At 56.7% G+C, this 51,837-nt stretch carries 49 protein-coding genes and 2 pseudogenes (1 of these 51 cut by a window edge); 33 read left to right on the plus strand and 18 right to left on the minus strand.

What is annotated here, in order from left to right; all coding sequences use genetic code 11:
- From EKM04_RS11020 to EKM04_RS23135, 7 genes are all read right to left on the minus strand, one after another.
- On the minus strand, window positions 1-226 hold the start of the coding sequence (locus EKM04_RS11020; RefSeq protein WP_183897308.1) for a molybdopterin molybdotransferase MoeA. It extends 989 nt beyond the left edge of the window; the window shows 226 of its 1,215 coding nt (coding positions 1-226); it begins with the start codon at window positions 224-226; its stop codon lies beyond the left edge, outside the window.
- A 67-nt stretch (window positions 227-293) separates the two neighbouring features.
- Window positions 294-776: a cyclic pyranopterin monophosphate synthase MoaC gene (gene moaC / locus EKM04_RS11025; RefSeq protein ID WP_183897309.1), complete on the minus strand. Its 483-nt coding sequence runs from the start codon at window positions 774-776 to the stop codon at window positions 294-296.
- Window positions 773-1,585 (minus strand): indole-3-glycerol phosphate synthase TrpC, encoded by an 813-nt coding sequence (trpC, locus tag EKM04_RS11030; protein ID WP_174152856.1) that lies wholly within the window; start codon window positions 1,583-1,585, stop codon window positions 773-775. The genes moaC and trpC overlap by 4 nt, the downstream gene beginning before the upstream one ends.
- A complete protein-coding gene (gene trpD, locus EKM04_RS11035; protein ID WP_174152857.1) occupies window positions 1,582-2,607 on the minus strand; it encodes an anthranilate phosphoribosyltransferase in 1,026 nt (341 codons plus the stop codon). The genes trpC and trpD overlap by 4 nt, the downstream gene beginning before the upstream one ends.
- 23 nt (window positions 2,608-2,630) lie before the next feature.
- Entirely contained in the window at window positions 2,631-4,523 is a 1,893-nt protein-coding gene (locus EKM04_RS11040) for a peptidylprolyl isomerase (protein ID WP_183897310.1), read from the minus strand.
- Window positions 4,524-4,816: 293 nt separating this feature from the next.
- A complete protein-coding gene (locus tag EKM04_RS22935) occupies window positions 4,817-4,951 on the minus strand; it encodes a hypothetical protein (RefSeq protein ID WP_268842319.1) in 135 nt (44 codons plus the stop codon).
- A gap of 42 nt (window positions 4,952-4,993) precedes the next feature.
- Complete coding sequence (locus EKM04_RS23135) at window positions 4,994-5,173, minus strand: hypothetical protein (protein ID WP_412762989.1); 180 nt, start codon at window positions 5,171-5,173, stop codon at window positions 4,994-4,996.
- A 409-nt stretch (window positions 5,174-5,582) separates the two neighbouring features.
- Between EKM04_RS23135 and coaD the strand changes: the two genes are divergently transcribed.
- The 6 genes from coaD (at window position 5,583) to EKM04_RS11070 (ending at window position 10,677) form a co-directional block, all read left to right on the plus strand.
- Complete coding sequence (coaD, locus tag EKM04_RS11045) at window positions 5,583-6,101, plus strand: pantetheine-phosphate adenylyltransferase (RefSeq protein ID WP_183897311.1); 519 nt, start codon at window positions 5,583-5,585, stop codon at window positions 6,099-6,101.
- Between the two features lie 4 nt (window positions 6,102-6,105).
- Window positions 6,106-6,675, plus strand: a complete 570-nt coding sequence (locus tag EKM04_RS11050) for a peptidylprolyl isomerase (protein ID WP_174152860.1) — start codon at window positions 6,106-6,108, stop codon at window positions 6,673-6,675.
- Window positions 6,676-6,710: 35 nt separating this feature from the next.
- Entirely contained in the window at window positions 6,711-7,220 is a 510-nt protein-coding gene (locus tag EKM04_RS11055; protein ID WP_174152861.1) for a peptidylprolyl isomerase, read from the plus strand.
- A gap of 73 nt (window positions 7,221-7,293) precedes the next feature.
- A complete protein-coding gene (gene queA / locus EKM04_RS11060) occupies window positions 7,294-8,376 on the plus strand; it encodes a tRNA preQ1(34) S-adenosylmethionine ribosyltransferase-isomerase QueA (RefSeq protein ID WP_183897312.1) in 1,083 nt (360 codons plus the stop codon).
- Window positions 8,376-9,506, plus strand: a complete 1,131-nt coding sequence (gene tgt / locus EKM04_RS11065; protein WP_183897313.1) for a tRNA guanosine(34) transglycosylase Tgt — start codon at window positions 8,376-8,378, stop codon at window positions 9,504-9,506. The genes queA and tgt overlap by 1 nt, the downstream gene beginning before the upstream one ends.
- 22 nt (window positions 9,507-9,528) lie before the next feature.
- Window positions 9,529-10,677 carry an aminodeoxychorismate synthase component I gene (locus EKM04_RS11070; protein WP_183897314.1) on the plus strand — a complete coding sequence of 383 codons (1,149 nt, stop codon included), beginning with the start codon at window positions 9,529-9,531 and terminating at the stop codon, window positions 10,675-10,677.
- Between the two features lie 179 nt (window positions 10,678-10,856).
- On the opposite strand, the gene EKM04_RS11075 is transcribed toward EKM04_RS11070, so the two are convergent.
- Together EKM04_RS11075 and EKM04_RS11080 are read right to left on the minus strand one after the other, a co-directional pair.
- Window positions 10,857-11,984: an S-(hydroxymethyl)glutathione dehydrogenase/class III alcohol dehydrogenase gene (locus EKM04_RS11075; RefSeq protein ID WP_183897315.1), complete on the minus strand. Its 1,128-nt coding sequence runs from the start codon at window positions 11,982-11,984 to the stop codon at window positions 10,857-10,859.
- A gap of 84 nt (window positions 11,985-12,068) precedes the next feature.
- A complete protein-coding gene (locus tag EKM04_RS11080) occupies window positions 12,069-13,007 on the minus strand; it encodes a DMT family transporter (protein WP_412762990.1) in 939 nt (312 codons plus the stop codon).
- Between EKM04_RS11080 and EKM04_RS11085 the strand changes: the two genes are divergently transcribed.
- Window positions 12,958-13,152 carry a hypothetical protein gene (locus EKM04_RS11085; protein WP_174152804.1) on the plus strand — a complete coding sequence of 65 codons (195 nt, stop codon included), beginning with the start codon at window positions 12,958-12,960 and terminating at the stop codon, window positions 13,150-13,152. The genes EKM04_RS11080 and EKM04_RS11085 overlap by 50 nt on opposite strands.
- Window positions 13,153-13,161: 9 nt before the next feature.
- Here the strand turns inward: EKM04_RS11085 and EKM04_RS11090 are convergent, their stop codons facing one another.
- Window positions 13,162-14,391 carry a flagellar biosynthetic protein FliO gene (locus tag EKM04_RS11090; protein ID WP_183897317.1) on the minus strand — a complete coding sequence of 410 codons (1,230 nt, stop codon included), beginning with the start codon at window positions 14,389-14,391 and terminating at the stop codon, window positions 13,162-13,164.
- A 356-nt stretch (window positions 14,392-14,747) separates the two neighbouring features.
- On the opposite strand from EKM04_RS11090, the gene cckA reads away from it, so the two are divergent.
- The 7 genes from cckA (at window position 14,748) to EKM04_RS11125 (ending at window position 23,390) form a co-directional block, all read left to right on the plus strand.
- Entirely contained in the window at window positions 14,748-17,345 is a 2,598-nt protein-coding gene (cckA, locus tag EKM04_RS11095; protein ID WP_183897318.1) for a cell cycle histidine kinase CckA, read from the plus strand.
- Window positions 17,346-17,521: 176 nt separating this feature from the next.
- Window positions 17,522-18,160 carry a helix-turn-helix transcriptional regulator gene (locus EKM04_RS11100; RefSeq protein WP_183897319.1) on the plus strand — a complete coding sequence of 213 codons (639 nt, stop codon included), beginning with the start codon at window positions 17,522-17,524 and terminating at the stop codon, window positions 18,158-18,160.
- Window positions 18,161-18,347: 187 nt separating this feature from the next.
- Window positions 18,348-18,701 (plus strand): ATP-dependent Clp protease adapter ClpS, encoded by a 354-nt coding sequence (clpS, locus tag EKM04_RS11105; RefSeq protein ID WP_174152870.1) that lies wholly within the window; start codon window positions 18,348-18,350, stop codon window positions 18,699-18,701.
- A gap of 10 nt (window positions 18,702-18,711) precedes the next feature.
- Complete coding sequence (gene clpA / locus EKM04_RS11110; protein WP_183897320.1) at window positions 18,712-21,225, plus strand: ATP-dependent Clp protease ATP-binding subunit ClpA; 2,514 nt, start codon at window positions 18,712-18,714, stop codon at window positions 21,223-21,225.
- Between the two features lie 75 nt (window positions 21,226-21,300).
- Entirely contained in the window at window positions 21,301-22,056 is a 756-nt protein-coding gene (locus EKM04_RS11115; RefSeq protein ID WP_183897321.1) for an AzlC family ABC transporter permease, read from the plus strand.
- Complete coding sequence (locus tag EKM04_RS11120; protein WP_183897322.1) at window positions 22,053-22,400, plus strand: AzlD domain-containing protein; 348 nt, start codon at window positions 22,053-22,055, stop codon at window positions 22,398-22,400. Before EKM04_RS11115 ends, EKM04_RS11120 begins: the two co-directional genes overlap by 4 nt.
- A 60-nt stretch (window positions 22,401-22,460) precedes the next feature.
- Entirely contained in the window at window positions 22,461-23,390 is a 930-nt protein-coding gene (locus EKM04_RS11125) for a phosphatase PAP2 family protein (protein ID WP_183897323.1), read from the plus strand.
- A gap of 17 nt (window positions 23,391-23,407) precedes the next feature.
- Here EKM04_RS11125 and EKM04_RS11130 read toward each other — a convergent pair whose 3' ends face one another.
- The 4 genes from EKM04_RS11130 to EKM04_RS11145 are packed head-to-tail and all read right to left on the minus strand — an operon-like array spanning window position 23,408 to window position 26,255.
- Window positions 23,408-23,833, minus strand: a complete 426-nt coding sequence (locus EKM04_RS11130) for an HIT family protein (protein ID WP_174152875.1) — start codon at window positions 23,831-23,833, stop codon at window positions 23,408-23,410.
- Between the two features lie 27 nt (window positions 23,834-23,860).
- Window positions 23,861-25,051 carry a GNAT family N-acetyltransferase gene (locus EKM04_RS11135; RefSeq protein ID WP_183897324.1) on the minus strand — a complete coding sequence of 397 codons (1,191 nt, stop codon included), beginning with the start codon at window positions 25,049-25,051 and terminating at the stop codon, window positions 23,861-23,863.
- A complete protein-coding gene (locus EKM04_RS11140; RefSeq protein WP_183897325.1) occupies window positions 25,048-25,788 on the minus strand; it encodes a glycerophosphodiester phosphodiesterase family protein in 741 nt (246 codons plus the stop codon). Before EKM04_RS11140 ends, EKM04_RS11135 begins: the two co-directional genes overlap by 4 nt.
- Window positions 25,785-26,255 (minus strand): RidA family protein, encoded by a 471-nt coding sequence (locus EKM04_RS11145; RefSeq protein ID WP_174152878.1) that lies wholly within the window; start codon window positions 26,253-26,255, stop codon window positions 25,785-25,787. The genes EKM04_RS11140 and EKM04_RS11145 overlap by 4 nt, the downstream gene beginning before the upstream one ends.
- 115 nt (window positions 26,256-26,370) lie before the next feature.
- On the opposite strand from EKM04_RS11145, the gene EKM04_RS11150 reads away from it, so the two are divergent.
- From EKM04_RS11150 to lpxB, 14 genes are all read left to right on the plus strand, one after another.
- Complete coding sequence (locus EKM04_RS11150) at window positions 26,371-27,213, plus strand: cell envelope integrity EipB family protein (RefSeq protein WP_183897326.1); 843 nt, start codon at window positions 26,371-26,373, stop codon at window positions 27,211-27,213.
- 181 nt (window positions 27,214-27,394) lie between these two features.
- Window positions 27,395-28,174: a 30S ribosomal protein S2 gene (gene rpsB / locus EKM04_RS11155; RefSeq protein ID WP_183897327.1), complete on the plus strand. Its 780-nt coding sequence runs from the start codon at window positions 27,395-27,397 to the stop codon at window positions 28,172-28,174.
- A 248-nt stretch (window positions 28,175-28,422) separates the two neighbouring features.
- Complete coding sequence (gene tsf / locus EKM04_RS11160; protein WP_183897328.1) at window positions 28,423-29,349, plus strand: translation elongation factor Ts; 927 nt, start codon at window positions 28,423-28,425, stop codon at window positions 29,347-29,349.
- A gap of 197 nt (window positions 29,350-29,546) precedes the next feature.
- On the plus strand, window positions 29,547-30,269 hold the full coding sequence (gene pyrH, locus EKM04_RS11165) for a UMP kinase (protein ID WP_045230636.1): 723 nt from the start codon (window positions 29,547-29,549) through the stop codon (window positions 30,267-30,269).
- A gap of 65 nt (window positions 30,270-30,334) precedes the next feature.
- Complete coding sequence (gene frr, locus EKM04_RS11170; RefSeq protein WP_174152882.1) at window positions 30,335-30,892, plus strand: ribosome recycling factor; 558 nt, start codon at window positions 30,335-30,337, stop codon at window positions 30,890-30,892.
- Window positions 30,893-30,951: 59 nt separating this feature from the next.
- Window positions 30,952-31,695 carry an isoprenyl transferase gene (locus EKM04_RS11175; protein WP_183897329.1) on the plus strand — a complete coding sequence of 248 codons (744 nt, stop codon included), beginning with the start codon at window positions 30,952-30,954 and terminating at the stop codon, window positions 31,693-31,695.
- Window positions 31,695-32,528, plus strand: a complete 834-nt coding sequence (locus EKM04_RS11180; protein ID WP_183897330.1) for a phosphatidate cytidylyltransferase — start codon at window positions 31,695-31,697, stop codon at window positions 32,526-32,528. Before EKM04_RS11175 ends, EKM04_RS11180 begins: the two co-directional genes overlap by 1 nt.
- Window positions 32,529-32,564: 36 nt before the next feature.
- On the plus strand, window positions 32,565-33,698 hold the full coding sequence (gene rseP, locus EKM04_RS11185) for an RIP metalloprotease RseP (RefSeq protein WP_183897331.1): 1,134 nt from the start codon (window positions 32,565-32,567) through the stop codon (window positions 33,696-33,698).
- A 201-nt stretch (window positions 33,699-33,899) separates the two neighbouring features.
- Complete coding sequence (gene bamA / locus EKM04_RS11190) at window positions 33,900-36,224, plus strand: outer membrane protein assembly factor BamA (protein ID WP_174152886.1); 2,325 nt, start codon at window positions 33,900-33,902, stop codon at window positions 36,222-36,224.
- 49 nt (window positions 36,225-36,273) lie between these two features.
- Window positions 36,274-37,341, plus strand: a complete 1,068-nt coding sequence (gene lpxD, locus EKM04_RS11195) for a UDP-3-O-(3-hydroxymyristoyl)glucosamine N-acyltransferase (protein ID WP_183897332.1) — start codon at window positions 36,274-36,276, stop codon at window positions 37,339-37,341.
- Entirely contained in the window at window positions 37,334-37,801 is a 468-nt protein-coding gene (gene fabZ, locus EKM04_RS11200) for a 3-hydroxyacyl-ACP dehydratase FabZ (protein WP_045230517.1), read from the plus strand. Before lpxD ends, fabZ begins: the two co-directional genes overlap by 8 nt.
- Entirely contained in the window at window positions 37,798-38,610 is an 813-nt protein-coding gene (gene lpxA, locus EKM04_RS11205; protein WP_183897333.1) for an acyl-ACP--UDP-N-acetylglucosamine O-acyltransferase, read from the plus strand. Before fabZ ends, lpxA begins: the two co-directional genes overlap by 4 nt.
- 3 nt (window positions 38,611-38,613) lie before the next feature.
- Window positions 38,614-39,480 carry an LpxI family protein gene (locus tag EKM04_RS11210; RefSeq protein ID WP_183897334.1) on the plus strand — a complete coding sequence of 289 codons (867 nt, stop codon included), beginning with the start codon at window positions 38,614-38,616 and terminating at the stop codon, window positions 39,478-39,480.
- Entirely contained in the window at window positions 39,477-40,673 is a 1,197-nt protein-coding gene (lpxB, locus tag EKM04_RS11215; RefSeq protein ID WP_183897335.1) for a lipid-A-disaccharide synthase, read from the plus strand. Before EKM04_RS11210 ends, lpxB begins: the two co-directional genes overlap by 4 nt.
- 253 nt (window positions 40,674-40,926) lie before the next feature.
- On the opposite strand, the gene gltA is transcribed toward lpxB, so the two are convergent.
- Window positions 40,927-42,216 carry a citrate synthase gene (gltA, locus tag EKM04_RS11220; protein WP_113492019.1) on the minus strand — a complete coding sequence of 430 codons (1,290 nt, stop codon included), beginning with the start codon at window positions 42,214-42,216 and terminating at the stop codon, window positions 40,927-40,929.
- Window positions 42,217-42,476: 260 nt separating this feature from the next.
- Between gltA and EKM04_RS11225 the strand changes: the two genes are divergently transcribed.
- Window positions 42,477-44,963 carry a ComEC/Rec2 family competence protein gene (locus EKM04_RS11225; RefSeq protein WP_252094059.1) on the plus strand — a complete coding sequence of 829 codons (2,487 nt, stop codon included), beginning with the start codon at window positions 42,477-42,479 and terminating at the stop codon, window positions 44,961-44,963.
- A 21-nt stretch (window positions 44,964-44,984) separates the two neighbouring features.
- Here the strand turns inward: EKM04_RS11225 and EKM04_RS11230 are convergent, their stop codons facing one another.
- Both EKM04_RS11230 and lexA read right to left on the minus strand, forming a co-directional pair.
- Window positions 44,985-45,662: a glutathione S-transferase family protein gene (locus tag EKM04_RS11230; RefSeq protein ID WP_183897336.1), complete on the minus strand. Its 678-nt coding sequence runs from the start codon at window positions 45,660-45,662 to the stop codon at window positions 44,985-44,987.
- 395 nt (window positions 45,663-46,057) lie between these two features.
- Window positions 46,058-46,771, minus strand: a complete 714-nt coding sequence (lexA, locus tag EKM04_RS11235) for a transcriptional repressor LexA (RefSeq protein ID WP_183897337.1) — start codon at window positions 46,769-46,771, stop codon at window positions 46,058-46,060.
- Window positions 46,772-46,975: 204 nt separating this feature from the next.
- On the opposite strand from lexA, the gene EKM04_RS11240 reads away from it, so the two are divergent.
- The 3 genes from EKM04_RS11240 to eno all read left to right on the plus strand — a co-directional run bounded on the left by EKM04_RS11240 (window position 46,976) and on the right by eno (window position 50,194).
- On the plus strand, window positions 46,976-47,848 hold the full coding sequence (locus EKM04_RS11240) for a VOC family protein (RefSeq protein ID WP_183897338.1): 873 nt from the start codon (window positions 46,976-46,978) through the stop codon (window positions 47,846-47,848).
- Window positions 47,848-48,696, plus strand: a complete 849-nt coding sequence (kdsA, locus tag EKM04_RS11245; protein ID WP_183897339.1) for a 3-deoxy-8-phosphooctulonate synthase — start codon at window positions 47,848-47,850, stop codon at window positions 48,694-48,696. The genes EKM04_RS11240 and kdsA overlap by 1 nt, the downstream gene beginning before the upstream one ends.
- A gap of 223 nt (window positions 48,697-48,919) precedes the next feature.
- Window positions 48,920-50,194, plus strand: coding sequence for a phosphopyruvate hydratase (gene eno / locus EKM04_RS11250; RefSeq protein WP_077100957.1), 1,275 nt, complete (start codon window positions 48,920-48,922; stop codon window positions 50,192-50,194).
- Window positions 50,195-50,256: 62 nt separating this feature from the next.
- On the opposite strand, the pseudogene EKM04_RS11255 reads toward eno, so the two are convergent.
- Window positions 50,257-50,774, minus strand: a pseudogene (locus EKM04_RS11255) (IS5 family transposase); the annotation flags it as partial.
- 71 nt (window positions 50,775-50,845) lie between these two features.
- On the opposite strand from EKM04_RS11255, the pseudogene EKM04_RS11260 reads away from it, so the two are divergent.
- Window positions 50,846-51,837, plus strand: a pseudogene (locus EKM04_RS11260) (hypothetical protein); the annotation flags it as partial.

Raw genomic sequence — 51,837 nt, forward strand, 5'->3', positions numbered from 1 at the left:
CGATGACGGTGAGAACCGAGCCGATCCGCGGAGCGTCGGCTGCGCGCAACGCATAGCCATCCATGGCAGAGGCATGGAAGGGTGGCTGGGTGAGGCGCGCGTATAAGTCCTGCGCCAGCACACGCTGGTCTGCATCCTCCAGCCGTATCGTCTCGGCCGATGTCACGGGCTTCGCCGCAGCCAGCAACCGCGCCTGCGCTTCCGCAACGGGCAAGAGAGGTTTCATGCGGTTTCCTCTTTCTTTTGGTGGCAATGCGACGATGATCGCGCAATGACGGAACCTCGGTTCAGCCTCAAGCCTTGAAGTGACCGGATTTGCCGCCGATCTTTTCCAGCAGACGGATGGAGCCGATTTCCATGCCTTTATCGGCAGCCTTTGCCATATCGTAGATGGTCAGGCACGTGATAGACACGGCTGTCAGGGCTTCCATCTCGACACCGGTCTTGCCGGACAGCTTGACGGTGGCCTGTACGCGAAGGCCGGGCAGGGCGTCATCTTCGGTAATGTCGACCGAGACCTTCGTCAGCATCAGGGGATGGCAGAGCGGGATGAGATTGGCGGTCTGCTTGGCGGCCATGATGCCGGCGAGACGGGCCGTGCCGATCACGTCACCCTTCTTGGCATTGCCTTCGCGGATCAACGACAGCGTTTCCGGCTTCATCGTCACGAAACCTTCGGCGACCGCAACGCGCGTCGTCTCGGCCTTGTCGCCGACATCGACCATATGGGCTTCGCCGGAGGCATCGATATGGGTCAAGCGCGGATCGCTGCTCATTCGGCAGCCGCTGCGTTTTCGCCGTTGAGCAAAATATGGGTCGCCGCGGTTACGTCCTGCTTGCGCATCAGGCTTTCCCCAACAAGGAAGGTGGTGATACCCGATGCTTTCAGGCGCGTGCAATCCTCGTAGGTGAAGATGCCGCTTTCGCCCACCAGCAATTTATCGGCAGGCACCATCCTGGCCAGACGCTCGCTGACATCGAGGCTGACCTCGAAGGTGCGAAGATTGCGATTGTTGACGCCGAGCAGCGGTGAGGTGAGTTTCAGTGCGCGTTCGGTCTCTTGCTCGTCGTGGACTTCGACAAGCACATCCATGCCAAGCAAGAAAGCTTCGTCTTCCAGCCGCTTTGCTTCGTCGTCCGTCAGCGATGCCATGATGATGAGAATGCAGTCGGCACCCCAGGCGCGCGCTTCATGGACCTGATAGGTTTCGAACATGAAATCCTTGCGCAGCGCGGGCAGGGTGCAGGCCTTGCGGGCGGCTGTGAGAAATTCCGGAGCGCCCTGAAAGCTCGGCGTGTCCGTCAGCACCGAAAGGCAGGCCGCACCACCGGCCTCGTAGGCTTTTGCCAGCGCAGGCGGATCAAAATCGGGACGGATAAGACCCTTGGAAGGGCTGGCCTTCTTGATCTCGGCGATGAGGCCGAATGTTCCTTCGCTCTGCCTGCGCTTCAGCGCATTGTAGAAGCCGCGCGGTGCGGTCTGGTCGGAGGCCATCGCCTTGAGGTCTGCAAGGGACACTGCCGCCTTCGCAGCGGTGATTTCGTCTCGCTTGTAAGCTTCGATCTTTTTCAGAATGTCGCTCATGGCTTTGCCTGCTCTTCGTTCGAAACTGCAATCAACCTGTCGAGGGCCGCTGTCGCTCTGCCGTCATCCAGCGCGGAACTGGCGATCTTCATGCCATCCGCCAGCGTTTCGGCCTTGCCTGCGACCACCAGAGAAGCGGCTGCATTGCACAGCGAGACATCGCGGTAGGGGTTTTGGGCGCCACCGAGAACGTCGCGCAATGCGGCTGCATTGGCAACGCCATCGCCACCCTTGAGATCATCGATGCGGGCGACACCAACGCCAAAATCTTTCGGTGTCAGCTCGAAACTGCGGATTTTGCCATTTTCCAGTGCCGCCACCCGGGTGGTCCCGGTGGTCGTGATCTCGTCCAGACCGTCACCATGCACGACCCACACGCTTTCCGAACCGAGGTCGCGCAGCACTTCTGCCAGAGGAACCAGCCAATGCGGTGCGAACACGCCGAGCAGCTGCTTTTTGGCGCCTGCAGGGTTGGACAGAGGGCCAAGCAGGTTGAAGATCGTGCGCGTGCCAAGTTCAACCCGGCTCGGGTTGACATGGCGCATCGAGGAATGGTGACGCTGGGCGAACATGAAACCAAGACCGGCCTCGCGGATGCAGAGGCTGATCAGGTCCGGCTCGATATCGAGCTTGACACCCAGCACGGACAGCGCATCCGCCGTGCCGGACTTGGAGCTCAAAGCCCGGTTACCATGCTTGGCAACCGGTACACCAGTCCCTGCAACGATGATGGAGGCGAGGGTGGAGATATTGTAGGTGCCAAGGCCATCGCCACCGGTTCCGACGATATCCATGGCATCGGCAGGTGCGCTGACGGGTATCATTCGGGAGCGCATGGAAGAGACCGCACCGGAGATTTCGTCCACCGTTTCGCCCCGCACCCGCAAGGCCATGAGGAACGCACCGATCTGCGATGGAGTCGCTTCGCCGGACATCAGAATGTCGAAGGCCTCCCGGGACTGCTCCCGGCTGAGGCTTTCGCCGTTGGCAACCTTGGCGATCAGCAGCTTCAAGTCGGCCATGTGCGCATGTTCCCGTTTGCGGCTCAGTAGTTGGTCAGCGCCTGGTCGGCGGCAGCCTGGTTGATGGTCACACCGTAATCGCTCTGAAGACGGCTGACCATCTGGTCGAGCATATCGTCGCCTGCGGCCGTAGCCATGGCGGTGATCTGCTGGTCGTTGTTATCAAGCGCGTCGGATGGCGTGGTGGTGTTGACATCCGTGACCTTGAACAGGACACGGCTGGAACCATCCGTATCGGGTGCGGTCCCAACGAGGCCGTTTGCGCCAGCAAAGACAGCGGAGACAGCCTGCTGCCCCAGAAGTGCGTCTTCGCTGGTGCGGCGAAGACCCATCTTGGTTTCCACGGCAAGGCCCATCTCGCTGGCAATAGTCGCCAACGTTTCGCCCTTTTCGGCGCGTGCCTTCAACTCGTCGGCCTTGGCGGCAAGCGCCGTGCGCTGCTGCTCGGCTGTCCAGTCGGCAACGACTTGCTCCTTGACTTCGTTGAGCGCTCTGTCACGGGGTGCGATGACCTGCTGAAGATCGAACCAGACATAGCCTTCGCGACCGATGTTGACGGCGGGCGCATCGACGCCCTGTTCAGCCTTGAAAACCTCGGCGACGAGTTCGGATGTTGGCAAGCCTTCGACGGGGTTGCCCTTTTCATCCTGTCCATTGGCATCGACGGCGTTCACGGTGACAGTCTTAAGGTTCAGTTGTGTCGCGGCGTCCGTCAGCGACGAACCACCGCCACGCAGATCTTCGTAACGGTCGTGAACGGCGTTCATTTCTTCGGCCGCCTTGGTGGTCGCGAGGTTTGTGCGAATTTCTTCCTTCGCCTCGTCCAACGTCTTCATGCTTTCGTTCTTGATGCCGGTTACGCGCAGGATGACCGGACCGAATGAGCCATCGACGACAGGTGAAACGCCACCATCCTTCTGGATGGCGAAGGCGGCTTCTGCGACGGACTGGTCTGGAACCGTGTCTTTTGTGAATTCGCCAAGTGTCACATCGGCAGGCTGTTTGCCCTGATCTTTCACCACCTGATCATACGTGGTCGTGCCAGCGCGGATCTGTGCGGCAGCGGCCTCGGCCATTTCCTTGTCCGAAAACGTCAGCTGTTCAATCGTACGGCGTCCCGCTGTCCGGAAGTTGTCTTTGTTGCCTTCGTAATAATCGGAAATCTGCTGGTCGGTAATCGCACCCTGATCGGCAATGTCGCTCGGCTCGAGCTTCACGTAGCTGAACTTGCGATACTCCGGCGCACGATACTTGTCCTTGTTCTTTTCAAACCATGCGGCCAGCACATCGTCAGCCGGCGCCTTGACCGGATCAATGTTGGCGTTGGAGAGAAGAATATAGTCGATGGAGCGCTGCTCGTCGCGATACTGCTTCAACGCATCAACGAGGACCTGCGGCGGCTTGAAGCCATCGGACACGGCGTCAACGATCTGGCCACGCACGGCAACCTTGCTGCGTTCCTTGACGTAATCGTCTTCATTGAACCCAGCACCGCGTAACCGCTGGCTGAACAGGTTACGGTCGAACTGGCCAGTGGGCGACTTGAAGGACGGGTCTTCCGAAATCAGTGTCGCCAGACGGTCTTCTGAAAGACCCAGGTTCATCTTGGATGCCAGTTCGTCGAGAGCGGCACCGGCGGCGAGCTGGCTGAAGACCTGACGGTCGAGGCCGAACGCCTTGGCCTGCTCTGTCGTCAACCGTGTCCCGAACTGGCGACCGACATCGGCCATCTGGCGCTGGTAGGCGAAACGGTACTCGTTGGGAGAGACGGTCTGATCACCGACCGTCATCACGGAATGTGAGTTGCTCGTCACCAGAGATGCGGAAACGCCCCACACGCCGAAGGACAGGACGAGGAGCAAAAGAAGAATTTTTGCCGCCAGGGTACGAGAAGCACTTCTCAGAGAATCGAGCATCGTTATGCAAACCTCACAATATTCGCCCGTTACGCCGGGTCTGTGCGGCTTCCTTAAATCAATCCGCTTTGAAATTGAAGGCTAAATTCCGCTGAAAAGCGCGCATTGCCAAACGATGACGTGAGATTTTGCCAGGTAATGCGGATCTTGCGGCAACCCTTACCTGACAGGCGTGATGGAGGTCGCGAAAGGCGGGCGATCCCTCGCCGATTGGTGGGAACAAAAAAGCCGCCTCTCTGTCGGGCGGCTTTCGTATCATGACGACGTTTAATGGGGTAATCGCGGTCTCTGCATCAGAACAACTTCGAGCGATCCAGCAGGATCTTGAAATCCTCGTCTTCCTTGCGAGTTTCCGATACGACGGAAATGAAGGAGGCGACGAACATGATGCTAATGAGGGCTGCCAGCAAGGTTAATGTCGTAACCATAGTATTCAACTCCGGAGTTGAACGTCTACCCCTCCCGCCCTATCAGTAATAGTTTGTGTACTGAGAGCGAGATGTAAGCTGTGGGAAGTCAGGACCATTGTCTTGCGGCTTCTGACCGTAAAGGCTGAACGTCGTTGCTACCATCGCGATAACCAACATTGTCCATGCCGTGCTGATCACGCCGATTTTGGAAGACGTAGACTGATTTACTTTTGTAAACATGTGTTCGTTCCTTTAACTGCGATCTGAACGCGTGATCTTTGATCCAGTTCCGCGTTATTGTTAAAAATCGATTAGCATTTCGCCTGTGAAGCGTTGTTGAATGCTTCGTTCATCTGGTGTTCAGAAAATTGGCAGTTCACGTCAATCCATGAAGACATATTCAACGACGAGGGATGTCGCGATTGTCAGGATCATCATGAACACCAGCATTTCCATCTCCGATTGGGCGACGTGCCCGTTTGCCATTCGATGAGACCTTTATAACGACCTGCCTTGAAGCCGCGCTGAACAGGGTATTCATGTGATGTTCACCCGCCGATTTCGGCTTTCGAGTACATCCTCCGGTCTTGCGAAGACCGGCCTTCCATGACAAAAGGCGGCACAACCAACGTTCAGTATCGGGAGCGATATGACGATTGCCTTTTACCCCGGATCATTCGATCCGATGACCAACGGACATCTGGATGTGTTGATCCAGTCGCTCAACGTTGCGTCGCAGGTGATCGTTGCCATCGGTATTCATCCCGGCAAGGCGCCGATGTTCAGCTTCGAGGAGAGGGCAGACCTCATTCGTCTTTCCCTAGCTCATGCGCTGCCAAACGCCATGGAGCGACTGCGTGTCGTGTCCTTCGCCAATCTGGTGGTGGATGCTGCTCGCGAACACGCCGCCACACTCCTCGTTCGCGGGCTGCGGGACGGCACTGATCTGGATTACGAAATGCAGATGGCGGGCATGAACAGGCAGATGGCACCTGATATCCAGACCGTCTTTCTACCTGCCGGAACAGCGTCGCGGCCCATTACCGCCACATTGGTTCGTCAGATCGCAGCAATGGGCGGTAATGTGGAGGCTTTTGTGCCGAAAGCCGTGTTGCAAGCCCTCAACAGCAAGCTGAGCCCCCGTCTCAGTGATAATTCTGGAGCCTAATCCAATGAAACTGCTTCGATTTGCCTTCGCAGGCGCTCTGTTCGTCAGCGCCATCGCCGCCAGCACCATCGCTTCTGCTGCCGAATTCCTGACGATTCAGCTAAAAGACGGGCCCGTTGTCATCCAGCTCATGCCGGAAGTCGCACCGAAGCATGTGGCGCAGATCAAGGCGCTCGCCGAAAAGGGCGCTTACGATAATGTTGCGTTTCACCGTGTCATTCCCGGCTTCATGGCCCAGACGGGTGACGTGCAGTACGGCAATATGAGCAAGTCGTTCAATGCCCAGCGCGCAGGCACCGGTGGTTCCGATCTGCCGGACCTTCCCGCCGAATTCTCGAAAACGCCATTCGAGCGCGGCACCGTGGGCATGGCCCGCTCGCAGAGCCCCAACTCCGCCAACTCGCAGTTCTTCATCATGTTCGATCAGGGGTCGTTCCTGAACGGGCAATATACCGTCGTCGGCAAGGTCGTGTCCGGCATGGAATTCGTTGACAAGATCAAGAAGGGGCAGGGCGGCAACGGCGAAGTTTCCGATCCCGACCGCATGGTCAAAGTTACCGTCGGCAAGAAATAAAACCGGGCGGATGCCCACGTAAAAGGAGAGACACCATGGCCGAGATCAAAGATCCGGAAAACACCCTCATCATGGAAACGACGACCGGCAAGGTCGTCATCCAGCTTATGCCGGAAGTGGCCCCTGGCCACGTTGCACGCATCAAGGAACTGGTTTCCGAACAGGCCTATGACGGCGTCGTATTCCACCGCGTCATCACCGATTTCATGGCGCAGACCGGCGACGTGAAATTCGGCAAGAAAGGTTCGGAAAGCTTCAACCCGTCGCGTGCTGGCATGGGCGGTTCCGAAAAGCCTGATCTTCAGGCTGAATTCTCCGCCATTCCGCACGTTCGTGGCACATGCTCGATGGCACGTTCGCAAAGCCCGAACTCCGCCAACTCGCAGTTCTTCATCTGCTTTACCGACAGCCCATGGCTGAACAAGCAGTACACGGTCTGGGGTCAGGTCATCGAGGGCATGGAAGCCATCGACAAGATCAAGCGCGGCGAGCCTGTCAAGGACCCGGATTCCATCATCTCCATCCGCCTTGCTTCTGCAGCCTGAGCGTAGGATATAGAGATCCAGCCCGCCTCGCAGGTCCCTGCGGGGCGGGTTTTGATATTCAAGAGCCCCCATCATGCGTGTAGACCTGTTCGACTTCGACCTTCCTGACGACAATATCGCACTTCGCCCGGCCAATCCGCGCGACAGTGCACGCCTGCTTGTGGTCGATCCGAACATTGGCCGCAGGACGGACCATCAGGTTTTCGATCTCCCGGGCTTCCTGAAACCGGGCGATGCGCTCGTCTTCAACGACACACGCGTCATTCCAGCCCAGCTTGAAGGCGTGCGTCTTCGCGAGGGCGCACCGGAAACTGCCGTTTCCGCCACGCTGCATATGCGGGCCGACGCCAGTCGCTGGAAGGCTTTTGTCCGGCCCGGCAAGCGCATCAAACGGGGCGACCGCATCCGCTTCGGCTACGAGCGCGACAATGCCTGTGGTCTTGCCTTTCTAGAGGCAACCGTCGAGGAGAAGGGCGAGGAGGGCGAGATCACCCTGCTGTTTGACGTCTCCGGCCCGGTGCTGGATGAGGCCATTGCCTCCGTCGGCCACATCCCATTGCCACCTTACATCGCTGCCAAGCGTCCTGAAGACGCGCAGGACCAGACGGACTATCAGACCATCTATGCCCGCGAAAAAGGTGCCGTCGCGGCCCCTACGGCAGGCCTGCATTTCACGCCCGCTCTGTTCGAAGCCCTGGATGCAGCCGGTATCGAGCGACACTTTCTGACGTTGCATGTGGGAGCTGGTACGTTTCTTCCCGTCAAGGCTGACGATACGGAGGAGCACAAGATGCATCTCGAGATCGGCTACGTCTCCGAGGAAACGGCGGCCAGGTTGAATGCCGTCAAGGCGAGGGGCGGGCGCATCGTCTGCGTCGGTACCACATCGCTTCGGCTGATCGAGAGTGCGGCTGCCGACGATGGCCAGATCAAGTCGTGGTCGGGTGCCACCGGTATCTTCATCACGCCGGGTTATCGCTTCAAGGCGGTCGATATTCTGATGACCAATTTTCATCTGCCGAAATCCACGCTGTTCATGCTGGTGTCGGCATTCTGCGGACTGGACACGATGCGTGAGGCCTATGCCCATGCGATTGCGACCGGTTACCGTTTCTATTCCTATGGCGATTCAAGCCTTCTGTTCCGGAAAAACTGATGCAAGAGAACTTTACCTTCACCCTCAAAAAAACCGATGGTGGCGCGCGCCTCGGTGAAGTCGCCATGCCACGCGGTGCCATCCGCACGCCAGCCTTCATGCCGGTGGGCACCGTTGGAACCGTCAAGGCCATGTATCTGGATCAGGTGCGGGAACTCGGCGCCGATGTTATCTTGGGTAACACCTATCACCTGATGCTGCGTCCCGGCCCCGAGCGGATTCAACGCCTTGGTGGTCTGCATGAGCTGATTCGCTGGCCGCATCCGATCCTGACCGATAGCGGCGGATTCCAGGTCATGTCTCTTTCCGGCCTGCGCAAGTTGGATGAAAAGGGCGTGACGTTCAAAAGCCATGTGGATGGATCGCTGCACCACATGTCGCCGGAACGCTCCATCGAAATTCAGGGCATGCTGGATTCTGACATCCAGATGCAGCTGGACGAATGCATTGCTCTGCCTGCCGAGCGTAAGGAGATCGAGCGCGCCATGGAAATGTCGCTGCGCTGGGCAGAGCGCTGCCGTGTCGCCTTTGGCGAGCAGAAGGGCAAGGCGATGTTCGGCATCGTGCAGGGCGGAGATCAGCCGGATCTGCGCATACGCTCGGCAGAAGGCCTGAAACAGCTCGACCTCAAGGGCTATGCTGTCGGCGGTCTTGCCGTGGGCGAGCCGCAAGACGTGATGCTGGCCATGCTGGAAACGACGCTTCCGGTTCTGCCGACCGAAAAGCCGCGTTACCTGATGGGCGTTGGCACACCGGACGATATCTTGAAATCGGTCGCACGTGGTATCGATATGTTCGACTGCGTCATGCCGACACGGTCCGGTCGCCATGGTCTGGCCTTTACAAGGCGTGGCCGCGTCAATATCCGCAATGCCCGCCACGCCGAAGATATGCGGCCGCTGGACGACCAGTCGAATTGCCCGGCATCGCGCGATTACTCCCGCGCCTACCTGCACCACTTGTCGCGCTCCAACGAGGCGCTGGGCGGCATGCTTCTGTCCTGGCACAACCTGGCCTATTATCAGGAGCTGATGCAGGGGATCCGCAAATCCATAGAAGAAGGCCGCTTTGCGGATTTCTACGCCGAGACCATTGAAATGTGGGCGAAAGGCGATATCGATCGCCTCTGATGTCTAGAGGGATCGAACGGATTTGCTGACCGCGCCTTATGTGCTTTTTCGCGATGATACGACCGGCACGGTAACGCTGTTTACTGAGCCGGATGAGCTTATCGTCGCGAATGAGGTGGAGGAGTTCTTTCCGGCGCTGGAGCGGATGCAGACCGCGCGTGCCGGGGGGAAATATCTTGCCGGTTACATGTCCTATGAGGCGGGCTATCTCTTCGAGAAAAAGCTGGCACCGCTGGTAAGGACGAAGCGCGATGTGCCGTTGCTGTGCTTTGGCGTGTTCGCGTCACCAGCCAGTGATGTCGAGCAGGCGAGCCCCGGTCCACTCATCGATGCAGACGACTTTCTTAGCGACATTAAACCCGGATGGACGCTCGACGAATACAGCTCGCAATTTGCAAGGCTGCACCAGCATCTGCGGCAGGGAGATTGCTATCAAGCCAACCTGACGATGCCTGTCAACGCCCACTGGAACGGTGATCCTCTCGCGGCATTCTGGTCGCTGATATCCAGGCAGCCGGTGAAATATGGCGCGCTTGTCGATCTGGGTGGCCCCATGATCCTGTCGCGTTCGCCAGAATTGTTTTTCTCAGTGAGGGATGGCTGGATCGAAACGCATCCTATGAAGGGTACTGTCAGGCGTGGCGGCTCACCAGCGCAAGACGCCGCATTGATTGCCGACATGCTGAAGGACGAAAAAACGCTCGCCGAAAACCGTATGATCGTTGATCTCTTGCGCAATGATATTTCACGAATCACAGAAGTCGGCACGCTGGACGTTCCGAAGCTCTTCGAGATCGAGACGTATCCCACCGTGCATCAGATGGTCAGTCATGTGAGGGCCAAGCTTTTGCCCGGTCTGGTAATCGAGGATATTTTCGCTGCGCTCTTTCCCTGCGGCTCGATCACGGGTGCGCCGAAGATGCGCGCGATGGAAATCCTGAACGACCTGGAGATTGGTCCACGCAATGTCTATTGCGGTGCCATTGGCATGATTTCACCCGATGGAGACATGCGTTTCTCGGTGGCAATCCGCACCATCACGCTGTTTGAGAACGGCACTGCCACTTTCAATGTCGGCGGCGGGATCGTGTTCGATTCGGTTGCTGATGCGGAATATGAGGAATGCCTGTTGAAGGCGAAGTTCGCGACAGGTGACAGGCGGCTGGTCTAGAGTATTGGCTAAACCGATGGCCCTGCATGCACCGTGAACGTCATCCGCGGGACAAGCCCGAGGATGACGTTGAGGTTGCTTTGCTCCTCACGCCTTTTCGGCAAGAAAGGAATGGCCTTTCCCAATAGCAGCGTCCTCCGGCGCATGGCACCGAGGGATGATTTTGGTTGATTGATCAATCAATAAACCACCACGCCGCGGATGCTCTCGCCCGAATGCATCATCTCGAAGCCGTGGTTGATGTCTTCCAGCGGCATGGTGTGGGTGATCATCGGGTCGATCTGGATTTTGCCATCCATGTACCAATCGACGATCTTGGGAACATCCGTTCGACCGCGTGCGCCGCCGAAGGCAGTGCCCATCCAGTTGCGGCCCGTGACCAGTTGGAACGGGCGCGTCGAGATTTCTTGACCCGCACCGGCGACACCGATGACCACAGATTTACCCCAGCCGCGATGAGAGCTTTCCAGTGCCTGACGCATGACCTTGGTGTTGCCGGTACAATCGAAGGTGTAATCCGCACCGCCAATCGTATCGCCGTTGCGCTTGGTCATGTTGACGAGATATGGCACGATGTCGTCACCGACTTCCTTCGGATTGACGAAGTGTGTCATGCCGAATTTTTCGCCCCAAGCCTTACGGTCGTTGTTGATATCGACACCGATAATCATATCAGCACCGGCAAGGCGCAAACCCTGCAACACGTTGAGGCCAATGCCTCCAAGACCAAAGACGATTGCTGTTGAGCCGATTTCGACCTTGGCTGTGTTGATGACCGCGCCGATGCCTGTCGTCACGCCGCAGCCGATGTAGCAGATCTTGTCGAACGGCGCGTCGGGATTGACCTTGGCCAGCGCAATTTCCGGCAGCACCGTGAAATTGGCGAAGGTCGAGCAGCCCATATAATGGAAGATCTTGTCCTTGCCGATGGAAAAGCGCGAGGTGCCGTCGGGCATGAGACCCTGTCCCTGCGTCGTGCGGATGGACGTGCAGAGGTTGGTTTTGCGGCTGAGGCAAGAATAGCACTCGCGGCATTCCGGCGTGTAGAGCGGGATGACGTGGTCGCCTTTTTTCAGAGACGTCACACCCGGACCGACATCAACGACAATGCCAGCGCCCTCATGGCCGAGAATGGCTGGGAACAGTCCTTCAGGGTCGGCACCTGACAAGGTGAAATCATCCGTATGGCAAATGCCTGTGGCTTTGACCTCGATCAGCACTTCGCCAGCGCGTGGCCCTTCGAGCTGAACCGTCATGATTTCCAGTGGCTTGCCTGCCTGAACAGCGACTGCGGCGCGAACGTCCATTTTAGTCTCCTTAGGTGCGTCTCGAATGTGCAACGACTTTTGCCCGACCTTGGCGAAGGGAACAAGGGCAACAGGCCATATTCGTCAAACTTCCGCGACGCCGATCAAGGCCCGTTGGGCGCTGCGGCGCTCCCGCCAGATGATGAAGAGGCCGGACGCGACGATGATGAGAATACCGATCCATTTCGACGCCGTGGGAAAATCAGAAAACAGAACGTAGCCCAGAACAGTCGCGGAAATGATTTCGAAATACTGAAAGGGAGCCAGCAGCGAAATCGGTGCCAGGCGGAACGCCTTCACGACGAGGAGATGCATATAGCCCGATATCGAGCCCAGCAAGACCAGAAGCACCAGACCATGGCCCCAGCCGGGCAACGACATCTGGAAATTTTCATCGCCCAGCCAGAAACCAATCAGCAGAGCGACCGCCATGAACACCGTGCCAGCGATGCCCGCCATGGTCTGCATGACCAGAGGGCTATCTGCATCCCCCAACGCGCGGTTGAGAAAAAGGTAAAGTGTAAACAGAAAAGCGCAGGCAACGGGCAGGAGTGCGGTCCAGCCAAAGATCTCGAAGCTCGGCTGTATCACGATCATTGCGCCCATGAAGCCGACGGCAATCGCACTCCAGCGCATCCAGCCAACTTTTTCGCCCAGAAACAATGCCGACATCATGGTCAGCAGAAACGGCTCGACGAAATAGATGGCAAACACATCCGCCAGCGGCATGTATTTGACCGCCGCGAAGAACGTCAGGCTGGCTGCGGCATGCAAGACGCCACGCAGCAGATTAAGCCATGGACGTTTGGCAGAGAGCAGGGCTTTCGGAGACATGAGCAGCAACAGGGGCAAGGTGCAGACCAGTTGGAAGAAGAAGCGGTAGAACGTCACCTGGGCCGGCGACATGCCTTCGCTGATCGCCATATATTTCGCAATCGCATCCATGACCGGCAGCACGATCATGCAGACTGCCATGATCAACATGCCTTTCAGGGCACTCTGGCTTGGAACAGGAGAGGCCATACAAACACCATTTGTGGAGGACATTGAGATTGATCAGACTCTGTCTGGTGTTGCAATCGGTGAAGCGGTTAAAGCCAAAACAAAACCCGTCGAAAATTTCGACGGGCTTGCTTCGGTACTCATAGTCATCGAAAGCGACAGTTGAGGCTATTGGTCACTTGTCGCGCGTCACGGACATTTCACCGAATATCCGCGCCATTTCCTTCTGGACATTTTCGTCCGCAGGCGTGTCTGTGTTCACAGGGGCCACGCGCTCCGAAAAAGCCGGTTCAGTTTTGGGATCCAGGCTAACGTCAGGCGTCTCGGCTGCGTTGTTCTTTGCGATCTCTGCCTGCAGGAAGCTCTCGAAATCACTGGTCAACTGGTCACCGAAGACGGCGCCGTTTTCATCCGGCCCAAGCGGCACCGGCTTGGCCGGACTTGCGGAGGCGGTGACGAGCGTTTCGTTACGATAGGTTGGCAGAACCCGTTCACGGGCAGCGTCGAGGAAATCGACAGCGTTGTTTTGATCGATAAGGGGGGGCTGAACCGCTGGCTCCGCCTTGATTGCTGGCGCAGGAGTAACAGGCGGCGCGACCTGACGTTCCTGAACCGACGGTGCCAATACATTGGATCTGTCGACGGGTTCGACGGCAAGGGACGCCGCAGTGACGGCGGGCACCACCGCTGGCGTGAACGGCGCGACCACCGGCTCTCTGGCGACTGTCTTTGGTGCCGGTGCGACGTCAGGAGCGGGCGACGGCATCGGTGGAACAACAGGACGCGGCGCGGCTGGCGCCGGTGATGCTACAGCTGCAGGAGACGCAACAGGTACGGCCTGTCGTGGTGCGGCTGTCGGTGTCGGTCTCGCAGCCACCGTTGGGGCAGGCTGGACTGCGGGCGCTGCCGGTCTAGCAGGAGCTGTAGCGGCGGCTGATGCTGGCCTTTCGACAGGCAGTGGCGCAGACGAAACCGGCATGTCCGGCGAAGACGAGCGTGCCTCCTGCTCGCGTGATGGTCCAAGATGTCGTGGCCGCTCAGGAGCAACGGCCTTTTCCCGTGGCGGCGATTCCAGCATTTCGTTCTGTGGTTCGCGAACATCTTTCATGAAAGGAATGGCGCCGATGCCGCTTTCGATAACGATATCGGTGGGGCCACCAATCATCACGAGATGCTCGACATTGTCGCGACGGACGAGCACGAGGCGACGTCGCGTATCGATCGCTGTGGCATCCAGGACCTGCAGGCGCGGCTGACGATTTTTGCCGCCGCGAATGAAGGGCGAAGAACCGCCGCGTCTGCGAATAAGCCACAGGATGATCGCCAGAGCCAGAAGTGCCACGCCGACACCCACGACTGCAACGATCAGATTGTTGCCATACGTGCCGATCAATTCGTCCATCATCGAGCCAGTTCCTCAGTCTTTTGCCGGGCAAATGATTGCCGCATCTGGTTTTTTCAAGAAGTTTTACGCGAAAAGACGATTTTTTTGCGCCGAGTACAAGTTTTTATCCTTCTAAGGCCGCTAAAATTCTAGGCGGCATGGCGGTAATAACGTTGCACGCGTGGCAAAGGTGCCACGCAAGGTGCGATATCGCACGGAATCAGGCGTATTCTTTGTGTATTGGCAAAGGTTTATGACGACACGGAGCTTTTTGATATTTCCGCAAATTGCTACAAGAGACAGACAAAAGCGATTCCGTTCGAGGTTTTGTCTTCGAATGCGTAGGGGTCGGATAAACTGCAAGGGTTAGAGCCTCGATGACCAAGGTGAGCCAAGCCAGCGACAATGACTTTCCTTTGGTGGACAGGCGGGCCAGGTCCGGGACCCTCTTGCGAATATTGCTTCTCGCTCTCGTTCTTGTCGCTGCTGCTGTCGGTTTTGTCTATTTCAAGAATTCCTTGGAAAACGAGGTCGTACTGGGCATTCTCGGTATCCTCGCGATGCTGGGTATCTTCTTCCTTGTGTCCTCGGCCATCGGGTTTATCGAGGTCATGCCGCAATCCCAGTCCGACGGAATGGCGCGGCGATTTCTGTCATCCAACCCGGACGGCACTCTGATCACAGACCCGAAAGGGCGGCTGGTCTATGCCAATGCGACCTACTGCCAGATGACCGGCGCGACCAAGGCGACCGACATTCAAAGTCTCGAAACGCTGCTGTCGCGGGACCGGGAATCGACCGAAGCCCTCTATCGTCTCATCAACGGTCTGCGTGACGGCACGGACGGCTACGAAGAATTTCGCCTTCTGAAGCCCTTGAGCGCTGCTCCATCTCAGTCCGGCCCACACTGGTATCGCCTGAAGGCACGCCTGTTGAAGGACACGAGTGGAAAAGATCTTCACGTTTTTCAGATCGCCGATATTACCACGGAGCGTGAAGATCAGGAGCGTTTTTTCCGTGAACTTCAAAACGCTATCGACTACCTCGACCATGCGCCTGCGGGTTTCTTTTCCGCTGGAAAAAAAGGCGAGATCGTCTACCTCAACGCCACGCTGTCGCAATGGCTTGGCATTGATCTGGCGCAATTTTCGCCAGGGTCGCTGACGGTATCGGATATCGTGGCGGGCGAGGGGATGGCGCTGATCGAATCCGTTCAGCCCCAGGCTGGAGCCAAGCGCACGGAAATGCTTGATCTCGATATGCGCCGCGTCAATGGACAGAGCATGCCAGCGCGTCTGGTCCATGAGGTGACTGCCGCGCGGGACGGTGCGCCGGGCGAAAGCCGGACCATCGTACTGATGCGCTCCAAGGGCAAGGAAAACGCCGAGTCGGCATCCGCCATGCGTTTTACACGCTTCTTTAACAACACGCCGATGGCGATTGCGTCTCTGGATGGTGACCGTCGAATTCTGCGCACCAACGCGCCGTTCCTCAAACTGTTTTCAGGTGTCGTTGGCCGGGATGATATCGATAACGGTGTGGTTCTCGATGCTGTCCTGCTCGACAATGACAAGCCAAAGCTGCTGGAAGCGATCGACGCCGCAAAAGATCGCCAGGGTGATATCGCGCCGTTTGATTCGCGCCATCCGACCGATGAGGCTCGTCATTTCCGCTTCTACGTCCATGCTGTTCTGGATCAGGACGATGAGGCCCCGGAAGAGGTCGCGATTGTCTATGCCATTGAGGTGACCGAGCAGAAAGCGCTCGAAACACAAATGGCGCAGACCCAGAAGATGAATGCGGTTGGCACCTTGGCAGGTGGCATCGCACATGACTTCAACAATGTTTTGACCGCCATTCTGCTGTCGTCGGACCATTTACTGCTTCAGGCACGTCCTGCCGATGCCAGCTTTGCGGACCTGATGGAAATCAAACGCAATGCCAACCGTGCCGCCGTCCTCGTCCGGCAATTGCTGGCCTTTTCACGCAAGCAGACCATGCGCCCTGCCGTGTTGAACCTGACGGATGTCATCGGCGACCTGCGCATGCTGGTCGATCGTTTGATATCCGGGACCAACGTCAAGCTCGATGTTGATTACGGTCGGGACCTGTGGCCTGTCAAAACCGATCTGTCGCAGTTCGAGCAGGTGCTGATCAATCTGTGCGTGAACGCTCGCGATGCCATGCCGCAAGGCGGAAAGATCAAGATCATCACCCGCAACATGACGGCAGACGATATCGTCGCTCTTGGCCGTGCGGACCTGCCCACGGAAGACCTTGTGATGATCGAGGTCGCCGATACGGGCACTGGCATTCCGCCGGAGATCATGGACAAGATTTTCGAGCCTTTCTTCACCACGAAGGAAGTGGGCAAGGGAACGGGCCTTGGCCTTTCGATGGTCTACGGCATCGTCAAGCAGTCGGGTGGCTACATCTATCCGGATTCGGAAGTGGGCAAGGGAACCGCATTCCGCATCTTCCTGCCGCGTCATATCGTCGAAGTGGTTGCGCCGCTTGAGGGTGAAGCGCTGCGGGAAGCTGTTGCAGCCGCTGCCGCCAAGGATGCCGCTGCAAAAGACGAGCCGCTCGATCTGACCGGCAAATCCGCAGTCGTTCTTCTGGTGGAAGACGAAGAAGCGGTGCGCCGGGGCGGCAAACGTATGCTCGAAACGCGAGGCTATACGGTGCATGAGGCGGGTTCCGGCACGGAAGCGCTTGAGGTGCTGGAGGAATTGGAGGGCAAGGTCGACATCGTCGTTTCAGACGTCGTCATGCCTGAAATGGACGGCCCGTCGCTGCTGCGTGAACTTCGCAAGACCTATCCCGAGATGAAGTTCATCTTTGTGTCTGGTTACGCGGAGGACGCTTTCGCGAAGAACCTGCCAGCCGATGCGAAGTTCGGTTTTCTGCCGAAGCCATTTTCCCTGAAACAGCTTGCGGTCGCCGTCCGCGAAATGCTGGACAGTGAAAATTGACAGCCCCGTCATGCGCTCATATTCTTTAGCCCAACAAGTCGGCGGCACCGGGCCGGCTGCTGTGCCGAACTGCGGCGCAACGGTCGGTCATTCTCTCTACACCAAGAGGCGAGACAATCTACCAACACCTGCTCATCAGGCTGCAAAAAATCACGACAGTGGAGGAGGTCGGCTTCGTGCTGGCCGATATCCAGCAACTGTTCGATTTTCTTTGCTATTATGTTCTTGATACCTCGCGTCTGCTGGAAAAAGAGCCGATATCGTTTCTGTTTCCCTCCAATATTGCAGCCTCACTGTTTTACAACGTTGATGAATGCATTGCCTATTATGCGTCGATTTTCATCCAGTCTCCTGGCAGTCTTGGTCCTGAACGTTGGGACCTTTCAGAGACCGAAACAGGCAATTGCATTACGCCGGAAGCGGCAGCCACGTTTCGAGCGGGTGGCCTGGTAAGAGGCGCGATGTTTCCCGCTCTTGGAATTTCCGGAGCCCCGCGCCTGATTGGATTTGCCGGTGACCGACCTCATCTCACTCTCGACGAGATTGAGAAACTAAACGTTCTGATGATTCACGCTCATGCGCGCCTGACGACCATCACCGGACATCAGGTGCAGGAAAGACAGCCCTTGTCCGGGCTGGAAAAGCAGGTGATGTCATTGGCCTTGGAAGGTCATGGTTTCGAGACGATCGCCACGACGATGGCCCTCACAAGCCGCACGATCAACTACCTGGCCAAGGCTATTTGCCGTAAGATGGAGGTGGAAAGCCTGGAGCATGCAGTTGCTGTTACGCTGAGACGACGAACGCTTCTGTGAGGTTGCAGCTTGCCGTGATCGACGGAAGCAATTCTTCCTTCCGATTGTGATGCGTGAACGGATTAATGATTGCGCTGCGCATCGAGGGGCTTAAAATCGCAGAGAGAAGACCTAGATATGGTGAAGCGAAATACAGGCTCGCGTGACCGAAACGGTAGCGCGATGACGATCTGGAGAATGATGTGAGATGATCGCGACGTCGATCTACATGCAGGGTGACCATGACGGGGACGAAGGCGGTGCGAACCGCGGAACCTCGGTGATTACCCGCACCAAACCAAAGACAAAAAAACCCAATCTTTACCGTGTTCTTTTGTTGAACGACGATTATACTCCCATGGAGTTCGTTATCCACGTTCTGGAGCGTTTCTTCCAGATGGACAGGGAAAGTGCGACCCGCATCACGTTGCGAGTACACCAGCATGGTGTCGGCGAGTGCGGGGTATTTACATATGAAGTCGCAGAGACGAAAGTAAGCCAGGTCATGGATTTCGCCCGACAGCACCAGCATCCGCTGCAGTGTGTCATGGAAAAGAAATGAGGATCGCAACGTGCCAACTTTTTCCCCAAGTCTAGAGAAGGCGCTGCATCAGGCATTGACCTTTGCAAATGAGCGTCATCATGAATACGCCACGCTGGAGCATCTGTTGCTGGCGCTGGTGGACGACGCCGATGCCGCAGCCGTGATGGGCGCTTGCAATGTCGATCTCGACGCACTCCGCAAAACGGTTGTTGATTACGTAGACAACGAACTTTCCAACCTCGTGACCGGCTACGATGAGGATTCCAAGCCGACCTCCGGTTTCCAGCGCGTGATCCAGCGTGCCGTCATCCATGTCCAGTCTTCTGGACGGGAAGAAGTCACCGGTGCGAACGTCCTCGTTGCCATCTTTGCCGAGCGCGAAAGCCACGCAGCCTATTTTCTGCAAGAGCAGGAAATGACACGCTATGACGCCGTAAACTACATTTCACACGGCATCGGCAAACGCCCCGGCTCGTCCCAGACCCGAGCGCCGCGCGGTGCTGAAGAAAATGAGAACGAGGCCAAGCCCGCCCGCAGCGGTGGTATCGAGGACGATTCTGCTGGACCGAAAAAGCAGCAGGATGCGCTGAAGGCCTATTGCGTCAACCTTAACGAGAAAGCCAAGGGCGGCAAGATCGATCCGTTGATCGGTCGTCATGCCGAGGTGAACCGCACCATTCAGATCCTTTGCCGTCGCTCGAAGAACAACCCGCTCTATGTGGGCGATCCAGGTGTGGGCAAGACCGCCATTGCCGAAGGTTTGGCAAAGCGGATCGTGGAGGGCAAGGTGCCCGAAGCGTTGAAAAATGACACGATCTTCTCACTCGATATCGGTACGCTGTTGGCCGGAACACGCTATCGCGGTGATTTCGAAGAGCGTTTGAAGCAGGTCGTCAAGGAACTGGAGGAGACGCCGGGCGCTGTTCTCTTCATTGATGAAATTCACACCGTTATCGGTGCAGGTGCTACCTCCGGCGGCGCCATGGATGCATCCAACCTGCTGAAGCCCGCCTTGTCCTCCGGCGCAATCCGTTGCATCGGCTCGACGACATACAAGGAATATCGCCAGTTCTTCGAAAAGGACCGGGCGCTTGTTCGTCGTTTCCAGAAGATTGACGTCAACGAGCCATCCATTGAAGATGCAATCGAGATCATGAAGGGCCTCAAGCCCTATTACGAGAGCTATCACCATCTTCGCTATTCCAATGAAGCCATCAAGGCCGCAGTGGAGCTTTCGGCACGTTACATCTCCGACCGCAAGCTGCCGGACAAGGCGATTGACGTGATCGACGAGACAGGTGCCGCGCAAATGCTGCTGCCAGCATCCAAGCGTCGCAAGCTGATCACGGAAAAGGAAATTGAAGTCACGATCGCGACCATGGCCCGCATTCCGGCCAAGACGGTATCGAAAGATGACGAGACGGTTTTGGCCAATCTCGAAAAAGAACTGCGTTACGTGGTTTATGGTCAGGATACGGCCATCGAAGCCCTGTCGACGGCAATCAAACTGGCCCGTGCAGGACTGCGTGAGCCCGACAAGCCAATCGGCTCCTACGTCTTTTCCGGTCCGACCGGCGTCGGAAAGACGGAAGTCGCAAAGCAGCTTGCCGCCTCCCTCGGCGTCGAGATGCTTCGTTTCGACATGTCGGAATATATGGAACGCCACACCGTTTCACGTTTGCTTGGCGCACCTCCCGGCTATGTGGGCTTCGAGCAAGGCGGTCTTCTGACTGACGGTGTGGATCAGCATCCGCATTGCGTCGTGCTGCTGGACGAAATCGAGAAGGCGCATCCGGAAATCTACAACATTCTGTTGCAGGTCATGGATCACGGCTCGCTGACGGACCACAATGGCAAGAAGATCGACTTCCGCAACGTCATTCTGATCATGACGACCAATGCGGGTGCGTCGGAAATGGCGAAGTCAGCAATCGGCTTCGGTTCTTCCAAGCGTACGGGCGAAGATGAAGAGGCCCTGAACCGTTTGTTCACACCGGAGTTCCGCAACCGTCTGGATGCGATCATTCCGTTCTCGCCATTGCCGACTGCGGTCATTCACAAGGTGGTCCAGAAATTCGTCATGCAGCTGGAAACCCAGCTGTCCGAGCGCAATGTGACATTCGTTCTGAACGACGATGCGGTCAGCTGGTTGGCGGAAAAAGGCTATGACGAAAAAATGGGTGCCCGTCCGCTTGGGCGCGTCATTCAGGAATACATCAAGAAGCCGCTCGCCAACGAGATTCTCTTCGGGAAGCTCAAGAAGGGTGGCGTCGTGACTGTCTCCATCGGCAAGAAGGATGATGGCACTGAGGGGCTGAAACTGGACGTCGTATCGGAAAGCGCATCGGTCAAGCCAAAGCCTGAAGCCGAGCTGAAGGCCGCCAAGACCGTGAGCAAGGCCAAGGGCAAGGCAAAAACCGCAAAGGCTGAAAAAGCCGAGCCGGACGTAGATATTGCCGTTTTGGATGCGGACAAGGCAGCCGGAGCCGAGAAGCCCGCGCGCAGGACAAACACGGTGCCCAAGGTTCCGAAGAAGAAGTAAGCTGTGTTTCACGTTTAAAAAAAGTGCCGGGTTTGACGCCCGGCACTTTTAGTTTTGTCGGTACCGGACTTTAGCATGTTTTCAGAACGTGAAGCACAGCCCCTTTACCTCTGGTTTTTCAGAGGCATGAAAGGCATTTTTTCACTGCCCGCCCTCATTCTCATGACGTCTTTCGTCGGGTTCAGCGCTTTTGCTTTGGAGTCTGGCGTAACGCGCGGAGAAGCGGTGTTCATGACCTTGTCGGTCTGGGCGCTTCCTGCAAAGATGATTCTGATTGGAGCCATGAGCAGCGGCGCTGGCCTGGCGACGTGCTTTCTGGTCGTAACATTGTCATCGATCCGCATGATGCCGATGGTGGCCTCCATCGTGCCGGAAATGCGAACAGCAAAAACGCCGACCTGGATCTTGCTGTTCCTGTCACACTTTGTCGCCATTACGGCTTGGGTCTACGCAACGCAAAATCTCAGCAAGGTACCCCGAGAGGCGCGCGTTGCGTGGTTCATCGGCTTTGGAATGACGTTGACGCTGGTCAACGCCGTAATTGTCGGTGTTTGCTATGGCGTGGTCGCGGCCTTTCCGCCAATCGTCGCTGGCGTGTTGTTTTTCCTGACACCTGTCTATTTCGTCTCGTCCATCTGGGCCACAGCCCGGCATACGGTCGTCAAGGTCGCTTTTGTCATTGGCGTCATCGCTGGTCCACTGTTTGCCATGGTCGAACCCGAATTCGATATTCTCTATGCCGGTATAGGCGGCGGAACACTTGCCTATCTTATCGATCGCTTCTGGTTTCGGCGCGCAAACGCATCCACGTCAGTGGAGGGTGAGCCATGATGACGGACGCATGGTGGGCGCCTTATCTCTTCATCGCCTTTGCAGGCTGGCTCGCGACAGACCTGTGGCGCTGGCTCGGCGTTGTCGCCGGCAATCGTCTGAAGGAGGGGTCCGAAACACTCAACTGGGTGAGGGCGGTGGCAACGGCTCTCGTCATGGCGGTCACGGCAAAGCTGATCGTCTTCCCGACAGGTACGCTGGAAAATTCGCCAATGTGGCTCCGCATCGGCGCGGCATCGCTCGGATTTGCGGTTTTTCTATTGGCGCGCCAAAGGGTGTTGGTTGGGGTGGTGGTCCCGATTGTTCTGCTTGCCGTCGGCCTTTTGGCTCTCGACCTGCGATAAGGCTAGGGTTTACGTAACGTTCAAGTCTCAACGATAGCTTTGGCCGCAACGGAGATACTTATGCGATTGTTGCCAGCTGAGCGTGTCCTCATTCTTCTCGTCGCCGTCGTGGCATTCGCCGATCTTATTTTGATCATGGCGAAAGGCATCTCGATTGACTGGATGGGCTACGCATTTCCCGGTTTCGGAGCTTTGGCTTTGATGATCGGGGGATTATATTATCGGACGCACCGCGGCGAAGAGCGCCTTGCAGTGGTCTTGATTGCTTCAGGGCTTTTCATCGTTTTCACACTTGTCGCATCGGTCTTCAACTATCTTCTGCTTCCAATCCGCATGACGCCATTCGATGGGCTGCTGGTCCAAGTCGATGCAATCTTTGGCTATAGTTGGCCGAGGGCCGTTGCGGTCGCCGCTGAATGGCCGATCATATCCAGAATACTTTTTTACGTCTATTTCAGCTCACTTCCGCAGCTTGCCTTCGTGATCGTCTTGCTGGGGTTTTCAGGCAAAACCAATGCCCTGTGGCATTTTCTGCTGACCGGTTTCATTGGTGTCATCGGTTCCATCGCAATCTGGTTGGTATTTCCGACCTTCGGGCCATCGACGCTATACGTTTTGTCTCCAGACCTTTTGTCGAGAATTGAACTGGGCGTGACACCGAACTACGGAGACGAGCTTCTGAGGCTCGGCCGCGAAGGGGCAGGCTACATTTCTCCAAGAAATGTGCTGGGCCTCATTGGTTTCCCGTCGTTTCACACCGTCATGGCGTGCATGTCCGTCGTCTTTTTAGCGCGCATCAGGTCGATTTTTCCATTCGTCCTTATCGTCAATGTCGTAATGCTGCCGGCCATTCTCGTCCATGGCGGACATCACCTCAGCGATGTCCTTGGCGGCATGGCGATGTTTGGGTTGGCCTATGTTCTGGCGGGAAAGGTGCTTGCAACGTTGTCTTCAGAAGAAGCGGAGCCGGATGCAAAAATGCCGATTTGAAACATCAGCGCGCCTGATCAGCCGAGCGCGGCCTTGATCTTCTCCGCATGCGCTCTCAACACATCACCATCTGCCATGGTGCCGCTGTGCGGCTTCATGGGTTCGTGTTCGTTGCGTGGTATGACGTGGAAGTGCAGGTGGAAAACGGTTTGTCCGGCCGCTGCCTCGTTAAACTGCGCTACATTGACGCCTTCGGCGTCGAAAGCGTGCTTTGCGGCGATGGCCAGTTTTTGGACCACTGCGATGGTCTTCGCCAAAACAGCAGGATCGGCATCCAAAATATTGCGCGAGGCTGCTTTGGGGATGACGAGCAGGTGGCCGGGTGCTTGTGGCATGACATCCATGAACGCCAGCGTGTCATCGTCTTCGTAGACCTTCGCGCAAGGTATTTCACCGCGCAGGATTTTGGCGAAGATGTTGTTGGTATCATAGGCCGATGTCATCACATGTCTCCTGGTATAATGGTGCAATCAGTCGTCTGCTTCCGGGCGCTCACCCTTTCGGAATGGACTATGCTCATCGAGATAGTCTGCGATCTGCTCGACTTCGTTGCGTTCACGCTGCAGATAATCAGCAATGGCACGACGCAAGCCCGGATGGGTGATGAAATGGGCGGAACGTGTCGTCACCGGAGTGTAACCGCGCGCAAGCTTATGCTCGCCCTGCGCACCCGCTTCAACGCGCTTCAGCCCTTTTGCCAGCGCAAAATCGATGGCCTGGTGGTAGCAGACTTCGAAATGCAGATAGGGGTGGTCTTCGATGCACCCCCAATGGCGCCCATAGAGAGCCTCTCCACCGATGAAATTGATGGCGCCCGCGATATAACGCCCCTCGCGTTTTGCCATGACGAGCAGGATATCATCGGCCATGCGCTGGCCGATCAGCGAGTAGAAGTCTCGGGTGAGGTAGGGGCGACCCCATTTGCGGCTGCCGGTGTCCTTATAGAAGGCAAAGAACTGGTCCCAGATATCTTCGGTCAGATCGCTGCCTGTCAGCCAGTCAATTTCGATGCCGTTTTCCAGTGCGGCGCGTCGTTCCTTTTTCAGGCCCTTGCGCTTGCGCGACGATAGGGCATCGAGAAAATCGGCGTGGTCGCGGTAGCCATTGTTGATAAAATGGAATTGCTGGTCTGTGCGCGGCAAAAAGCCTTCCTGCACCAGCGCGTCGATATCGTCATCGGGTGCGAAGGTCACGTGTGACGAAGACACTCCGGTTGCTTCTGTAACCTGCCGCAGGCCGGATGCCAGAACCTGACGGAAAGCAGCGTCATCAACACCATTTGTCAGCAGCCGTGGCCCGGTGGCAGGCGTGAAGGGCACCGAGCATTGCAGCTTCGGATAGTAATGGCCGCCCGCCCGCTCTAGTGCATCCGCCCATCCATGGTCGAAAACATACTCGCCCTGACTGTGACTTTTCAGATAGGCAGGGATTGCGCTTTTCAACAGACCATCGCTGTTTTCAAGCAGAAGATGGTGCCCGCGCCAGCCGGTCTTTGCGGTTGCGGAGCCGGACTCTTCCATTGATGACAGAAATGCATGCGATATGAAGGGGTTGTAGTCTTCTGTTTGTGTCGTTTTTGAAGTCCCGGAGAGCCTGTTCCAGCTTTCCGGATCTATGTCCTTGAAGGATTGCTCTACGCGAATGGAATATTCCTCGCTCATGCGCTGGCTGTCGTACCTTCTTTTGGATCGAAACCTTCGAACGTGATCTGGTCCGCATATCTATAGGTATTCTCGCGTCCGATTTCATCCCGCACGGTCCAGGTAATGACGGGAAGGCCGAGTTTTCTTTGAGCGTCAATGAAGCTGTTGGGCAGGTGGGGCCAAGCGTAGGAGATGAAGTCTAGGCCAATCTGCATCGCTTCGTCATGCTTGAAGAAGTCCTCCGGATTTGCACCCTCTGCCGTGAGGCCGAGAGGCCAGGGCGAGCCTGCCGCTTTCAAAGCCTTCAGCAGATGATGATGGAAGCTCATCAGTGCGACCTGACCTTCATAACCCTCCAGCACCTCCAGCACCGCTTCCGCAAAGCCGTCATCGATGCCTTCACCGACCCGACCCTTGAGTTCCAGCACCAACGGGACCTGGCCGTCGCAAAGTTTCAGGAGTTGCTTGAGCGTTGGCACGCGGTCTCTGGTCTGTCCGACCGATAACATGCCAAGTTCACCCGATGTCCGCTCCCGCACATCACCTTTGATACCGGTGAGCCGGGTCATCTCATCGTCATGGAAGACGACGGGAACGCTATCGGAAGCGAGCTGCAAATCGCACTCGATGCTAAAACCCGCCTCGATGGCGCGGGAGAAAGCCGTGAGGGTATTCTCCCACACGGTTTCATTCTGGTCATGATAGCCACGATGGGCAATCGGTGTAGCCGTCAGCCATGAAAGTTTCAGCGTCATCCGTCGATTTCCACGATAGCGTCGATCTCGACTGCGGCGTTGAAGGGTAGGGAGGCCATTCCGACGGCGGCCCGGGCGTGTTTGCCAGCTTCGCCGAGAACATTGGCGATGAGGTTGGACGCGCCGTTGATGACGAGATGCTGCTCGGTAAACTCCGGTACGGATGCGACAAAGCCATTGAGCTTCAAGATACGACGAACCTTTGAAAGGTCGCCATTCAATGCAGCTTTGACTTGCGCCAGAATATTGACGGCGCAAAGTTCGGCGGCACGTTGGGCTGTTGCGACATCGACATCCCGACCGACGTGGCCAGTGACCGCAATCTTGCCGGATTCCATCGGCAATTGACCGGAAACATAAAGCAGATTGCCGCTGATGGTATAAGGTAGATAATTTGCAGCAGGTGCCGCGGCGGCGGGCAGGGTGTAGCCCAATTCCTTCAGGCGAGCTTCGATGGCATCCGACATTTTCGTCTCCGCTTTTGTTGTAAATCGTTCGAAAATCCGGCAAAAAGAACATGATGTCCAAAAGCCGGGCGGTTGCTTGTACAATATGAGCGATGAGTCCAACAGGAGATATTGAATGTTTGTCAGGAACCTTGCCATCGCACTTGCCTCTGGCACCTTTATGGTGATGCCTGACGTCGCAAGCGCTGTGCCTGCCACCGTTCCGAATCTCATCTCCCATCGCGCCGTCTATGATCTGGAGTTGAAGGACGCGTCTGATCGTTCCGGCATCGAAGGCATGACGGGCAGAATGGTCTACGAGTTCACGGGTTCCTCCTGCAAAGGCTATAAAACCGACTTTCGCTTCGTTACCCAGATCAACACCGGTGATGCGGTGCGGCTGACGGATCAGCAGACGACGACGTTCGAGGATGTAGCGTCCAAGAAATTCACCTTCGAGACCAAGTCCTTTACGGATGACAAGCTGGACAAGGAGGTCACGGGCTCCGCTGCGGATGATAACGGTGCGATGAAAATCGACCTGACCAAGCCCGATGTGCGCAAGGTCGATCTGGTCGCCGGCGAATTTCCGACAGAGCACATGGTGCAGGTCATAGAGAATGCAAAACTTGGTAAGCGTATTTTCGAATCTCGGGTGTTCGATGGTTCCGATGATGGCGATGAAAGTCTGATCACGTCTACTTTGGTGGGCAAGGAGCAGGCGCCCACGGACGGCGATGCAGATGCGGGTAAAGCCGGTGATTTTGCAAAGACACCGTTCTGGCCCGTGACGATTGCCTATTACAATGACAAGGCTGGAGCCGACTCGCTTCCTATCTATCGTATGTCGTTCAAGCTTTACGACAATGGAATCACACGCGATCTGACCATGGATTATGGAGATTTCGTGCTGACCGGAAAACTGGCCAAGCTCGATATCCTCAAGCCGGAAAGCTGTGATAACCAGCCTGTCCGCTGATCGATTTCGTTATTTTCGGCATATTTGCTTGCGTTTCTTCAAAACAGTCTGTATGCGGCAGACCATTCCACACGCGAAGCTTGGGATGTTCCGGGAGAAATCCGGTTCGTTCCGCCCGGTGGTGCCATCTTGATGGCGCTGTTTGCTTCGCGGGGGTTAAACCGGAAAAGGATAACTAGGCATGGCATTGCCCGATTTCTCTATGCGTCAGCTTCTGGAAGCTGGCGTTCACTTTGGTCACCAGACACATCGCTGGAACCCGAAGATGAAGCCGTACATCTTCGGCGACCGCAGCAACATCCACATCATCGACTTGGCACAGACAGTTCCTTTGCTGTCGCGCGCCCTTCAGGTCGTGTCTGACACGGTTGCCCGTGGCGGTCGCGTTCTGTTCGTTGGCACGAAGCGTCAGGCTTCGGAAATCATTGCCGACAGTGCAAAGCGTTCTGCTCAGTACTATGTCAACTCGCGTTGGCTCGGCGGCATGATGACCAACTGGAAGACGATTTCCAACTCGATCGCGCGTCTGCGCAAGGTCGACGAAATCCTCAACTCCGACGCAGCTGGCTATTCCAAGAAAGAGCGTCTGAACCTTGAGCGCGAACGCGAAAAGCTTGAAAAGGCTCTCGGCGGTATCCGCGATATGGGCGGCGTTCCTGACCTGATGTTCATTGTTGACACCAACAAGGAAAAGATCGCAATCGAAGAAGCCAAGCGTCTTGGCATTCCGGTTGTTGCGATCATCGACAGCAACTGCGATCCAGATCAGATCGACTTCCCGATCCCAGGTAACGACGATGCATCGCGCGCAATCTCGCTCTATTGCGATCTGATTGCCCGTGCAGCCATCGACGGTATCGCTCGTCAGCAGGGTTCTTCCGGTCGCGACATTGGCGCTTCTGAAGAAGCTCCGATCGAGCCTGCGCTTGAAGACGAAGCTGGCGCCGGTACGGCTGCCTGATACGTTATACGGGTGGCACCCATGTGCCACCTTCTCCACGAGACGAGACAAGGCCGTTCTGGACTAGAAAAGTTCGGCGGCCTTGTTCGTTTCAACCGCGCGGTCCGCATGGCGATGCGCGAGGTTCATGATATTTCGTGATAGCCTCTTCATCAGGCTGTCACAGTTCCGGGTACATTCGTTCCCAAAATCCGATTGAGGTCTGGCAGCAACCGCGCCGTGACCGACGAACCGACAAGAGGCACACAATGAGCGAAATCACAGCCGCAATGGTAAAGGAACTGCGCGAGAAGTCTGGCGCAGGCATGATGGATTGCAAAAAGGCGCTGACTGAGACAGCCGGTGACATGGAAGCCGCAATCGACTGGTTGCGCGCCAAGGGCATTTCCAAGGCTGACAAGAAGTCTGGCCGGACAGCTGCTGAAGGCCTCATTGGTATCGCATCCGCCGGTCACAAGGCTGTTGTTGTTGAAGTCAACTCGGAAACCGACTTCGTTGCGCGTAACGACGCCTTCCAGGACATCGTTCGCGGTACGGCATCTGTCGGCCTGACGACAGATGGCACGGTCGAGTCCATCGCTGCCGCGATCTATCCGGCAACCGGCAAGTCCGTTTCCGACACCATCAAGGACGCAATCGCGACCATTGGTGAGAACATGGCGCTTCGTCGCTCCGCTTTGCTCGAAGTCAAGCACGGCGTTGTCGCGACCTATGTTCATAACGCTGCTGGCGACGGCATCGGCAAGCTCGGCGTTCTCGTCGCGCTGCAGTCGGAAGGCGACAAGGCTGTTCTCACATCGATCGGCCGTCAGATTGCCATGCATATTGCCGCCACAAACCCGCTTGCCATCCGTTCTGAAGAAGTTGACGCGACTGTTGCTGAACGCGAACGCAACGTCTTCATCGAACAGGCCCGCGAATCCGGCAAGCCTGAAGCCATCATCGAAAAGATGGTCGATGGCCGTATGCGCAAGTTCTTCGAAGAAGTTGCTCTTCTGTCGCAGGCTTTCGTCATCAACCCTGACATCACCGTTGGTGACGCCGTAAAGGAAGCTGAAAAGGAAGCTGGCGCGAAGATCGAAGTCGTCGGCATGGCGCGCCTTCTTCTCGGTGAAGGCATCGAGAAGGAAGAGAGCGATTTCGCAGCTGAAGTTGCTGCCGTCGCCAAGGGCTGATCCATTTACCCAAATACGGGAAAACTCCGGGCATCGCGTGACAACGCGGTGCCCTTCGTGTATCCGCGATGCGGTTATACCTCGCAGCGCGTGGCAATCTATTGAAGATTGGTGCGCCGTTGCGTTTCTCTCTAGATCTCGCATGTCGTCGCCGCAAATGGTGGCTGACTGTCCGCGACATGCTTTAAGGAGTCATGATGTCTTCCAAGCCGCTTTATAAACGTGTTCTTCTCAAGGCGTCGGGCGAAGCCCTCATGGGCGATCAGGGTTTTGGTATCGACGTCGCCGTCGCAGATCGCATCGCGTCTGATATTGCCGAGGCACGCGCCATGGGCGTCGAGGTCGGCGTCGTCGTCGGCGGTGGGAATATCTTCCGCGGCGTCGCCGTGGCATCCAAGGGTGGTGACCGGGTAACCGGCGATCACATGGGCATGCTCGCGACCGTCATCAACGCGCTGGCGCTGGCGACCTCGCTGCGCAAGCTCGACATCGATACGGTGGTTCTGTCGGCGATCGCGATGCCCGAGATTTGCGAAAGCTTTTCCCAGCGCGCGACACTCTCGCACCTGGCGCAGGGTCGCGTGGTCATTTTTGCAGGCGGCACAGGCAATCCGTTTTTCACGACGGACTCGGCCGCTGCACTCCGCGCCGCAGAAATTGGCGCTGAAGCGATCTTCAAGGGAACGCAGGTCGATGGCATCTACTCGGCCGATCCGAAGAAAGATCCGACCGCGACCCGCTTTGACGAATTGACTCATTCGGAAGTCTTGGGCAAGGGACTTGCGGTCATGGATATTGCGGCGGTCGCGCTTGCGCGTGAAAACCACATTCCCATCATCGTCTTCTCGATCCATGAGAAGGGCGGTTTTGCAGCAATATTGACGGGCGGCGGTCGCAAGACCATCGTGCACGACAAATAATGGCCGGGCGCTGATTCCACGGTGTGCAATTGGGCCAGATCGGCCAGAACTGACGGAGTATGAATATGAGTGGTACTGACATCAACGATATCAAGCGTCGCATGGATGGGGCGATCAATGCTTTCAAGAGCGACATCGCATCGCTTCGTACGGGGCGCGCCTCTGCAAACATTCTCGATCCTGTCACGGTCGATGCCTACGGCTCTCGCGTTCCGCTCTCTCAGGTTGCCAACATCACGGTTCCGGAAGCGCGCATGCTGGGTGTCAACATCTGGGACAAGTCGATGGTCGGTGCTGTCGATCGTGCGATCCGTGAATCCAATCTGGGCCTCAACCCGATCGTCGATGGGCAGAACCTGCGTATTCCCTTGCCTGAACTCAATGAAGAGCGTCGCAAGTCGCTCGTCAAGGTCGCGCATGACTACGCGGAGAAGGCCAAGGTCGCTATTCGCCACGTCCGTCGCGATGGTATGGATGGGCTGAAGAAAGCTGAAAAGGACGGCGACATCGGTCAGGACGACAGCCGGGCGCTGTCTGAGAAAGTCCAGAAAATGACGGATGAAACGATTTCGGAAATTGATCGCTTGCTTGCAGAGAAAGAAAGAGAAATCATGCAGGTATAGTCGGCTCTTGAGCTCGTCGATTTTTTCCTTCAATTCCGTGCTGCTTAAACTGGATCGAGATGTCGAACATTACACGTTCCTCACACCCTGAGCATGTTGCCATCATTATGGATGGCAACGGGCGTTGGGCAAAGCAGCGCGGGCTTCCACGGCTCATGGGTCATCGGCGTGGCGTCGAGGCCGTGCGGGAAACCGTGCGTGCAGCCGGCGAATATGGCCTCAAATATCTGACGCTGTTTGCCTTCTCTTCCGAGAACTGGCGCCGGCCGGAAACCGAGGTCATGGATCTGCTGGGGCTTCTCAAGGCCTTCATCCGTCGTGACCTTGCCGATCTGCACAAGGAAAATGTCCGCGTTCGGATCATCGGGGATCGATCCGGTCTCAAGGACGATATCCGTAAGCTGCTGACCGAGGCCGAAGAGAGAACATGCGAGAACACCGCACTGACGCTGGTGATCGCCTTCAATTACGGCTCCCGTGATGAAATAGCCCGTGCGGCGGCCTCGCTTGCCAGAGACGTGGCCGAGGGCAAGCTCGACGCATCCGAGATCAACCCGGATGCGATTGCAGCCCGTCTGGATACGGCAGGCATACCCGATCCCGATCTTATTATCCGCACCAGCGGCGAAGAGCGGCTTTCGAATTTCCTGTTGTGGCAGGCGGCCTATTCCGAATTCCTGTTTATTCCTGACTACTGGCCTGACTTCGATCGCAAGACCTTCTTGGCGGCCATCGACCAGTATATGACGCGCGATCGCAGGTTTGGCGGCCTGTCGGATCAAGTTGCGCTGGCAGGCGTCTGATGAGCCGCGAACTCAGACTACGTATTATATCCGGCATCGTTATGGCCGTGATCATCCTGGCCGCCACGTGGTACGGCGGAATGATGTTCCGCCTGATGGCTGGGTTGCTGGCACTGCTGATCTATTACGAATGGAGCACAATTACGAAATTGTCGGAAACTAATCCCACCGGCTATGCCTGGGGATGGTTTTCGGTTGCCGTGATGAGCGGCAATACGATTTTCGGTGAGCCATCGCTCGATCTTCCATTGTTGTCAGGCTTTACATTGACGGCGGCGCTGTTTCCGGTTCTGCGCGGACGCAACTGGTGGCTGGTCAGCGGTATCGTCTATGCAGGTCTTAGCGGTATTTCACTTGCCGCTATTCGCGGAGACGAGCAGACCGGCCTCGCCGCGATGCTGTTTGTGTTTTCCGTCGTATGGGCAACCGACATCTTGGCCTATTTCGTTGGACGCGCCATCGGTGGGCCGAAACTTGCTCCAGCCATCTCTCCCGGCAAGACATGGTCGGGCGCGATTGGCGGCACCGTATCTGGCGTTTTTGCGGGCGGGGCGGTCGCGGCCGGCTATCACGGGCGGATCAGCTTTGTGATTGTCGGGCTTGCACTTCTTCTTTCTGTGTTCAGCCAGATCGGCGATCTCTTCGAATCCTTCATCAAGCGTCGCTTTCAGGTGAAGGATTCCAGCCACCTCATTCCCGGTCATGGCGGCTTTATGGATCGGGTTGACGGACTTGTTTTTGCCTGCTTTACCGTATTCCTCATTGCTGTCGTTCACGCGGCGATAACCGGTGATGTGCCAGGATCAGGCGGCGGAATTCTGCCCGGCTTCTGATGGTGGCTCTCAGGCAATAAACGAAGGACTTGGATGATGGATATGGTAACGGCGTCGGTTGGTTTCTTGACCGGTTATATGGTGCCGTTCATTCTTGTTCTTTCTCTTCTCGTTTTCGTTCATGAGATGGGTCATTATCTTGTCGGACGCTGGTGCGGCATCAGATCCACGGCGTTTTCCGTAGGCTTTGGTCCAGAACTTGTCGGCTTCACGGACAAGCACGGCACGCGCTGGAAAATTTCAGCCATTCCACTCGGTGGCTATGTCAAATTCTTCGGCGACGACGACGTGTCCAGCAAGCCTGATAGCGAAGGTCTGGCCGGATTGACACTGGAAGAGCGTGCGCAGACGCTTGCAGGCGCAAAACTGTGGAAAAGAGCTGCCACCGTTGCGGCCGGGCCCATCGCCAACTTCCTCCTCGCAATTTTGATCTTTGCCGCTCTCTTCACGATCTATGGCCGCATGATCTCCGATCCGATCGTCTCGGAAGTGCGCGAAAACAGCGCTGCACAAGCGGCGGGCGTGCTGGCGGGGGATAGACTGGTTGCGATCGATGGGGAGAAGGTCAAGACATTCGAAGACGTCCGCCGCTACGTTGCCATCCGTCCAGGCACACAGATTTCCGTGACGGTCGAGCGCAACGGACAGGAATTGTCGCTGCCCATGGTACCGACCCGCACCGAAACGAAGGACCAGTTCGGCAACAAGATGGAACTGGGCATTATCGGTATCGTGACCGATCAAACCCGAGGCAATTTCCGGCACGTGACCTATTCGCCCACCGACGCGCTGGTCGAGGGCGTTCGCGAGACCGGCCATGTGGTCACGGGAACCTTCGCTTATATCGGAAATCTCGTGACGGGCCGCATGAACGCCGATCAACTGGGCGGGCCTGTGCGTGTCGCGCAAGCATCAGGTCAGATGGCATCGCTCGGTTTTGCAGCGGTAATTCAGCTTGCAGCCTTGCTTTCGGTGTCGATAGGTCTTCTTAATTTGATGCCCGTCCCGATTCTGGATGGTGGTCATCTTCTTTTCTACGCCATCGAGGCGGTGAGGGGCAGGCCGCTTGGATCGGGTGCGCAGGAGGTGGCATTCCGCATTGGTCTGGCGATGATTTTCAGCTTGATGGTTTTCGCCACGTGGAATGATATCAGCAGCTTGATCGGCTAAAGGTGGCTTTGGGGCTGTTTTGTTAAGGGGGTATTTACCTTGTTTTGATGCCAAAGTGGCGATTGAGCCACGGTGGCTTGCGAAGTAAATAGAAATTAACCGTCGGGCTTGCTTGTAGAGTAAAAGCAGGTAAAAACGACGCAGATGGCCGGAGTCGGGTTCCGCCCGCTGAGGGACAACGGGAAAAGGTAAGAATTGAAAATGAAGGCTGGTTCAAGATTTTTGAACGCGGTGTCGGCGGTTGCGCTGTCTGCTGGTGTTTCTTCCGTCGCAGTCCTGGGGGTACTTGCTTCTTCTGGTGTTGCAAACGCAGCGGTTATCCAGCGCGTTGATGTGCGAGGCGCAGAACGCGCCGGTGCGGACGCTGTTCGCTCCAACATCACCATTGCACCCGGTCGCAATTTTTCCAACTCTGACATTGATGAATCGGTCAAGCGTCTTTACGCGACCGGCTATTTCTCCAATGTCAGCATGAGTGTTTCCGGCAGCACGCTGGTTGTGACGGTGCGTGAAAACAATCTCGTCAATCAGGTCGTGTTCAACGGCAACCGCAAGATCAAGGACGACAAGCTTCAGGGCATCGTGCAGACACAGTCTCTCGGGCCTTACGATCAGACCCTTGTGACCGCTGACATTGCTCGCATCAAGGACGCCTATGCGGCTATTGGTCGTAGCGACATCCAGGTGACAACGCAGGTCGTCAATGTTGGTCAGGGTCGTGTCAACCTCGCATTCGTGATCAACGAAGGTGAGCGCACAAAGATCGCCCGTATCGATTTTGTTGGCAACAATGCCTATAGCGATGGCCGTCTCGCTGCCGTCCTCAACACCAAGAAATCCAACATGCTGTCGTTCCTGACGCGCAAGGATGTCTACAACGAGGACAAGTTGCGCGCTGACGAAGAAGCGCTACGCCAGTTCTATTATAACCGTGGCTACGCCGACTTCCGCGTAACGTCGTCTGACGCCGTGCTGGATGAGGCCACCAACGAATACACGATCACCATCACCGTTGATGAAGGTCAGCGCTACGCGTTTGGTAATGTGGCTGTCGAATCCACAGTGCCTGGCGTTGATGGTTCGCAGCTTCAAGGCCTCGTCGAAACCAAGGCTGGTTCCGGCTACAGCGCCAAGGAAGTTCAGCAGAGCATGGAAGCGATTTCCAAGCGCGTGTCCGCGGAGGGTTATCCTTTCGCACGCGTCACGCCTCGTGGTGACCGCGACATGAACGGCAACACCATCGGCGTCACCTATATCGTTGATCAGGGCGAACGCGCTTACGTCGAGCGTATCGAAATCCGTGGCAACACTCGTACACGTGACTATGTCATCCGTCGCGAATTCGACATCAGCGAAGGCGACGCGTTCAACCAGACGATCATCACCGCTGCAAAGCGTCGTTTGGAGGCTCTCGGTTACTTCTCCAAGGTCAATATCGGTACGTCCCAGGGCAGCGCCCCGGACCGTGTCGTGATCGTGGTGGATGTCGAAGATCAGGCGACAGGCTCGTTCGGTATCGGTGCTGGTTACTCCCAGAACGATGGCGCGCTGCTTGAAGCATCGATCGAAGAAAAGAACTTCCTCGGCCGCGGCCAGTATATCCGCATTGCAGCGGGTGCGGGCCAGGACGACGCACGGAGCTACAACTTCTCGTTCACCGAACCCTATTTCCTCGGATACCGTCTTGCCGCTGGTTTTGACCTGTTCAAGAGCCAGAGCTCGAGCGAAGATTACTACGATTATGACGAGCAGGGCTTCGCGCTTCGCGTGACCGCTCCGATTACGGAAAATCTGGCGACGACGTTCAAGTATACCTACAAGCAGATTCAATATGATGGTGAGGACGACTATCGTGCGAACCTTGCTCAGCCTTATGTCGATCTGATTGATCAGAATAACGGTGAATGGGTTCAGTCAAGCATTTCCAACACTCTGGCCTACAACTCGCTTGACGACCGTAACATGCCGCGTTCTGGCTGGCAGGGTTCGTTGACCAACGAGTTTGCTGGACTGGGTGGCGATTCCGAATACTACAAGATTTATGCCAAGGCTCGTTACTATCATACTCTGTCTGATGAGTATGACATCATCGGCTCGCTGACCGGTCAGGCCGGTTACGTTGCGCCGACAGGTGACAACCTGCTTGTCTTCGACCAGTTCAAGATCGGTGGTCGCGTGATCCGCGGCTTCGAAAACGACGGTATCGGCCCACGTATCGGTGACGATGCAATCGGCGGAACGACATATTTCGCAGCGTCTGCTGAACTGACAGCGCCTATGCCGGGTGTGCCAGAGGACTTCGGTCTTCGTCTCGCTGGCTTTGTCGATGCCGGTACGCTTTACGGTAACAAGGTTGCCAACAGCGCCGGTGTGAAGGACGACAGCTCGATCCGTGCATCTGCCGGTGTCGGCCTGATGTGGGCGTCACCGTTTGGTCCTCTGCGCGTCGACTACGCAGTGCCATTCATGAAGGAAGACTACGACGAAGTGCAGAACTTCCGGTTTGGCATGTCCAACACTTTCTGATATCGGCAGTCCAGAACTGCAAGTTTGAACGTTCTGGAGTATACGGTTGATGGAATATAATGCTTTTTTTCCGCCCCACGAAGGCATGCGATTGAAAGATATCGCTGACCGTCTTGGGGCGGAACTGTCTGACGAGACCGCTGGTGAGCGCCTGGTGCGTTCGATTTCGCCGGTGTACCGGGCAAAGTCGGATCAGCTGTGCTACATTCTTTCCCGAAAGAACCGCGAGGAGCTGCTGACCTGCGAGGCTGCAGCGATCATCTGCGATCCAGCGCTTCAAAATCTGGTACCTGCCAATATTCCCGCTTTGATTTGCAAAAATCCGCACACCCTCTTTGCTCAGGCTGGCGCGCTTTTGCACGAATCGGCCATGAAGCCTTCTGCGATCATTGAGCAGAACACACAGATATCATCCTCAGCGCATATCGATTCGACCGCGAAGCTCGAGGCTGGTGTGATCGTCGAACCGCTGGCTGTCATTGGCGCAAATGTGCATATAGGTTCCGGCACGCGTATTGGGCCCGGCGCAATCATCGGTGCTGATGTTCAGATCGGACGCGACTGCACGATTGCCGGTGGTGCGAGCGTCCTTTCGGCTTTGATCGGCAATGGTGTCATCATTCATAACGGTGCTCGCATCGGACAGGATGGTTTCGGTTACGCACCCGGCCCACGTGGCATGATCAAGATTGTACAAATCGGTCGGGTCATCATTCAGGATCATGTCGAGATCGGTGCAAACACCACTGTCGACCGTGGCACCATGGATGATACGGTGATTGGTGAAGGCACGAAAATCGACAACCAGGTTCAGATTGGCCACAATGTGCGCATCGGTCGCCATTGCGGAATCGTCAGCAAGGTTGGCATTGCTGGCAGCACCCGTATCGGTGACGGTGTGATGATTGGCGGTGCCAGCGGCATCAACGGTCACATCAATATTGGGGACGGGGCGCAGATCGCGGCGATGAGCGGCGTTGTCGCGGATGTGCCGGCTGGTGCCAAATATGGTGGCATTCCGGCGCGGCCGCTCAAACATTTCCTGCGCGACATGGCAGAACTGCTGGCGCGCGCTGAAGAGCGAGATAAGAAGACAGGAGAGAAGAAGAATGTCTGAAGAGACAAAAACGACGCTTGGCGCGGCTGACATCCTTGAAGTGATGAAGCTGCTGCCACATCGTTATCCCTTTTTGCTGATCGACAAGATCATCGATATCGATGCCGACAATTCGGCAACCGGCATCAAGAATGTGACCGTTAACGAGCCGCATTTTACCGGTCACTTTCCCGATCGTCCCATCATGCCGGGCGTCCTCATCGTGGAAGCGATGGCGCAAACGGCGGGCGCCATCTGCGCCCGCAAACAGGGCGACGGCGGTCACCTTGTTTACTTCATGACCATCGACAATGCCCGCTTCCGCAAGCCAGTCGTGCCGGGCGACCGACTTGAAATCTACGTGGTAAAGCAGCGCCAGCGCGGCAATGTCTGGAAATTTCATTGCGATGCGAAGGTGGACGGTGTTCTGGTGGCTGAGGCGGATATCGGTGCGATGATGATCCCTGAGGATCAGCAATGAGCAAGATTGCGGCTTCGGCCAGAATTCACCCGATGTCTTTCATCGAAGACGGTGCGGTCGTCGGTGAAAACGTCGTTGTCGGTCCGTTTTGCCATGTTGGCTCGAAAGTCACTTTGCATGATGACGTTCAGTTGATCAGCCACGTCGTTGTGCTGGGCTGCACGACCGTCGGCAAGGGCACAAAGATCTGGCCGTCCGCAGTCATCGGTGGAGATTCGCAGAGTGCCCATCATAGCGCTGTTGATACGACACTCGTGATTGGCGAAAATTGTACAATTCGCGAGGGTGTGACGATGAACACCGGCACCGTCGAGCATGGCGGCACCACTGTTATCGGCAACAACAATCTCTTTCTGGCTTACGCGCATGTGGCACATGACTGCCGCCTCGGCAATCATGTCATCCTTTCGAATAATGTCATGCTGGCTGGCCATGTCACGATCGAAGATCGCGCCATTCTGGGCGGCGGCTCCGCCGTCCACCAGTTCACCCGCGTCGGCCGCCAGGCTTTCATCGGCGGGCTGTCTGCCGTCAGCTATGATGTCATTCCCTATGGTATGCTGAACGGCAATCCGGGTATTCTCAGCGGGCTCAACATTGTTGGAATGACCCGTGCGGGCATCGAGCGGGCTGAAATCCACAAGGTTCGACGCGCCTACAAGCAGATATTTGAAAGCGAAGGCAGCGTGCGGGCGAACGCTGCTGCTGTTCGTGACGAGTTTCTGGACTGCCCACAGGCGCTTGAAATCATCGACTTTATTGCCGCCGCCAATGACAGGGCCATCTCTTCGCCCAACCGTGGAAAATAGCCCGTGTCAGAGGATGTGGGGCGTCTGGCGATCATCGCGGGCAGCGGGTTTCTTCCCTATTATGTGGCGGAAGCTGCACGAGACGCCGGGGAGACGCCCTTCATCATCCGCTTGCAGAACCATGCCGATCTCGACTGGTCGCAGTTTGAAAATGCTTCGATCAGCATTGGCGACGTGTCGAGCCTCGGCAAACTCTTGGCGAGCCACGGCATAGGCCGTGTCGTTCTATCCGGGGCTGTTTCCCATAGACCGGAGTGGCGGGAAATCCGGCCCAATTTCAAGATGATCGCGAAGGTGCCGTCGATCATCCGCACGCTTCTGTCCGGCGGTGACGACACGGTGCTTCAGATGGTGATCGGGCTGATTGAGGCCCAAGGCGCGCGGGTGATCGGCGCCCATGAGATCGCACCAGGTCTGCTGGCGACCACAGGGTCTCTGGGAAAGATAGAGCCCAGCGATGAGGATCGTCGTGATATTGCCAAGGCAGCGCGTGCAGCGCTTGCGCTGGGCGCGCTCGATGTGGGGCAGGGTTCTGTTTCCGTCGGCGGTCGTCTCGTTGCGCTGGAGGGCGTTGAGGGCACCGACGGAATGCTCGCTCGTGTGGCCTTACTGCGTGCCGAAGGCCGTATTTCCAGCCGCCGAAAGGGCGTTCTGGTCAAACTGTGCAAACCCCAGCAGGATATCCGCGCCGATTTGCCGACCATTGGTCCCTCGACGGTACAGAACGCCGCCAAGGCCGGGCTTGCCGGCATTGCCGTGGAAGCGGGCAGGGCTTTCGTGCTCGACCGCGAGACCATGTTGCAGGCAGCCAATGAGGCGGGGTTGTTTGTCTGCGGTATCGATACAGGGCTTGTGGGAGAATTGATGTGACCGACAGCGTGCTCAAGCTTGCCGTCATCGCGGGTGAAGTCTCCGGGGATCTGCTGGGTGCTGATCTGGTGCGGGCTTTGAAAGCGCAATATTCAGGTCGGATCGAACTGTCGGGTGTCGGTGGCGACGCCTTGATGGCTGAAGGTCTGGTTTCGTTCTTCGATTACTCGGAACTTTCGATCATGGGCTTCACCCAGGTCCTGAAAAAACTGCCGCAACTGATTGCAAGAATCAAGGAAACGACGAATGCCATCATCGCGGCCAAACCAGATGTTTTGTTGATCATCGACAGCCCGGATTTCACGCACCGTGTGGCAAGGCGCGTTCGTAAAGCCATGCCCAATCTGCCTGTCGTCAACTATGTCTGCCCCAGTGTATGGGCCTGGAAAGAACAGCGCGCGGCGGCGATGGTGTCCTATGTCGACCACGTCCTGGCGCTGTTGCCGTTCGAGCCGGACACCATGCGCCGCCTTGGCGGTCCACCGACCACGTTCGTCGGTCACCGCCTGAGTGTGGACAAGGACCTGCTTGCTGTTCGCGAGGCGCGTGCGGCGCGGCCCTTGCCAACCGCAGGTGAGCCGAGAACCATTCTCTTGCTGCCGGGTTCACGTTCGACGGAAACGACCCGCTTGATGGAGCCGTTCCAAACAGCAGCGACAGATTTTGTCGAGCGCAACGGGCCGACCCGTTTCGTGCTTCCCACGGTTCCCCGTCAGGAAGGGCGCATCCGTGAACTTGCCGCGTCTTGGCCAGATTACATCCGTCCCGAAATCGGTACGGATACCGCATTCAAATGGAAAGCGTTCGCTGAAGCCGACGCCGCGATTGCTGCATCCGGCACCGTTATTCTGGAGCTCGCCCTTGCCAACGTGCCCGTCGTATCCGTCTACAAGACGGACTGGATTTTCACGATGCTGAGCAGGCGCATAAAGACCTGGACCGGTGCGCTTCCCAACTTGATTGCGGACTACGCAGTGGTGCCTGAATATATCAACGAGGTCGTACGCGCCGGCTCCATGTTGCGCTGGGCCGAGCGCCTGTCATCCGATACGCTCCAGCGGAAGGCAATGCTGGAAGGCTTTGCGCTGGTGCAGGAGAGATTGCGAACGACACGCCCGCCGGGTGAGGTCGGAGCAGAAATACTACTGTCCACCTATCGGCTCAAGACAGGTGCATTCGGTCGCGCGACATGACATTGGCCATAATGCTCGAGGAGATGCATTTCGCCCGCGATGGCTTCTTGCGTGCCGTCTCCATTTAGGAAAGAAACGTCCAAGAAATCAGCCCGCCGGAGATCGTACGCGCGACACTGAAAACGCCTGAACGGAGACGTTTTCAGGGATGTCGACGCATTGATAATGGCACTGAACATTGTTGATACAGCTATAATCGTAGAAAAAGCCGGGCAGAAAACCCGGCTTTTTTGTTCGTTATAACGGTTAAAGCTTAGCGCTTTGAGACTGGTGTGTAATCGCGCTTTGCCGCGCCCGTATAGAGCTGGCGAGGGCGGCCAATGCGCTGCTGCGGATCTTCGATCATTTCGTTCCACTGTGCGATCCAGCCGACGGTGCGGGCGAGCGCGAACAGAACGGTGAACATGGTCGTTGGGAAGCCGAGCGCCTTCAGCGTGATGCCAGAGTAGAAATCGACGTTCGGATATAGCTTCTTCTCGACAAAGTAGGGATCGGACAGAGCAATCTTCTCGAGCTCGAGAGCAACCTGCATGATCGGGTCGTCACCATTGCCGGTGGCTTCCAGAACTTCATACATCGTCTTCTGCATGATCTTGGCGCGCGGGTCGTAGTTCTTATAGACGCGGTGACCAAAGCCCATCAGGCGGAACGGGTCGTTCTTGTCCTTGGCGCGGGCGATGTATTCAGGAATGCGATCGACCGAACCGATTTCGTTGAGCATGTTGAGCGCAGCTTCGTTGGCGCCACCGTGAGCAGGGCCCCAAAGGCAGGCGATGCCAGCGGCAATACACGCGAACGGGTTTGCACCGGAAGAGCCGGCAAGGCGAACCGTAGATGTCGATGCGTTCTGCTCGTGGTCTGCATGCAGGATGAAGATGCGATCCATGGCGCGAGCCAGTACCGGATCGACCTTGTAATCTTCGCATGGCACGGCAAAGCACATGTTGAGGAAGTTGGACGCGTAGTCCAGGTCGTTCTTCGGATACACGAAGGGCTGGCCGATGTGGTATTTATAGGCCATTGCCGCAATCGTCGGCATCTTGGCGATCATTCGCAGCGAGGCGACCATGCGCTGATGCGGATCGGTGATGTCGGTCGAGTCGTGATAGAAGGCAGAGAGTGCGCCGACCGTGCCGCACATGACGGCCATCGGGTGGGCGTCGCGGCGATAGCCGGTGAAGAAGCGGCTCATCTGCTCATGCACCATGGTGTGGCGCGTCACGCGGGTGTCGAAATCCTTCTTCTGCGCGGTCGTGGGCAGTTCGCCGTAGAGCAGCAGATAGCAGGTTTCGAGGAAGTCACCCTGTTCGGCCAGTTGCTCGATAGGGTAGCCGCGGTGCAACAGAACGCCTTCGTCGCCATCGATGTAGGTGATCTTGGACTCGCAAGACGCAGTCGATGTAAAGCCGGGGTCGTAGGTGAAGGTGCCGGTATTTTTGTAAAGCGTGCCGATATCGACGACCTTAGGTCCGATCGTGCCTTCTCGGACAGGAAGATCGACCTTATTATCGCCGAGTGTCACTGTCGCGCTAGTTTCCGTCATACCATACCTCCGAAATATGCAGGCGATGCGGGGACGCATCAGCCAGTTTAAGCGTCAGCGATTTAGCTATATGATCTGCGCGATAAAGCCAAGCTATTCAAAGGCCGAATTGTGCATCGCGGCATTCCAAAGTCCTGAAATGGAGCATTTCTACGGCATCCTGTTTCATTCTAGGTCAATGCTTCCTTAATCACGCAAGCCGTTGCAATCTGCCTTTTCCGGTTGCAAACTAAGCCCCTGCGGCAGGGGGCGCCAGTCGTGTGAACGTTCAGGAAGACAAACGGCATATCCGTGCTGCAGCAACGGGTTTCGTCTCACAGACGGACCTCGATGATCTGTTGTCTCCTTTGCATACTTCAAGAGGCGCTATAGCCTCATCCGGTCAGACGCCAGACCGCGTGAAACCTCTGACCTTCCGGGTCTACGAATGGTTTCGTCGGTGTGTTGCGCAGGAAGATGCCTATCGGCAAGGCTTTCTTTTCGTTCCGGTGTTCATCGCGGCAGGCGCGGCCCTCTGGTTTTTCCTTCCTGTAACACCATCAGTATTGATACTTTCAGGCGTCGCCATTTGCTTGGCCGCCCTGGCCGTTGCCACATATCATCATCCGGGCGTGACGCCTGCTGTTTTCAAGGCACTGACACTCGTTCTGGCGGGGATGCTCCTCTCTGACTGGGAGGCAAGGCGGGCAGGGACTGTCATTCTCGATACGCCCGTCACGACGACCGTCAGCGGTACGGTTGAGCGCCGAGAACTGGATGCCAGGGGGTATTGGCGATATCTGATCGAACTGAAATCCACCTCGGACCCGACCCTTACACGCCCGCCGAAACACGTCTCAGTCGTGTCGCGCAGTCGCCATGAGGCGATTGGCATCGGCCAGACAATCAGCGGCAAGGCCCGCCTTTCACCGCCTTCCGGTCCGGCACTACCCGGGCTCAACGATTTCGCCTTCTCGTCTTTCTTCAACGGCATCGGTGCAACCGGATTTTTCTACGGCGCACCAAAGGCTATGCCGTCAAGTCAGGAACAGCCAGAAACAAAGACGTGGACCCAAACCGCCGATACGTGGCTCTACACACTTCGAAGCAACATCGCCCAGCGTATTCGTGACTTGATCGGTGGGGATGCCGGTGCCTTTGCGGCATCGATTGTCACCGATGAGAGACGTGCGATTTCCAACGATACCATGGAGGCGCTTCGCGTTTCGGGGCTGGCGCACATCGTTGCGATCTCGGGGCTCAATATGGCGCTTGCGGCCGGCATCTTCTTTGTGGGACTGCGCACAGCATTCAGCCTGTTTCCGAGGTTTTCGCAGCGTTGGCCGGTCAAGAAAATATCCGCCTTTGCCGCACTCCTGATGACGCTGGCATACTACCTCATTTCCGGTTTTGCGGTCTCAGCCGAGCGCGCTTGGTTGATGATGTCGATCATGCTGTTTGCCGTGTTGGTCGACAGGCCGTCGATCAGCTTGCGCAACGTGGCGCTGTCGGCAATCGTCATCATCCTGATATCGCCGCATGAAGTCATGGGCCCAAGCTTTCAGATGTCCTTCGCCGCAACAATTGCGCTGGTTTCCGGTTATGCCGCATGGAGCAGATGGCGCGGCGACCGAGAGCGATTGACGACGGCGCGTCCGCCGTGGTGGGTGTCGCTGTGCTCCAAAGCGGCAACCATCATCGGTGGTGTCGTCATCACGTCACTGATCGGTGGCATCTCGACCGCCATCTATTCCATCGAACATTTTCACCGGATCACCGCCTATGGTCTGGCCGCCAACCTTGCCGCCATGCCGATCATGTCGCTCATCGTCATGCCGTTTGGGCTTGTGGGCATGCTGCTGATGCCGTTCGGACTGGATGGCCCCTTTATCAAGGTCATGGGTTACGGCATGGCGATGGTCATCGAGATAGCCAAGGAAGTGTCGAGCTGGGGTGGCGACACCACAATTGGACGCCAGAACGGATGGTTTCTCGCGGTATCAACGACCGGCTTCATGCTGATCGCACTGCTGCGGACACGGCTTGCCCTGATCGGGATTCCCTTCATAGTCGCTGGGCTGATGATGCTTGTGACAGAGCAATGGCGCATCAAGCCGGATGTGTTGATTTACGAAGATGGCTCTCTCGTCGCTCTGCTGTCGAAAGATGCCGTTGCAACCACGAAACAGCGAGGTTCCGGTTTCGTTTACGAACAATGGGAAAGAGCACTGCCGCTGCCAGCTCAGCATGTGGGAGCAAAGATTATAGACGCGCCGCCACCGGATGACGACGACCCGGGAGAGACCACGGCTCCATCATCTCGGCGTTTTGCGGCTCTGACGGATGCTGAACGCAGAAACGCCACGCGAGACATGAAGACCGCCGCGTCAACCGTCGGCTTTTTCACCTGCCGTAAAGACATGTGGTGCATTGCGAAATCGGACAAGGACGTCACGATCGCCGTTGTCTTTAACACCGCCTTCACAGGCACGGCATGCGATAGTGCCGATATCGTGGTGACGACACGCCGATCTCCGTTCGCCGCGTGTCGCTCCGGTGCTCTTCTCATCAGCGCAGACACATTGCGACGCACGGGATCCCTCGAACTTTGGCTTGGAGGGCAGGGGCGGCCTGTTGCGCGTGCCAAAGCCGCGATGCAGGGACAGAACCGGTTGTGGACGATGCATCGCAGCTACGATTGGCGTAGCAAAAGCTACGATGACGCATTGCCTGATCATATCCAGCAGATGCTGTCTGTCAGCCAATAGGCGCCCGCTCCGATCATTTACCTATCTGGTGCGCAAGTCTTCCAGCCACTCTCCAGATGCTCTCGCTTCAGCCTCATGCTCGGCATCGCGCCAAACCTCCTGCAGTGCCGCTGTTTCCCATTTCTTCATGGACGGAAGAGACAGCAGCAATTGCTTGTAGGTCTCACTTTTCTCCGACAAACCCGTTCCATAAGTCTGAAACCGAAACGCAACAGGGCAGAAAAAAGCATCAACCGCCGTGAGGGTCTGTCCAGCAAGAAATGGACCTCCGAACTCAGAAAGGCCCTGCTGCCATAGAGCATCGATGCGGGAGATGTCATGCTGGAGGCTCCCGGTGATCTGGCTTGGTTTGATCCGTAGACCGACGCACATGGGGTGCTGGTTGCGCAGCGTCGAGAAGCCCGCATGCATTTCCGCAACCGCTGACCTGGACCAAGCGCGTGCTTTCGCGTCATCGGCCCAAACACCTGGGTGTCGTTCGCCCAAATATTCAATGATCGAAACGGATTCCCAAATCGTAAGATCACCATCAACGAGGCATGGGACCTTGCCTGTTGGCGAGAACGACTGGAAGTCGTGAACAGTCTCCCCAAACGGCACCAGCTTTTCCTCAAACGGTATAGCAAGTTCTTCCATCAGGACCCAGGGCCGCAAGGACCAGGAAGAGTAGTTCTTATTGGTTATGTAAAGCTGATACATCCGAAGCCCCCTGTTGAAGAACCGTGTTACCGCAGGTCATGTGATGGATACAGAGGGCCTACGAGATGGAAGACTTCAATTTATTTGATGCTTGGTAATCCATGCGAGACTGAAAAAAGGGGTGCTTCGACACGACTTCCGGGTCAAAGGCCATCATGAACACATCACTGAAAAACATCTGGAAGCGCAATCGTCATGCGGCTCATGACATCAAGGTCATCGCCAACATACCGGCGGTAACGTGACGGGATAACGCGGCGCAAATCGCACTCCCGCGACCATCAAAATCAAGGCTCCAGCAATCAGCAGCAATTTGAGACGAAATCAGCGCAGCGGAAGCCGCGCTGTGGCGAGAAAACGCCAGAGAATTTCGCGACCCAAACCATGCGATGTGCTCAATGGTACCGACGAATGAGACCGACCAGCTTGCCTTGGATTTTTACACGATCCGGTCCAAAAATTCGTGTCTCGTACGCCGGGTTTGCAGCTTCCAATGCAATGGATGCGCCCTTGCGGCGGAAACGCTTCAATGTCGCCTCCTCATCATCCACGAGCGCAACAACGATATCGCCGGGGCTTGCTGTGCTTCCGTCGCGAATAATGACAGTATCGCCGTCAAAAATTCCCGCCTCGATCATCGAATCGCCTTTGACCTCAAGCGCATAATGCTCGCCTGAACCCAGCATATCCATGGGCACGACAACGTCATGCGTATTGTTTTGAATGGCGGAGATGGGAACGCCTGCTGCGATGCGTCCCATGACAGGAACACTGACGGCGTTGGACAGGGCGTCGTTTGCCGGTGCTGGCGGCTCGACTGTCTTCGATTTGCCGAGGCTGCCTTCAATCACGCTTGGTGAAAACCCGCGTGGCGGCTTTGCTGGGGGAGTGTAGGACTCAGGAAGCTTGATGACTTCGAGCGCCCGGGCACGATTGGGTAGTCGGCGAATGAATCCGCGTTCTTCCAAGGCTGTTATCAGCCTGTGAATGCCGGATTTCGAGGCGAGGTCGAGTGCGTCCTTCATTTCATCGAAGGAGGGGGGCACGCCCGATTCCTTCATCCGTTCATGAATGAAGAGAAGCAATTCCTGCTGTTTGCGCGTGAGCATGGACAATACCCTTGGATTTCGAGGCGAAGATTCGCGAAACAAATACAGAACAGACACTATATGTTCCATATGTGTTCTGCAATCCCCTAAAATTTTGTAAAGTTCCTATTATTGTGTGTCTTTGCGCGTGACATCATCGTCCTGTAGGAAATGTTATAGGAACACGGCGTTGTTTGTCGCCGATAAACGGATGTGGATTTTCAAATGGCTCGCGACATCGATCACCTTGTCCTGCCGGTTTCGAGCCTGAAGGAGGCACGTGAACGCCTTTCAGCGCTCGGTTTTACCGTCTCTGCGCGTGCCAAACATCCGTTCGGCACAGAGAACGCCTGCGTCTTTTTGAAGGATGGAACCTATCTGGAGCCATTGGCAATCAGCGATGCCGATACGTATTCGATGAATGCCGTGAGCGGGATCGCCTTCGTCTCAAGGGATAAACGCTTTCGCGATAAGCGTGGCCCGAACGGAATATCTGCCCTTGTTGCCAAGAGCGACAATGCCGATTCGGATCATGAGCAGTTTGTTGCGGCAGGTTTATCCGGCGGGGATCCATTCTCATTCAGTCGTCCCGTGACATTGCCGGATGGCAACACCTCGCAGGCGAGCTTTCGACTGGCCTTCGCAGGCGACAACGTGAGTGATGTCTTCTTTTTTTCGTGCCAGCGCATCGCAGCACTTCCGGCTGATCGCTCCGATCTTGAGGGCCACAAAAACGGCGTCATCGGTATTCGTGAGGTCGTGCTGAGTGCAGACAGACCCAGCAACTTTGAGCGCCTGATAGAGTTGGTTTTCGAAGCGAAGGCCGTTGGCGGAGATGAGGAAGAACTTTATTTCCAGGCATCGAACGTTGGCCTTCGGCTCGTTACACAGGCAGCAGCCCGGCATCTCCTTGACGTATCCCAGCAACGTATCGGTCCGGGGTTGAACGGTGAAGCAATTGTCTTTTCCGTGTCCGATCTCGCCGTGACAGCAGCCGTGCTTGCTGCTAATGGCGTTGCATACACGCGTAAGGGCGCTCGGGTGCTGGTTCAGCCAGCCTCCGGCCAAGGCGCAATATTTGCTTTCGAGGAGTTATGATGAGCGTTCGCAACAATCTTGATGTTGTCGTCGGCGAAGGAGCCGGGCAGGTAACCTTTTCCAACACGAAGCGTTTCTCGCTCATCGCCGGGCCGTGCCAGATGGAAAGCCGTGATCATGCCTTCATGATTGCGGAAAACCTCGCCGAACTTTGCGGCAGGCTTGGGATCGGGCTGGTCTACAAGTCTTCCTACGACAAGGCCAACCGCACATCTCTGTCGGGACAGCGTGGCATTGGCATCGATAAGGCGCTGGAGGTCTTTGCGGAGCTGAAAGAGCAGTTCGGATTTCCGGTTCTGTCAGACATTCACACGGAGGAGCAGTGCGCCATTGTCGCGCCTGTCATCGACATTCTGCAAATCCCTGCTTTCCTGAGCCGACAAACAGACCTTCTTGTTGCTGCCGCCAAGACGGGCCGTGTGATCAACGTCAAGAAGGGCCAGTTTCTAGCGCCCTGGGATATGAAGAACGTTCTGGCCAAGTTGAACGATAGCGGCAATCCGAACGTCCTTTTGTGCGAACGCGGCGCCTCGTTCGGCTACAACACGCTGGTGTCCGACATGCGCTCTTTGCCCATCATGGCCTCACTCGGCGCGCCTGTCGTCTTCGATGCGACCCACTCGGTTCAACAGCCAGGCGGGCAGGGCGGCTCAACGGGAGGCCAGCGGGAATTCGTGGAAACACTTTCGCGCGCAGCCGTTGCAGTCGGTATTGCCGGTCTCTTCGTCGAAACGCACGAAGATCCGGACAATGCGCCGTCGGATGGCCCGAATATGGTTCATCTGAAAGACATGCCCAAGCTTCTGGAGAAGTTGCTGGCCTTCGACGACATCGCCAAATCGGCTTGACGGTTTTTGGCCTCAATCGACTTTTATGGACAGTCGGCGCCTGAACGGGCGCCGTCATTGTAATTTCTTGATGGTCGTCTAAATCGGCTAAGGAAATTCAATCGAGTCGTCATCACGACGCTCTGTTTATCGCGCCACTCATCGTAAAAGCGCTTCACAGTTTTCAGTATGCGCTCTAAGACAGGCAACTGAAAATCCTGTTCCAGTCCCAAAGGGAGAGATCATGACAGCCATTACCGACATCATCGCACGCGAAATTCTCGACAGCCGTGGCAACCCGACCGTTGAGGTCGATGTCTATCTCGAAGACGGTTCCTTTGGCCGTGCTGCGGTTCCATCGGGTGCGTCGACGGGTGCGCATGAAGCCGTCGAATTGCGCGACGGTGGCAAGCGTTATCTCGGTAAGGGTGTTGAAAAGGCAGTCGAAGCAGTCAACACGGAAATCTTCGATGCGTTGGGTGGTTTCGATGCTGAAAGCCAGATCCATGTCGACCAGACACTGATCGAGCTGGACGGCACGCCCAACAAGTCACGCCTGGGCGCTAACGCCATTCTCGGCGTTTCTCTGGCTGTAGCCAAGGCTGCGGCAGAAACCACCGGGCTGCCGCTTTATCGTTATGTTGGCGGCCCCAACGCGCATCTTTTGCCGGTTCCGATGATGAACATCATCAACGGTGGCGCGCATGCCGACAATCCGATCGATTTCCAGGAATTCATGATCATGCCGGTTGGTGCGGAAAATATCCGTGACGCCGTGCGCATCGGTGCGGAAATCTTCCATGTTCTGAAAAAAGAGCTGTCGGCACAGGGTTTCAACACCAATGTTGGCGATGAAGGCGGTTTCGCGCCGGGCCTGAAGAGCGCGCCTGAAGCACTCGACTTCATCATGAAGTCGGTCGAAAAGGCTGGCTACAAGCCGGGCGACGATGTCGCACTGGCTCTCGATTGCGCGTCCACCGAGTTCTTCAAGAACGGCAAATACGAGATGGAAGGCGAGGGCCGTACGCTCGAGCCGGAAGCAATGGCGGATTACCTTGCCGAACTCGCAGGCAAATATCCGATCATCTCCATCGAAGACGGCATGGCCGAAGACGACTGGGACGGCTGGAAATACCTGACCGACAAGATCGGCTCCAAGGTTCAGCTCGTCGGCGACGATCTTTTCGTCACGAACTCCGCGCGCCTGCGTGACGGTATCAAGATGGGCGTGGCCAACTCCATCCTCGTCAAGGTCAACCAGATCGGTTCTCTGACGGAAACGCTCGACGCTGTCGAGACGGCGCACAAGGCTGGATACACCGCCGTCATGTCTCACCGCTCCGGTGAGACGGAAGATTCAACGATTGCCGATCTCGCCGTTGCGACCAACTGCGGACAGATCAAGACCGGCTCGCTTTCGCGCTCCGACCGTCTGGCAAAGTACAATCAGTTGATCCGTATCGAAGAAATGCTCGGTCCGCAGGCAGCTTACGCAGGCCGCTCAATCCTGCGCGGCTAAGCCTCCCACCTAGAGCGTTTCCATTTAACAAGGAAACGCTCTAGGCTGTAGTGACAATTTAATCATTTGAGCCAGAGCATTATGCTTGCGATTTTGATGAAGCCCATGAAGTTTGCGGCGATTTTGTCATAGCGTGTTGCGATACGCCGCCACTGCTTGAGCTTTGCGAAGAAGCTTTCGATACCCCATCGGGCCTTGTATGCGATGCGGTCGTAGGCGTGCTGATACTTGCGATGGCGGCGCGGCGGGATGACCGGCTCGCCGCCCTGTTCGAGAATGATGTCGTGCAGGCTATCGGCATCATAGGCGCGGTCTGCCAGCACCTGTTTGGCGGGTATACCCCGGACAAGATCGCAAGCTGGAGCCATGTCATTCTGCTGTCCCGGTCCAAGATGGAAGCGAACCGGTAGGCCCAACGCGTCAACTACCGCATGGATTTTACTGCCAAATCCACCGCGGGAGCGACCGAGAGCCTGGGCTTGCGAGCCCCCCTTTTTCGTCGGCCACCAGCAGCTTGGGCCTGCGCCCGAATCACGGTCGCATCGATCGAAAGCCACTTCAGATCAGGATCGGCGGCTACACGGTGCAGCAATTCGGGTGTTTCATTTTCAAGAATGTTCCGAATGGCACCTGAAAAAGGGATAACCCAACATGACCACACCCTACACACAGGGCACGGTAACCGTGACCGCTGGCAGCACCACCGTGACCGGAACCGGGACAGGCTGGCTGACGAGTGGCATTGTTCCGGGCGTTCTTGGCGTCGATGGCCTCTCTGCACCGGCTACAACGATTGTCAGCGACATCGAATTGGAGTTGGCTGTCCCGTGGGCGGGTCCATCTGCGAGCGGCAAGTCCTACTGGCTGACCTACGACACCAGCAACGGCCAGCAGACGATCCTCAATACGCAGAGATTGGCCGAATACCTTGCGCGCCTCGACAAGCCGACGCTGGCCGCTCTGGCGGCTCTCACACCCGCCGCAAACAAGCTGCCGTATTTCGCCTCGGGGAACACTGGGGCGCTTGCCGACTTTCCCGCGCTTGCCCGATCCCTCTTGGCACTCGGGGGCGCGGCAAACAAGCTGCTATATCAGAACGCGGCAAACAGCTATGCCACGACTGATCTTACGGCTAAGGCAAGAGATATTCTTGCGAGCGCGGACACTAGCGCCATGAAGGGAGTGCTCGGTCTATCTGGTGCTATTCAGGTTGTTAAGTTCCGCTTGATTACCGCGTCTGGAACGTACGTACCCGATGCAAACCTCGTTTTCGCAGTTATTGAGGCAGTCGGAGGCGGAGGCGGCGGAGGCGCAGCAGTAAACAATTCAACAGACCTCACAATCGGAACAGGAGGTGGGGCTGGCGAATACTCGATGGCCTTAAAATCCAAAGCTGATTTATCACCAAGTCAACCTGTGACGATTGGAGCGGGAGGGTTGGCCGGAGCAAATGGGGGTAATACGTCTCTAGGAAGCCTCGTCATGGCAATAGGTGGTAACGGTGGTGGAGCCGCAACTGGTGCAGGCAGTACCGGCCCGGGGGCATTTGGCGGAGCAGGCGGAGTCGGAGATTTGCGGGTCCCCGGCCAATCGGGAACAGGTGGAAACACTGTCGTTGGCTCCGGGGGCGCTGTGACGCGTGT

Origin of the sequence: Rhizobium skierniewicense Ch11, assembly GCF_023757665.1 — a bacterium.
Taxonomy (GTDB): Bacteria; Pseudomonadota; Alphaproteobacteria; order Rhizobiales; family Rhizobiaceae; genus Agrobacterium; species Agrobacterium skierniewicense.

Coding starts and splice junctions, on each gene's coding strand:
- queA (WP_183897312.1), top strand. CDS start 7,294: ATGCGTGTAGACCTGTTCGACTTCGACCTTCCTGACGACAATATCGCA.
- cckA (WP_183897318.1), top strand. CDS start 14,748: ATGACCAAGGTGAGCCAAGCCAGCGACAATGACTTTCCTTTGGTGGAC.
- EKM04_RS11140 (WP_183897325.1), bottom strand. CDS start 25,788: ATGACGCTGAAACTTTCATGGCTGACGGCTACACCGATTGCCCATCGT.
- tsf (WP_183897328.1), top strand. CDS start 28,423: ATGAGCGAAATCACAGCCGCAATGGTAAAGGAACTGCGCGAGAAGTCT.
- gltA (WP_113492019.1), bottom strand. CDS start 42,216: ATGACGGAAACTAGCGCGACAGTGACACTCGGCGATAATAAGGTCGAT.
- rseP (WP_183897331.1), top strand. CDS start 32,565: ATGGATATGGTAACGGCGTCGGTTGGTTTCTTGACCGGTTATATGGTG.
- rpsB (WP_183897327.1), top strand. CDS start 27,395: ATGGCATTGCCCGATTTCTCTATGCGTCAGCTTCTGGAAGCTGGCGTT.
- EKM04_RS11120 (WP_183897322.1), top strand. CDS start 22,053: ATGATGACGGACGCATGGTGGGCGCCTTATCTCTTCATCGCCTTTGCA.
- coaD (WP_183897311.1), top strand. CDS start 5,583: ATGACGATTGCCTTTTACCCCGGATCATTCGATCCGATGACCAACGGA.
- EKM04_RS11240 (WP_183897338.1), top strand. CDS start 46,976: ATGGCTCGCGACATCGATCACCTTGTCCTGCCGGTTTCGAGCCTGAAG.
- fabZ (WP_045230517.1), top strand. CDS start 37,334: ATGTCTGAAGAGACAAAAACGACGCTTGGCGCGGCTGACATCCTTGAA.
- EKM04_RS11125 (WP_183897323.1), top strand. CDS start 22,461: ATGCGATTGTTGCCAGCTGAGCGTGTCCTCATTCTTCTCGTCGCCGTC.
- clpS (WP_174152870.1), top strand. CDS start 18,348: ATGATCGCGACGTCGATCTACATGCAGGGTGACCATGACGGGGACGAA.
- EKM04_RS11145 (WP_174152878.1), bottom strand. CDS start 26,255: ATGTCGGATGCCATCGAAGCTCGCCTGAAGGAATTGGGCTACACCCTG.
- EKM04_RS11090 (WP_183897317.1), bottom strand. CDS start 14,391: ATGATGGACGAATTGATCGGCACGTATGGCAACAATCTGATCGTTGCA.
- trpC (WP_174152856.1), bottom strand. CDS start 1,585: ATGAGCGACATTCTGAAAAAGATCGAAGCTTACAAGCGAGACGAAATC.
- tgt (WP_183897313.1), top strand. CDS start 8,376: ATGCAAGAGAACTTTACCTTCACCCTCAAAAAAACCGATGGTGGCGCG.
- EKM04_RS22935 (WP_268842319.1), bottom strand. CDS start 4,951: ATGGTTACGACATTAACCTTGCTGGCAGCCCTCATTAGCATCATGTTC.
- EKM04_RS11050 (WP_174152860.1), top strand. CDS start 6,106: ATGAAACTGCTTCGATTTGCCTTCGCAGGCGCTCTGTTCGTCAGCGCC.
- EKM04_RS11085 (WP_174152804.1), top strand. CDS start 12,958: ATGATCAACATGCCTTTCAGGGCACTCTGGCTTGGAACAGGAGAGGCC.
- EKM04_RS11150 (WP_183897326.1), top strand. CDS start 26,371: ATGTTTGTCAGGAACCTTGCCATCGCACTTGCCTCTGGCACCTTTATG.
- EKM04_RS11175 (WP_183897329.1), top strand. CDS start 30,952: ATGTCGAACATTACACGTTCCTCACACCCTGAGCATGTTGCCATCATT.
- EKM04_RS11055 (WP_174152861.1), top strand. CDS start 6,711: ATGGCCGAGATCAAAGATCCGGAAAACACCCTCATCATGGAAACGACG.
- EKM04_RS11130 (WP_174152875.1), bottom strand. CDS start 23,833: ATGACATCGGCCTATGATACCAACAACATCTTCGCCAAAATCCTGCGC.
- lpxD (WP_183897332.1), top strand. CDS start 36,274: ATGGAATATAATGCTTTTTTTCCGCCCCACGAAGGCATGCGATTGAAA.
- frr (WP_174152882.1), top strand. CDS start 30,335: ATGAGTGGTACTGACATCAACGATATCAAGCGTCGCATGGATGGGGCG.
- trpD (WP_174152857.1), bottom strand. CDS start 2,607: ATGGCCGACTTGAAGCTGCTGATCGCCAAGGTTGCCAACGGCGAAAGC.
- kdsA (WP_183897339.1), top strand. CDS start 47,848: ATGAGCGTTCGCAACAATCTTGATGTTGTCGTCGGCGAAGGAGCCGGG.
- EKM04_RS11115 (WP_183897321.1), top strand. CDS start 21,301: ATGTTTTCAGAACGTGAAGCACAGCCCCTTTACCTCTGGTTTTTCAGA.
- lpxA (WP_183897333.1), top strand. CDS start 37,798: ATGAGCAAGATTGCGGCTTCGGCCAGAATTCACCCGATGTCTTTCATC.
- EKM04_RS11180 (WP_183897330.1), top strand. CDS start 31,695: ATGAGCCGCGAACTCAGACTACGTATTATATCCGGCATCGTTATGGCC.
- EKM04_RS23135 (WP_412762989.1), bottom strand. CDS start 5,173: ATGTTTACAAAAGTAAATCAGTCTACGTCTTCCAAAATCGGCGTGATC.
- EKM04_RS11080 (WP_412762990.1), bottom strand. CDS start 13,007: ATGGCCTCTCCTGTTCCAAGCCAGAGTGCCCTGAAAGGCATGTTGATC.
- EKM04_RS11075 (WP_183897315.1), bottom strand. CDS start 11,984: ATGGACGTTCGCGCCGCAGTCGCTGTTCAGGCAGGCAAGCCACTGGAA.
- eno (WP_077100957.1), top strand. CDS start 48,920: ATGACAGCCATTACCGACATCATCGCACGCGAAATTCTCGACAGCCGT.
- pyrH (WP_045230636.1), top strand. CDS start 29,547: ATGTCTTCCAAGCCGCTTTATAAACGTGTTCTTCTCAAGGCGTCGGGC.
- bamA (WP_174152886.1), top strand. CDS start 33,900: ATGAAGGCTGGTTCAAGATTTTTGAACGCGGTGTCGGCGGTTGCGCTG.
- EKM04_RS11040 (WP_183897310.1), bottom strand. CDS start 4,523: ATGCTCGATTCTCTGAGAAGTGCTTCTCGTACCCTGGCGGCAAAAATT.
- EKM04_RS11135 (WP_183897324.1), bottom strand. CDS start 25,051: ATGAGCGAGGAATATTCCATTCGCGTAGAGCAATCCTTCAAGGACATA.
- moaC (WP_183897309.1), bottom strand. CDS start 776: ATGAGCAGCGATCCGCGCTTGACCCATATCGATGCCTCCGGCGAAGCC.
- lexA (WP_183897337.1), bottom strand. CDS start 46,771: ATGCTCACGCGCAAACAGCAGGAATTGCTTCTCTTCATTCATGAACGG.
- EKM04_RS11230 (WP_183897336.1), bottom strand. CDS start 45,662: ATGTATCAGCTTTACATAACCAATAAGAACTACTCTTCCTGGTCCTTG.